Below are 57,671 nucleotides of genomic sequence, written 5' to 3'. Positions count from 1 at the left end.
GGACATCCTCTACAATGACGAACACCGGCTGTCTTGCGGCCAAGCCAGTTAGCTGGGACAAAAACGCCGCTAACGTTAGCTCCTTGCGCTTCTGCGGGCTCAGCTCTGGCATACGGTAGCGGTTACTCGGTGGAAGGGACAGAAGGTTGGCCAGAGGTAGCAACACGCGGTCGGCATCAGCCCGCACGAGCAGAGCCTCGAGCTTAGCGAACTTCTCTGCGGGCGGGTCGCCCCGCTCGAACCGGGCAGCGCGTTCGAGCTGGCGGGTGAAAGGATACAGCGCACTGTTGGTGTGGTGCGCCGAGCAGAACTGGCGCACCGTTATATGCGGTTCGCCTTGGAGCCGCTCCTCAAGCGCCAGCGCAATGTGCGACTTGCCGATACCGGGCTCTCCGGTGAGCATCACCGCGCAACCTTCGCTACGCCTGGCGTGCTGCCAGCGACGCAAGAGCATCTCGATTTCCTCGTCACGCCCGATTGGCGGCGCCAATCGAGATTTGTGCTGTGCCTCGAAGCGGCTTTCCACTTCGGTTGTTCCCAGTACCTGCCAGGCTGGCATTGGCTCGGCCCATCCTTTAAGCGCGACAGGGCCGAGATTGCGGAACTCGAAATGCCCATCAGTGAGCCGGTGCGTACTTTCGGAAATCAGCACGGTACCGGGATTGGCGAAGGTCTGCAGGCGCGCAGCCAAGTTTGGCGTCTCGCCAATGACCGTCTGCTCTTGAGCTGAACCTTCGCCGGTCAAATCGCCCACGACCACCATACCGGTAGCGATGCCAACGCGAACCTGCAGCTCGGTGGCGGGTTCTGTCCGGAGGCTAGCTACGGCATCGACCAGCGCCAGCCCGGCGCGTGTCGCTTGTTCGGCATCATCCTCGTGGGCCTGGGGATAACCGAAATAGGCGAGCACGCCATCTCCCATGTACCGCGCGATAACCCCTTCATTCCTGGCAACAACCTCTGCGATGCAGCGGTGATAGGTGCCCATTACGGCCCGCAGGTCCTCCAGATCAAGGCGGGCCGAAAGTGCCGACGAGCCGACCAAATCGCAAAACATGATTGTAAGCTGACGCCGGCCGGCGTGATCCGTCGAGGCCGGCTTAGCGCCCGCTTGAGGCGTTCGCAGGACCTCTCTCTGAAGTTCTACGATCGCGCGCAGCATCTTGCGGCGATGCCCAAGCAGGACGCCCAAATCCTTTAAATCCTGCTCCGTGAGATCGCGAACGACCGAGAGGTCGATGGCGTTTTCGCGGAATCGCTCGGCGTACTCGCCCAAACCGATCGATGCTAGCCACTCTGCAATACCTGCCATGGTATACCTATGGCTTATACGATGAGAATAGCACATTGGAGAGGCTTGCGAAGGCACATCTGTCGACCGAAGCGCCGGACGTCTTGCCCAATGTAACACAGTGGCCCAGGCGAAAAGTGAACGCCGCTGGGCGCGATGTCTGTTAGGGGTCAAAGTGCGAAGAACTCAACCTAAGCAAATCTGGTCCGCCATGCCTCATTAAGCGGACCTAGTCGAGATGTGCCGGTACTTCGCTAACGGGCCATAAGCGGGCAATCAATGCATGCCTCGTTAAGGGACCAGAAGCCCACATACCGAACAGCTCCCCCTCATCAACGAATCCCTTGGCACCTGGAGCTAAATGCGTAGACTGGGTCCGACCGAGCCAGGAGGGAGATTTGGCGATAGAGCGGCCAAATCGACGGCTGACGACGATCCTGGCGGCCGATGCAGTCGGCTAGCCCCCGCTGCAGCTTGCACGCTATCGGCTTCAGATCGACCTTGCGTTCGTTCAGCGACCTCGCACAGTTGATGTCGACTAGGGTGAAGAAGAAAACCTTCCTATCGGTCGCCCTAGTGGTGTTGTCGTAGCCAAAGTAAGGCTCCAGTTCCTCGCAGAGGAAATGGGCCCAGCATATCCGTGCCGAGCGACAGACCCTGAGCGGCGTAGGCGACGCCAAAAACTGCGAGACAGAGGGTGCGGCCTTGGACGAATGGAGGATGAACCGTGCGCGTCGTTCTGAAAGGAATTCATAAGGTCAAGAGACGGCTCGCAAATGGCGAGACGAAAGTACATTGCTACGCATGGCGTGGGGGCCCCGCCATCCATGCGCAGCCCGGTGCGCCAGACTTCGTTCGAGAGTATCACGATGCGCATGCGAGCCTTCGGCAGCCCCGCGCCGGCACCTTCATGACGATCGTTGCGCAGTACAAGGCCGCACCAGAGTTCACCGGACTAGCGGCATCGACCCGTCGTGCGTACCTCGCCTACATTAAGCTGATCGAAGATGAATTCGGCGACCTGCCGGTGGCAGCTCTGGCCGATCGTCGAGTGCGTGGTGAGTTCAAGGCCTGGCGCGACCTGTTCGCCGAGACACCACGTAAGGCGGACTACGCCTGGACCACGTTGGCGCGGATCATGTCGTTCGCAAAAGACCGCGGCATCATCGCGACCAACCCATGCGAGCGCGGGGGCCGCCTCTACGTAGCAGACCGCAGAGACAAGATTTGGACCGAGCAGGACATCGCAGCGGTTCTTGCGATCGCCTTTAGCGAGATCCAGCCCGCCTTAGTCCTGGCGTTGTGGATTGGCCAGCGCCAAGGCGACTTGCTGCGACTGCCCTGGTCCGCCTACGAGAACCCCTACATTCGCCTGCGCCAGTCTAAAGGCGGGCGGCGCGTCGCGATGCCAGCCGGCGCGCCTTTGCGAACCCTTCTCGATATCACCGAGCGCCGAGGCCCCCTGATCCTGACCAACACGCTCGGTCGGCCATGGACGTCGGACGGCTTTCGCACGTCCTGGGGAAGGGCATGTGAGCGCGCCGGTATCGGTGAACTGACCTTTCACGACCTGCGCGGCACGGCAGTGGTGCGCCTCGCAATCGCAGGCGCCAGCGTGCCACAGATCGCAGCCGTCACAGGTCATTCGTTGAAAGACGTCGAGGCCATTCTCGATGCGCACTACCTCGGTCGCGACATTCAGCTCGCTGAAGCTGCGGTGGTGAAGCTCGAAGCGAGAACAAAACTGTAAACGGTGGTGTAAACGGCGCTGGTTTTGCCGTTTGCTCAGCCCGCTAAGTGTTTGAATTATATGGTGGGCGCACCAGGGCTCGAACCTGGGACCCGCTGATTAAGAGTCAGCTGCTCTACCAACTGAGCTATGCGCCCGAAAGGCGGTTAAAGCCTTGCGAGGCCGGTCGTTTAGCAAAGCGATCCGGGTCTGGCAAGCGATGGCTCGTAAGTTTTCCAAGGGTATGCCAAGGCTTTGCCAAGGGTTTGCCCACATCCCCCAAAAAAGCGAAAAGCCGCTGGATTCCAGCGGCTTCGCCAGGGTTGATCGGGGCAACGCTTGCAGGCTCAGAGCCGGCTCTCGCGGTCCCGGTCCGGGCCATCGTCGCGGTCGAAACGGTCACGGTGGAAGTGGTCCATGCCGCGCTCCATCATGCGGTCCATGCCACGTTCCATGAAGTGGCGGCGCTGGCCGTCTTCGCCGCCACCGAACGGGCCGCGGTGGCGGGTCAGCACGGCGAGGCGCCGCTTCTGGCCCTCGTCGAGGGTCTTGTAGAGCGGATCGGCGGCATCGGCGATCTTCTTCAGGGCCGCCGACGTTGCCCCCATGTCCTCGGCGCGCTGACGCAGGCGGGCGACCGGATCCTCCGGCCTGACGGCGTCCTTGTTAGCGTCCTTGCCGGCATCGCCGGCGCCGGCATTCATCCGCGCATTGGCGCGGTCGATGCGCAGCTTGGCGAAGTCGCGCACGGCGGCCTCGACCGGCGGCCACAGCTTTTCCTGGTCGGCGTTGAGCTTCAGCCCGGCATGGACGGCAGCGATCCGCGCGTCGGCCATGGCGGCGCGGTCTTCCGGGTTCATGCGGATGTGGCGCATGTGCTCGTGCATCCACGGGCGATGATACTGGGCATAGACCGCGCCCGAGCCGGCGATGCTGAGCACGGCGATGGCGGCGATGGTGAATTTCCTCATGCGAACTCTCCTCTGGAAGGATGTCGTGAGGATGAGCGCAGCGCGGGTTGCGCGCAACTTACAACTTGGACAGGGAGCGCGTCCTTTCCAAGATGTAACGCTCCTGAATTTTAGTTCAGTCGCAATCGGAAATCATTCGCAACAAAAAGGGGCTTCCGCGCCCGGCACGGAAGCCCCCATTCATCATCCGTTCAAATCAGTTCGTCGTGCTCTTCGCTTCCTTCTGGAATTCGTCGATCAGCGGCTGGCCGACGCGGCCTGCGGCGTCCTTGTAGACCGGCTCCATGGCCTTGCGCATCGCCTCGTCCTGCTCCGGCGTGAGCTTGATGATCTCGCTCTTGCCGCTCTTCCTGATCTCGGCGAGCGCGTCCTCGTTCTCCTTCTGCGACTGCGTATTGTTGAAGTCGGTCGCTTCCTTCATCGCCTTCGTCAGCTGGTCGCGGATGTCGGCCGGCAAATCGTCCCAGAACTTCTTGTTCACGATCACGACGTAGCCGATGTAGCCGTGGTTGCTCTCGGTGATGTACTTCTGCACCTCGTGCATCTTCTGGGTATAGATGTTCGACCAGGTGTTCTCCTGCCCGTCGACGACGCCGGTCTGCAGCGCCTGGTAGACTTCGCCGAACGCCATCACCTGCGGCAGCGAGCCGAGCGCCTTGAACTGGGCCTGGAGCACGCGCGAGGACTGGATGCGGAACTTGACGCCCTGATAGTCGGCCGGCGTCACCAGCTTCTTGTTGGCGCTCATCTGCTTGAAGCCGTTGTCCCAATAGGCGAGGCCGGTGATGCCCTTCGGTTCGAGCAGCTTGAGCAGCCTGGCACCGAGCGGACCTTCCGTCACCTTCCGCAGCGTCTTCAGATCAGGCAGGATGTAGGGGAGATCGAATACCTCGAACTCGCGGATGCCGAGCGGGCCGAACTTGGAATTGGACGGCGCCAGCATCTGCACGCTGCCGAGCTGGAGCGCCTCGAGTTCTTCCTTGTCCTTGTAAAGCGTCGAGTTCGGGTAGATCTCGACCTTGACCTTGCCGCCGGTGTACTTCTCGGCGAGCTCCTTGAATTTCTCCGACGCCTTGCCCTTCGGCGTGTCGGTGGCCACCACGTGGCTGAACTTGATGATGATGGGCGACTGGGCCGATGCCGGCCCGGTCAAGCCAAGTGCCAGGACCGCGATGGACGCAGCGATCGCGAAGGTGCGCATAATCTCTCCCTGTTGTTATTTGGGCCACCGGGCGCGCGGGTGGCCTATGCCGTCAGCATCAATACAGGTCGACATCACCAGCTGCTATTGGTCGTTAGCAGGGCAGCCATTCATGGTGAACGCCGCAAGCACCGCCTCTCCCGCTTCCGGAAGAGGCGGTAGTAGCAACCTCAGCTCGCCGCCGCGGTCGTTACGGTGTCGCGCTGGCGTTTCATGACGATCTTGTTGAGCGCGCCGAGATAGGCCTTTGCTGAGGCCACCAGCGTATCCGGATCCGCCGCGCGCGCGGTCATCGCGCGTCCCTCGTGCGACAGCCGCACCGAGACTTCGGCCTGCGCGTCGGTGCCTTGGGTCACGGCGTGGACCTGGTACAGCTCGAGCTTGGCTTCGTGCGGCACCAGGCGCTTGATGCAGTTGAACACGGCATCGACCGGCCCGTTGCCTTCGGCCTCCTCGATCTTGATCTGGCCGTCGACATCGAGCTTCATCGTCGCGCGCTGCGGGCCATGGGTACCGGCGATCACGGTCAGCGAGGTCAGCTTGATGCGGTCGTGCGAAGCCGCCATCTCCTCGTCGACCAGCGCCTCGATGTCCTCGTCGTAGATGTCCTTCTTGCGGTCGGCCAGCGCCTTCATCCGCGTGAACGCATCTTCCAGCTGGTTCGGACCGAGCTTGTAGCCCATCTCCTCCAGCTTGTGCACGAAGGCGTGGCGGCCGGAATGCTTGCCCAGCACCAGCGAGGACTGCTTGAGGCCGACCATCTCGGGCCGCATGATCTCGTAAGTGGAAGCGTCCTTCAGCACGCCATCCTGATGGATGCCGCTCTCATGCGCGAACGCGTTGCGGCCGACGATGGCCTTGTTGTACTGCACCGGGAACGAGGTCGCCGCCGACACCACCTTCGAGGCGCGGGTCAGCTGCGTCGTGTCGATCTTATTCCAGAAAGGGAATTTGTCGTTGCGCACGTTGATCGCCATCACGATCTCTTCCAGCGCGGCGTTGCCGGCACGCTCGCCGATGCCGTTGATGGTGCACTCGACCTGGCGCGCGCCGCCAATGACGCCTGCCAGCGAGTTCGCCACCGCCATGCCGAGGTCGTTATGGCAGTGCACGGAGAACACCGCCTTGTCCGAGTTCGGCACGCGCTCGATCAGCGTCTTCATGAAGTGGGTGTATTCGTCGGGCGTGGTGTAACCGACGGTATCAGGAATGTTCACCGTGGTGGCGCCAGCCTTGATGACGGCTTCGACGATGCGGCACAGATAGTCCATCTCGCTGCGGGTGCCGTCTTCGGCCGACCATTCGACGTCGTCGATCTGGTTGCGGGCGCGCGCGACCATGGCCACCGAGGTCTCGAGCACCTGCTCCGGGGTCTTGTTCAGCTTCACCCGCATATGCAGCGGCGACGTCGCGATCACGGTGTGGACGCGGCCACGCTTGGCGAATTTCACCGCTTCTGCGCAGCGGTCGATGTCGGCCGGATGGGCACGCGACAGACCGGCGATGACGGCGTTCTTGGAGCGGCGGGCGATCTCGCTGACCGCCTGGAAGTCGCCTTCCGAGGTAATGGGGAAGCCGGCCTCGATGACGTCGACGCCCATATCGTCCAGCATCTCGGCGACCTCGAGCTTCTCCTCGAAGGTCATGGTGGCGCCGGGGCACTGCTCGCCGTCGCGCAGGGTGGTGTCGAAAATGATGACGCGGTCCTTATCGGACTTGTTCACGGGGGCCATTTGAATTTCCTTTTGAGCTTTTTGCGCCGTCAGTCTTCTCGGCGCTTGAGGTGTCCGGTGATCTCGACCAACCCCTGAGCGCCCAGGCGCATGGCGCCCAGCCGGCCCTCAGGGGCAAGTAAGAAGAAGCCCGCCAATCAGGAGGGTAGGCAGCAGCGCGGCCGGGATCGCGGCGGCGGCAAGAGCCACCTCCCCCGAAATCCCATCGATTTGGCCGCGAATCAGCATTACCGGACCCTTTGAGCCCTCAAATCCTCGGTCAAAACCGTTGACGGTTGGTTGCCGGGAGGCTCGATGCGTCGTTTCTAGACGAGAAATGGCAGCAACCGCAACGCCAAAAGATGGACAGAAGGGCTGACATGATCGCAGCGCCGGATGCGTGACCGGTGCCAATTGTTTGGCCGACCGAACGCCGGCAAGGCGGTCAAGCTATGCCGAGCGGCGAGCGCGAGCCCTGCTCTCCCAGCGGTTCAGCATCTGACCGAGCTCGCTGGTGGCAACCGGCGTAGCCGTGCCAGCGATCGCGATATCGTTGGTGTTGGCTGGTGCGTTGGCACTGAGCCAATCCGGCTCGCTGTACTCACGCCAGCGGCGCGCCTCGGCTCGTCTTTTTCGGGAGACGTAGTCGCGGGTGAAATAGCCGGCCGCAAATGCAATCCCGAGCAGCAAAACCAGTACGACGACAGCGACCACAGTAAACTCCGACTTACGCCCCGAATGACGTTCTGCCAGCATCGCGCAGGAGGTCAAGGCTTGACATTCCCCTGCTTGGCAATGTCCCGAAGACAGCTCCGGTAAACCCCGTCACGCCTGATGAATTTGTCGTTTCCATGTTCGACGTTGCAGCGCTTTGCCGCCCCGATCTCGCTGAGGATGCGTACCTCCCCCTCGCAACCGTCATCGGACCGGACTAACCTTGCCCTGCTCGGCCGGATCAACCGGCTAGCCGAACATGACCGGGAGGACGCGATGACACGCCAAAAGCAGCGTGACCAGGATGCTGCGCTTTCACGACGAACGCTCGTTCAGGGGTTTGCGCTCGGCGCCGCCACTTTTGCCGGCGCCGGCTCCGCGCTGGCCCAGACCGGACCAGCCGCACCGCCGACGACGATTACCACCCCGCCACGCGATTTCGGTCCCAACGGCGCGCCGACCACCTATTTCTGGGACCCCGATGTCGTCACAGTCGATCCGTCCTTCAACGATCTCGCGCAGCCCAACACTGCGATCAAGCGTCTCTATACGGGTTTGCTGTGGGCTGAAGGCCCGGCGTGGAGTGCACAGGGCCGCTATCTGCTATGGAGCGACATTCCCAACAACAGGCAGATGCGCTGGAGCGAAGACGACGGTCGCGTCAGCGTGTTCCGCTCGCCGTCCAACAATTCCAACGGCAACTCGTTCGATTTCCAGGGCCGTCAACTTTCCTGCGAACATTTGACCCGGCGGGTGACGCGTTATGAACATGACGGCACCGCGACCGTGCTTTGCGACAATTACAACGGCAAGAAGCTGAACTCGCCGAACGACGTCGTCGCGCATCCTGACGGCAGCTACTGGTTCACCGATCCGCCCTATGGCGGCCAGCTCTACGAAGGTGAGCCCGATGCCGCGGGCGGTCCGAGCAATTCCGGCGGCAAGCTCAATCCTCGGATTGGACAGCCGGCCGGCTTCGCACCGGGCAAGCGCGAGCTTCCGACCAATTGCTATCGCATCGACCCTAGCGGCCGTGTCGATCTCGTCGTCACCGAGGAGCAGGTGCCCGATCCCAACGGGCTGTGCTTCTCGCCGGACTTCAAGAAGCTCTACGTCGTCTCGACTGGCAAGGGACCCGGCGACACCGGCCCCGGCGGCAAGGGCGAAATATTCGTGTTCGACGTCGGCGCCGACAACAAGCTCACCAACCACAAGCGGTTCAGCGAGTGCGTGATTGACGGTGTGAAGTGCGGACCGGACGGCGTGCGCTGCGACGTCAACGGCAATGTCTGGGCCTCCAGCAATGCCGGCCGCGCCGTCGGCTACAGCGGCGTGACGACGTGGTCGCCGGAGGGCAAGCTGCTCGGCCGCATCCGGTTGCCCGAAGTGTGCGGCAACGTCTGCTTCGGCGGCCCCAAGCGCAATCGCCTGTTCATGGCGGCGAGCCAATCGCTCTATGCGGTGTACACGGCCACGCAAGGCGCCGGACCGGGCTGAGCCCGCGCGCAAGATCGCAAGCACGGGCGTCGGCGTGGATCGCCGGCGCCCGCGGTTCCCTGATCGCAATCAAATTACGCCGCGGGCAAATCTCCGCCATTAATCCAACGAAGATTGAATCGCGCGGCAAGGCCGCAGCGCGGTGCAAAGGCATGATGCTCTTCGTTCTCGCGCCCGACTTGAACCGGGAGTTGCGCGATGCGCCGTATGCCGAACGACACCATCATCGTCAGCGTGGGGAACCAGCAATTCGTGACGGAGTTCGGAGACCCGGGCCTTCCGAACGGAGGCCGCGGCGGCAGCGACAGGATGATCGCGACCGTCGACGGTGGCAACGCGGTCCTGATATTCGTTGGCGACGACCAGACCCTCCAAGGACATTCTCACGGAGGAGGCGACCATCTCGCCGCGACCGTCACAGGCTTCGGGGACTACGTGTTCCTGGACGGCGATGCGCAGGCGATGTCCGGCGACGCCCATGGCGGCAACGATGTACTTCATGTCGATGCATCGACATCGATCTACGCGTCTCTCGGCATTTTTGGCGATGCCGAAAGCGCGATGTCGGCCGACACGAGCGGCGGCAATGACGTCGTCATTGCATCGATGGGAAACAGATCGTCCGGCACGTTCAGCGGAGACTCCGGCAGTTCCATGAGCGATCACGCGCGTGGCGGCAATGATATTCTCAGCGTGACCCAGGTCGGCAGTTACGGCGGCGCTTCGATATCAGGCGATGCCCTCGTCTCCATGAGCGGAGATGCGCACGGCGGCAACGACATCCTCAGCTACACCGTCGGCGCCGGAGCCCAATCCGGCGCCGCGTCTCTGGTCGGAGACGCCGGCTACATGAGCGACGATACCCACGGCGGCAACGATATCCTGATCGCTGCCGTCGACGGCAACCCGGACTCCACGTCCATCGTGCTCGTCGGAGACGCCTCGAACATGTTAGGTAATGCGCATGGCGGAGATGATATCCTCCTCGGCAGCAGCCGCGACGATTTGCTGTATGGTGATGCACAGACCTACGCTCCGTTCACGGCAGGCTCAATCACGGGCGGCAAGGACATGCTGAATGGCGGTGGCGGAAATGACCAGCTCTGGGGCGGACCGAACGACGACAGATTCGTCTTCAACAAAGGTTCAGGCCTGGACGTGATCAACGATTTCGACCAGGGCAACAAGGCTGTCACGGCGCGAGAGCATGATTTGATCAATTTGCACGATTACGGCTTCGCAGACTGGGCGGCGCTGAAAAGCCTGATCAGCGATGACAGCACAGGAAGCGCGGTGATCCACCTGACGGCGACCGATACGATTACGCTGGAGGGGATCCATACCGCGGATCTCCATGCAAAGGATTTCATTGTATGAGAGAGCATTCGTGCGCGTTGTGATCTGCGGCGGCGGCGTCATCGGCGCCTGCACCGCCTGGTTTCTCCGCCGCCGCGGCATCGACGTCATCGTCGTGGAGCGCGCAGACGTCGCGGCCGCAGCATCAGGCAAGGCGGGCGGCTTCCTCGCGCGCGACTGGTGCGAGGGCTCGCCGCTCGATGCGCTGGCGCGACGGAGCTTTGCGATCCATGCGCAGCTGCCGGAACAGATCGCAGGCGATTGGGGCTATCGCCCGATGACCGCTTATAGCGGCTTCGTTGCCGCCGATGGCCACCCGCCCCGGGATGCACCGTCCGCGCTCGGCTGGCTCAGCAACGGCGTCATCATCGCCCAGCGCATCGGCACGATGGAGACCGCCGCGATCGTTCACCCCAAAAAATTCACCGTAGCCGTGATGAACGCGGCGATCGCGCTAGGCGCCGAGCTTCGCACCGGCCAGGTGACCGGCATCATGCGCGATGCGGGCGGCACGACCGCGACAGGCGTCGAGGTCGACGGCCGCATCGTCGAGGCGAACGCCGTCGTGATCGCGATGGGACCATGGTCGCTGCTCGCGGCGCAATGGATGAGCCTGCCCGCTGTCTACGGCCAGCGCAGCCCGAGCATCGTGTACGACACCGACACGGATGTGCCGGCCGATGCGCTGTTCGTGGAGTATGAAGAGAATGGCATTGCCGTGTCGATCGAGATCTTTCCTCGCGCCGACGGCAGCACGCATATCACCGCTCTCTCCGACATCGCGCCGCTTCCGCTGGATCCGGCTGCCGTGACGCCGGACCACGACGCGATCGCGCGCCTGCAAACCATGTCCGAGCGGCTGTCGCCGCTGTTCCGCTCCGAGAGGATCATTGCGCAACAAGCCTGCTTCCGGCCGGTGACACAGGACGGCCTGCCGCTGATCGGCAAGGTGCCGCGAAGTGAAGGTCTGTATGTTGCGACGGGGCACAATGTATGGGGCATCCTGAATGCGCCCGCCACGGGCGAGGTCATGGCGCAACTGATCGCGGAGGGTGCGACGCGCAACGTCGACATCTCGCCATTCGATCCGGCCCGGCTCGCGCCGCTCGATCCATCGCTGCTGCAAGCGCGCTGAGCCGACGCGACGGCATCGCAATTCAGCGTTCCGGTTGCTGTGCGCCCGCGATAGCTGCGCATGCCTACCGACGAAATCTGCATGCCTGCGCGTGAAACGGGTCCGACAGCTTTCCTGCCCGCTATTGCCCAGCGCTAGACTTTAGTTCGTGCCTCACAATCCTGAACGCGGTTTCACTTGCCGAGAATGTCTCCGCCGGTATAGTCGCGGCATAATGGCTCATAAGAGGCCTGTTAAGGGAGAGAACAAGATGAAGAAACCGCTCTCTGTTGCGTTGCGAATAGCACTCGGTACCGCCGCGGCCGCTGTGTTGATGACGTCAGGCGCGGCGCTTGCGGCCGACCCGATCAGGATCGGCGTGATCGCGGAAGCGCAGGCGATTGCCGGCGCCTCCATCCCCCAGGCGGCACAGCTCGCCGCCGACGAGATCAACGCCAATGGCGGCGTCGACGGCCGCAAGATCGAGATCGTCTCTTACGACAATCATTCCTCCTCGGCAGATTCAGTGCGCGCCTTCCAGCGCGCGGTGAACGAGGACAAGGTCAATGCGGTCATCGCCAGCTACATCAGCGAAGTCGTGCTGGCACTGGAGCCCTGGGCCTCGCGGCTGAAGACGCCGTTCGTCACGCCCGGTGCCGCCTCCAACGAGATCAGCAAGAGCGTCCATGCCGACTACGAGAAGAACAAGTACACCTTCCACGGCTATCTGACCTCCGCCGCGCTGGCGCTTTCCGTCTGCGACGGCGCCAAGGACCTGCTCGTCGACAAGATGCACATGAAGACCGCGGTCATCATGAGCGAGGACGCCGCCTGGACCAAGCCGCTCGACATCGGCTACGAGGAATGCCTGCCCAAGATCGGGCTGAAGGTGCTCGACCACATCCGCTTCTCGCCCGATACCACCGACTTCACGCCGATCTTCAACAAGATCGAAGGCTCCAAGCCCGACGTGATCATCACCGGGATCTCCCATGTCGGCGTGCAGCCGACGGTGCAGTGGAAGAACCAGCAGGTGCCGATCCCGATGTTCGGCATCTCCTCGCAGGCCACCAACGAGACCTTCGGCAAGGACACCAATCAGGCGGCCGAGGGCGTACTCTACCAGGGCGTCTCCGGCCCAGGCGTCGCGGTGACGCCGAAATCAGTGCCGTTCGCCGAAGCCTTCAAGAAGAAGTTCGGCAACTATCCCTCCTATGCCGGCTACACCGCCTATGACGAGGTCTACTACATCGCCGATGCGGTGAAGCGCGCGGGCTCGACCGACGCCGACAAGCTGGTCGCCGCTCTGGAGACGACCGACTGGGAAGGCACGATCGGCCGTGTCCAGTTCTACGGCAAGGACGATCCGTTCACGCACTCGATCAAATACGGCAAGGGCCTGATCACCGGGCTGATGCTGCAATGGCAGGACGGCAAGCAGAGCGCGGTCTGGCCCAAGGAAGTCGCCAAGGTCGACGTCAAGTTCCCGAGCTTCATCAAGCTCTCGAACTAGCAGGACACGCTCCCGGGACCAGCTCCCGGGAGCTTCCACATGCGGCCCCCGCAGCACGTTGCTCCAGCAACATCGTCTCTCATAAATCGGATTGCCAACCCTAGATGCGTGCTTTCCAGATTCTGATCGATGGCTTTGCCATCAGCGCTCTCTATGCTCTCGGTGCCACCGGCTTCACGCTGATCTTCGGCGTCTCCGGCGTCCTCAACCTCTCCCACGGGGCCATCATGGTGGCGGCAGCGGTGGCGGCCTGGGCTGCCGCCAGCATCCTGAATGTCGGCACCTATGCCGGCGCACTGATCGGCGTCGGTGTCGCCCTCCTTACATCCTTTGCGACCTATTTCGCGGTGGTGAAGCCGATCCAGGATTCCCGGCGCATCCCGAATGAAGAGAAGGAGATCTTCGTCCTCACCGGCACGCTGCTATGGGGGATCATGATCCAGGAGGTGATCGCTTATTTGTTCACCAACAACGCCAAGACCGTGCTGCCGATCGTCGAGGGCGTGGTCGAGATTCTCGGCGTCCGCACGCCCAGGAACGAGATCTTTACCGCGATCGTGTGCTGCTTCGTCATCGCTCTGTTGTGGCTCCTGGTGAACCGCACCCGCACCGGCAAGGCGGTGCTGGCGGCCTCGATGAACCCACGCGGCGTCACCCTGCTCGGCCTCGAGCTCACCAACATCTACGTCGTGGTGTGGGCGATCTACGGCATCCTCGCCGGCATCGCCGGCGTGCTGCTCGGAATGTTTCTCGGCGTCAGCTCCTACAGCGTCGGACCGCTGACCGCGAGCGCGTTCTCGATCGTCGTGCTCGGCGGCCTCGGCAGCGTCTCCGGCTCGCTGATCGCAGCCTTCGTGGTCGGCTATCTCGAAACGCTCACGGCCTATCTGGTCTCGCCAGCCTACCGCACCATTCCGGCGCTGCTGCTGCTCGTGTTCGTGATGTACATCCGGCCCCAGGGCCTTCTGGGGAGGCGCTGAGATGGCCAGCTTCTTTACGACACGCCTGTTCTTCATCTCATTCGCGCTCGTCGTCATCGCGGCGACGCTGCCGCTCTACGTCTCCGGCTACGTGCTCGGGCTTCTCACCGTCGCCTTCTATTTCGGCGTGTTTGCAATGGCGTGGGACCTGCTGTTCGGCTTCGCCGGCGAGGTCAATTTCGGGCCGACCTTCCTGATCGGCGTCGGCGCCTACACCGCCGGCATCCTGAATGCCCAGTTCGGCTGGTCAGTCTATCTCTGCATCGTGCTCGGCGCGCTCGCCTCCGTCATCGCCGGCCTCGTGCTGGCGCTGCCGGCGCTTCGGGTGCGCGGACCGTATTTCGGCCTGACCACGCTGGTCGCGGTGCTGATGCTGCAGAATTTCATCGTGGTGTTTGCCGACCTCACCGGCGGCGAGATCGGCTTGACCATTCCCGACGTCATCTCCATCAACGCCGGCGTCAATTACTGGATCGCGCTCGGCTTCATGACGATCTCGGCGGCCATTCTCTATGGCCTGTCGCAATCGCCTGTTGGCCTGGTGCTGCAAGCCAGCGGCCAGGACCCGGTCCAGGCCGGCGCGCTCGGCTTCAACATCGTCAAGCACAAGCTCGCCGCCTTCATCGTCAGTGCGTTCTTCTCGGGGTTATCAGGCGCGCTGCTGGTGTTCTACTTCGGCACCGCCTCGGTCGGCACCGTCGTCGACGTCGCGGTCGGCGTCAACGTGATCGTCTCGGCCGTGCTCGGCGGCCGGCGCACCGTGCTTGGCGCGGCACTCGGCGCGATCTTCCTGATCGTCGCCGGCGAATTCCTCAGGCCCACCGGCGAGCTCGCGACCTTCATCGTCTCAGCTGTCGCGCTGCTCGTCGTGCTGTTCTTCCCCGGCGGCTTTCTCGGAGCGGCCCTCTCGCGTGAGGCGCGCTCGTGATGGATATGCGATCTTCAAACCGGGCCGTGCTCGAAGTCCGCGGCCTGACCAAGCGCTTCGGCGGACTGACGGCGGTGAAGAACCTCGGCTTCGAGGTCAATAGCGGCGAGATCTTTGGCCTGATCGGCCCGAACGGCTCGGGCAAATCGACCGCGATGAAGAGCGTCATGGGCATCGAACGCCCGACATCAGGCGAAGTCGTATTCGAGGGCGAGAACGTCGCGGGCTTGCCGGCGCACAAGATCGCGCGCAAGGGCTTTGGCATGGTGTTCCAGCATTCGCGACCGCTGAACCGGCAGACTGTGCTGGAGAACATCATGGTCGCGCTGCTGCCGGACAGCCTGTTCATGCTGTTTCCGGACAAGGCGCTGCTCGAGCGCGCCAAATGGATCGCCGATCGCGTCGGGCTCGGCAACGTGATGAACCGCCGCCCGCCGACGCTGCCCTTCGCCGACTTGCGCCGGCTCGAGCTGGCAAAGGCTATCGCGCGCGATCCCAAGGTCGTGCTGGTGGACGAGCCCTTTGCCGGGCTGACGCGGGCCGAGGTCGAAATGTTTTCCGACCTGATCCGCAGTTTCCGCGACGAGGGCCGCGCGGTGATGCTGGTCGACCACAACGTCAAGAGCGTCGCGGCGTTGGTCGACCGCGTGCTCGCGATGTATCTCGGCGAGGAGATCGTCACCGGCAAGGCCGAGGACGTCATGAAGAACGAGACGGTGCGGCGGGTCTATCTCGGCGGCGCCATCGAGACCCATGCGCGGCCCGAGACCAGCTTCAAGGACAAGGTGCCGCTGCTCCAGGTCGAGAATGTCAGCGTGTTCTACGGCAAGGCGCAGGCGCTGGACAACGTCTCGATCCACGTCCATGAGGGCGAGTTCGTCTCGATCGTCGGTCTCAACGGCGCCGGCAAGACCACATTGTTCAACACCATCTCGGGCTTCCTGCCTTATAGCGGCGAGATCGTGCGCAACGGCGAGAAGCTGCGCGGCACGACGCCGGCGAAGATCGCCCGCAGCGGCCTCGTGCAGTGCCCGGAATCGCGCGAGCTGTTCGGCGAGATGAGCGTGCGCGAAAACCTCGATCTCGGCGGGCAACATCTGGCCGACGACAAGCGCGCGGCACAGCTCGCCTGGCTGTTCGAGCTATTCCCGATCCTGAAAGAGCGTCAGGGCCAGATGGCGCAAACGCTCTCCGGCGGCGAGCAGCAGATGCTTGCGATCGGCCGCGCGCTGATGATGCAGCCGCAGATCCTGATCCTGGATGAACCGACGCTGGGTCTCGCCCCCGTCATCCTCGAACTCCTGTCCAAGGCCCTAACGAGGCTGCGGCAGACGACGTCGATTACGGTGCTGCTCGGCGAGCAGAACGTGACCTTCGCGCTTCCGCATGCCGACCGCGTCTATGTGCTCGAGCATGCGAGGATCGTCTGGGAGGGCGATCCGGGCCGCTTCGCCGCGGAGGCTGGCGCCGATTTTCTCTAGTTCGCCCATACCAACAACAAAACAAGCAAAAGGAAACGACCATGCGACCATCGAAGAGTTTGAGCGGCAGCTTCCTCCTCGCCTCCGCGCTGGCGCTGTGCCTTGCTGCTCCCGCCTATGCGCAGTCGAACGATCCTATCAAGATCGGCGTCATCGCCGAGGTGCAGTCGATCGCTGGTGCCGCGACGCCCGGCGGCGCGCAGATCGCCGCCGACGAGATCAACGCCAAGGGTGGCATTCTCGGCCGCAAGATCGAGATCGTGACCTACGACAACAAGAGCTCCTCGGCGGACTCGGTGCGCGCGTTCCAGCGCGCGGTGAGCGAGGACAAAGTCTCCGCCGTGATCGCGAGCTATATCAGCGAGGTCGTGCTGGCGCTCGAGCCCTGGGCAGCGCGGCTGAAGATGCCGCTGATCACCCCCGGCGCGGCCTCGAACGAGATCACCAAGGCGATCCATAACGACTACGAAAAGAACAAATACACCTTCCACGGCTATCTGACCTCGGCCGCACAAGCGCAGCTCGTCTGCGACGCCGCCAAGGATCTGCTGGTCGAGAAGCTCAAGTTCAAGACGGCCGCGATCATGAGCGAGGACGCCGCCTGGACCAAGCCGCTCGACGTCGGCTACGAAGCCTGTCTTCCGAAAGCAGGCCTCAAGGTCGTCGAGCACGTGCGGTTCTCGCCCGATACCACCGACTTCACGCCGATCTTCAACAATATCGAGGCCAAGAAGCCGGACGTGATCGTCACCGGCATCTCGCATGTCGGCGTGCAGCCGACGGTGCAGTGGAAGAACCAGCAGGTGCCGGTCCCGATGTTCGGCATCAGCGCGCAGGCGCTGAGCCCGACCTTCTGGAAGGACACCAATGGCGCCGCCGACGGCGTGCCGTCGCTGGCGGTCGCAACGCCCGACGTCGCCGTGACCTCCAAGACGAAGCCGTTCGCGGCCGCCTTCAAGGCCAAGTTCGGCTCGCCGCCGGCCTACACCGGCTACACCGCTTATGACGAAGTCTACTTCATCACGGAGGCGATCAAGCGCGCCGGCTCGACCGATCCGGACAAGATGGTCGCTGAGCTCGAAAAGACCGACTACGAGGGCACGATCGGCCGCATCCAGTTCTACGGCAAGGACGACGAGTTCACCCACGGCATCAAGTCCGGTCCCACGACCGTATCCGGTCTGGTCTTCCAGTGGCAGGACTCCAAGCAGGTCGTGGTCTGGCCCGAGAAGATCGCGGAGGGCAAGCTGAAGTTTCCGAGCTTCGTGAAGCTGTCGCAGTAACACGCCACGCTGGGGCACCAGGGCCCCGTCCCGAGCGCCCCATCGCCCTTGCATGGCCCGTCGCTTCAATCGCGGCGGGCCTTCGCTTTGTGCAGAACGCAACCGGTGCGCTGGCATCTGTGGACCCATCCTGCGATCCTGCCGTTATCTCCCATGCGTGGGCCGGAGCAGCGAGATGGACGACCGATCAAGACACCCCGATGGCCTGATGCAAGACGACGGCTTCGTTCGCGTACGAGGTGCGCGTGAGCACAACCTTAGGGACGTCGACGTCAGGATTCCGCGCAACGCCCTCGTCGTGTTCACCGGCGTGTCGGGCTCCGGAAAGTCCTCGCTCGCCTTTGGGACGATCTACGCCGAGGCGCAACGGCGATATCTGGAATCGGTGTCGCCTTACGCGCGCCGTCTCTTCCACCAGATGCAGATCCCTGAGGTCGACGACATCGAAGGCCTGCCGCCCGCCGTAGCGCTCCAGCAGCAGCGCGGCGCGCCGACGACGAGGTCGTCCGTGGGCAGCGTGACGACCATCTCGAACTTGCTCAGGATGCTCTATTCCCGTGCCGGCGATTACCCGCGCGGACAGCCGATGCTCTATGCGGAATCGTTCTCGCCAAACACGCCGGAAGGAGCCTGCCCGACCTGCCACGGTATCGGCAGGATGCTCGACGTCACCGAAAAGTCCATGGTGCCCGACGACACCAGGACCATCCGCGAGCGCGCCATCGCGGCGTGGCCGAGTGCCTGGCAGGGGCAGAACCTCCGGGACATCCTGACCACGCTGGGCTACGACGTGGACAAGCCCTGGCGTGAGCTGCCCAGGAAGGACCGCGACTGGATCCTGTTCACGGAGGAGCAGCCGACCGTTCCGGTCTATGCCGGTTACGACTTGGCCGAAGCCAAACGGGCCCTGCGCCGCAAGGAGGAGCCGAGCTATCAGGGCACGTTCACCGGCGCCAAGCGCTACGTGATGCAGACCTTTGCCAAGTCCGAGAGTGCGATGATGAAGCGCCGCGTCGCGCAATTCATGATCACCCAGGACTGCCCGACTTGCCACGGCACGCGATTGAAGCCCGAGGCGCTCAAGGTCAAATTCGCCGGACTTGATATCGCCGAGATGTCTCATCTGCCGCTCAAGAAGCTGCAGGAGGTAATGAAGCCTTTCGCAAAGGCTTCGACGGATGGGGCATCGGAGAAGACGATCGTCGCCAGGCGGATCTGTGAGGATCTGTCGGCGCGGTTGGCCGTCCTGCTCGACCTCGGCCTCGGCTATCTCGCTTGCGAGCGCAGCACGCCAACGCTGTCGCCGGGCGAGTTGCAGCGGCTGCGGCTTGCGACACAGGTCCGCTCCAACCTGTTCGGCGTCGTCTACGTGCTCGACGAACCGTCGGCGGGTCTGCATCCTGCCGACACCGAGGCGCTGCTGCGGGCGCTGGACCGGCTGAAACACGCGGGCAATTCGATCTTCGTGGTCGAGCACGAGATCGAGGTGATCAAGCATGCCGACTGGCTGGTGGATGTCGGGCCTGATGCCGGCGAAGGCGGCGGGAACATCCTCTATAGCGGACCGCCCTCAGGACTCGGGCAGGTCGCGCAATCGCGAACCGCCCATTATCTCGCGCATCCACGAAAGCCGCTGCCGATGGTCCGCCGCCAGCCGAAGGCGCATCTGAAAGTCCGGGGTGTGACCCGGAATAATCTCCGCGGCCTCGACGTCGATATCCCGCTCGGCGTTCTCGCCAGCGTGACCGGCGTGTCGGGCTCCGGCAAATCGAGCCTGATCAGCCAATTCCTCGTCGATGCCATGGCGGAGCATCTCGGCCATGCACGGGCTGCGGACGCGGACGACGATAGCCTGGCACCCACGGTCGAGACATTGGGCGGCGAGATCGTCGCCGGCCTCGACCAGGTCGATCGTCTCGTCGTGGTGGATCAGAGGCCGATCGGCCGCACGCCGCGATCCAACCTTGCAACCTATACCGGCCTGTTCGACCACGTCCGGAAGCTGTTCGCCGTGACGCCGCAGGCAAAGTCCCGCCGCTACGATGCCGGGCGCTTTTCCTTCAATGTCGCGAAGGGCCGATGCAGCACCTGCGAAGGCGAAGGATTTGTCTGCGTCGAGCTGCTGTTCCTGCCCAGCGTCTACGCACCCTGCCCGACCTGCAAGGGCGCGCGCTACAATGACAAGACGCTGGAGGTGAAGATCCGCGGAAAATCCATCGCGGATGTGCTGGCGATGCGCGTCGACGAAGCCTTCGAATTCTTCCACGAAGATCCAACCCTCAACCGGTCGCTATCGGTCGTCCGCGAGGTCGGGCTCGGCTATATTCGTCTCGGTCAGTCCGCCACCGAATTGTCGGGCGGGGAAGCCCAGCGCATCAAGCTTGCGACCGAGCTCATGCGGCCGCAACGCGGTCACACGCTCTATGTCCTGGACGAGCCGACCACCGGTCTTCATCCCAGGGATGTCGAGCGGCTGATCGCCCAACTCGAGCGCATCGTGGACGCCGGCAACAGCGTGGTCGTGGTCGAGCACGACATGGATGTCGTCTCTCATAGCGACTGGATCATCGACCTCGGTCCCGGCGCCGGCGAGGAAGGCGGCCGTATCGTGTCGTCGGGGACGCCGCGAGAGGTCGCCGCGGCCGGCGGGAAGACCGCTGGCTATCTTGCCCGTCGCTTGAAACAGTAACGGGCGCGCTCATCACCCATTTCGCAATTGCGTTCTGCGTCGCGGAGACCGGACCCCGACTTTCGCCATGTTGACTTTCCGCCGCCCCGCTCCCCATACTTCGAAAAAGAATAACAAGACTAAATCATAAGACGATCTTTGAGGGAGGATAGGATGCCCACTTCACGCAGGCAGCTGCTGAAGAGCTCGGCGGCTGCCGCCGCCGCACTCAGCCTCGATTGGACACGGGCCCAGGCGCAAGCCGAGAATTTGCGCATCGGCTTGATCTACGACCTCACCGGTCCGTTTGCCGCCGGCGGCTCGGTCGCCTCCTCGGTCGGCGCGCAGATCGCCATCGACCTCGTCAACGAAAAGGGCGGCATCGGCGGCAAGACCAAGATCGTGCCGGTCGCGGCGGACTCTCAGAGCAAGGCCGACGTCGCCATCAACGAGGCCGAGCGGCTGATCAGCCAGGAAAAGATCGACATCATCAACGGCGTCTATTCCAGCGCGCATGCGGTGCCGATGGCGGCGAAGGTCGAGCAGCAGAAGAAGATCCTCTGGATCACCACCGCGGTCTCGACCGCCGTGTTCAAGGACAAGAACCTGCAATATGTGTTTCGCGCGCAGATCCATTCCGATCAGTACGGCCAGGCCTTCGCGGGCTTCGTCGCCGAGCACGCGCAAGGCAAGCTCGGCATGGACCCGAAGGACGTCAAGGTCGCGCTGATCCACGAGGACGGCCCTTACGGCGTCGGCGTCGCGGCGGCCGACGAGGCCTATGCCAAGCAGGCGGGCATCCAGGTGGTGATGCGCGAAGGCTATTCGGCTTCCGCGCCCGATCTCTCGGTGCTCGTGACCAAGCTCAAGCGCGCCAAGGTCGATGTGATCTCGCACGCCGGCTACAACCCCGACATCACCCTGTTCCTGCGCCAGGCCCGCGAGAGCGGATTGCGCTTCAAGATGCTGTTCGGCGCGGGCGCCGGCTACAGCCAGCTCGACAAGCTGCGCGCGACCTTCGGCCCCGACATCGACAATTTCTGCAACATCGATCCGGTGCCGGCGCAACTGCTCGATGCCTCCAAGCTCGCGCCTGGAATCGGCGACCTGACCAAGACCATGGTCTCGCGCTACCAGGCCAAGACCAGCGCCACCGACGTGCCGCCGCATTGCTCGATGGGTTTCAACCAGACCTGGATCTTGCTCAACAACGTGCTGCCGGTCGCCAAGGAGAAGTACGGCAGCTTCGAGCCCGAGGCCATTCGCAAGGCCGCGCTCGACGTCGACATTCCAGCCGGCGGCACCATCCAGGGCTATGGCGTGAAATTCTTCCCGCCGGGCACGCCGATGTCCGGCCAGAACGAGCGCTCGACCCCGGTGGTGATGCAGAATGCCGGCGAACACATCTCGGTGGTGTGGCCGACGAACATCCGGACGCGGGACCCGGTGTTTCCGCTGCCGAAGGGCTCGACCTACGGGACGTGAGGCTACGCGCCGCGCCGACGGTGCACCCTTCCCCCTTGTTTGCGGGAGAGGGGGCTCGCCGCGAAACGGCGAGACGGGTGAGGGGTTGCCTCCGCGAGCAAACCTCTCTCATTTTAAACCGCGGAGAGAACCCTCATCCGGCGCTATAGCCGAAGCTACGCTTCGGCGTTCTTGAGAACGGCGGCCGAAGGCCGCCTATGCCACCTTCTGCCGCAAGGGGAGAAGGATTGGCACCGTGCCTGCGGCTAGCTCAGTGAGTTCATCACGCCCTACATCACCACCTTTCGTCCCTCCTCCGCCGCCCAGTATCCCGCGTAGTTCACCTTGATTGTCTCGTACGCCAGCGCGAGGTCCGACAGCGGCTGCCGTCCCGTCGCGGCGCATTCCATGAAGTCCTGGATCTCCTGGAGATAGCCGCGCGTCCACTCCTCTTCGAGGCAGACATATTGCCAGCCGGTTTTGCGGTCGACCTTCTCAGTGATGTAGACGGAGGCGAGTTTCTCCTCGGAGGTCTGGTAGCTCATCAGATGATTATTCGGCGTGATGTTGGCGAACAGCGAGCCGCCTGACGTGTAGGTCTCGATCAGATTGCGCACGCCGCCCATGATCATGTCGCCGGAGAACACGGTGGCCTTGGTGCCGTCCGAAAACGTCGCGGTCAGCGTGCCCCAATCCTCGACGTCGACAGGATTGGCCTTGATGTAGGTGCGCTCCTCCGGCTTGAGGATGGCCGTGACATTGCCGACATCGCCGCTGACGCTGGCGACGCGGATGGTTTCACCGCGCGCCTTGGCCTCGACCTGCTTGAGATACAGCACCGCCGAGAGCGGATGGCAGCCCATCCGGATCAGCGAGCCGCCCCCGGTCATCGCCCATTGCGCGGCATGGGCCGCATGCGATCCGGAATGGCTCTCCTCGCCCTTCATGAACAGGATTTTGTCCTTGGTCGCTCTCAGAATCTCCGCGGTCTTGGTCACGGCCGGCGCGTAGATCCAGTCCTCGGCATACATGAAGAGCTTTCCGGTGCGCTCGATCGCGGCACGCGTGGCGTCCATCTCTTCCAGCACGCGCTCATACATCAGCGCCTTCGGCACATGCCTGCCGATCGGCTGCCGGTCGCCGTCGCGGCCGAAATAGCCGGCGAACGGCTTTTCGCAGATCACATGCTTGCCGGCCTGCATGGCGGCGACGATCATCCCCGCATGAAGATTGGGCGGCGTGCAGATGTCGATGACATCGAGCTCGCGGTCTGCGATCAGCTCGGCGAAGCTGCGATAGACCCGTTGGATCTGGTGGCGGCCGGCGAATTCGACGACATGGTCGCCGCGCGCAGCGACCGCCGCGACCTCGACATCCACCCCGTAGACGCGCCGGAACGCATACATATGCAGCTCCGACACGAAGCCGCAGCCGACGAGTCCCACCCTGATCCTGGCCATAGCGCCCCCCGCTTTGGGCGGCACTATAGCGTGCTGGCAGGTCTATTCCACCGAGACCCGCACCACGCCGGCGCTCATCATGCCCAGCGCCTTGGCAGCCGGCACCGAGAGATCGACGATGCGGCCGCGGATGAAGGGGCCGCGATCGTTGACGCGGCACTGAATCGAGCGGCTGCCGTAGGACACCCTCAGCACGCTTCCGAACGGACGCGTCCGGTGCGCGCAGGTCAGCTCACCTTTCCCGGCTTTTCCGTAGCTGTAATAGGAGGCAAGCCCGCTTTCGGCCTGGGCAAAGGAAACTGCAGAAAGCGAAAACGTAGCAAGGCAAGAAAATAACGTGGTCTGCGCTCGCACGGCACCCCTCCGGGTTGGCCTGCCCCGGGCGCAAACGTTTGTCGGTTCCCGTGGGTTCCTGAGCCACTGCCGGGCCGCGCCCGGCAGTGCCATCACAGTTCTGTTACTGTTTGTGGAATACGAGCGTCCGAACCTCGATGCTCTCGCGCGGCGCGGCATCGGCCGGCGTGGTCGGATCGACGAACGCGGCGTGCGGCCCGAAGCGGGTGCGGCCATCGGTTGCGGAATCGTAGCACTTGAGCAGCAGTGCTTCGTCCGCCGTCATCTCGGGGAAATAGAACCAGCGATGGTTCGGATTGTATTTCACCGAATAGATTTCGCCGCGACGGTTGGGATAGATCAGATCCGAGGCGACGAGATCGTCGGGCGCAACCGTCGTGCCGTCGGCCATCGCCAGCGGCGAATCTCGCAAAGGACCGCGGATCGGCCGCCACAGATTGATCACCTGGACGCGGCCCTTCAGCAACTCTTCGGCCTCGTCGGGCAGATGCTCGCGCACGCGGTTGGCGCCTGAGACGGCGGTCTGATCCACGTGGACGCGCGTTGCCGGCTGACGCGGGCCACCGTCGCGGATGTCCGCGGCACCCTCAACGCGCCTGCGCACGGTATGGTCGAAGATGACGACGCGGTCGGCTTTCAGCGTTGCGCGCAGGAAGGCCTCGACGGCGGGATAGTAGACCGCCTTGATTTCCTCCTCATTAGAGAAGTCCTTCACCTGATGTGGATGCCGCACCAGCGCAAAGCCTTCGCGGTCGAGCGAGATGTTTTGTGCGATCAGCCGGGCATCGAAGATCGGTACCTGATGCGGCTCCGGCAATGACGTGCTGTTGGGCTCGCCAGGCGGTGGATCGAAGGCGTAAGTGCGCGGCTTGCCCGAAACCGGCGCGAGGTAATTGAGTTCAGCGGTGACGAAGGGAAGCGATTCGATTTTTGTTTCTTGCAGGCCCATGGCCGGTCTCCCGATGTGGTCGTCTGGATGATTTTTGAAGACACCGGGCGTACTGCAAGGGAGTTGGTGCAAATAGCAATGCGAGTGCTGTCGCTGGCATGAAACGCAGAACAAACGCATCGCGAAATCCGGCCGGGTTGGAATGCGCTCTGCCCGCTTCACGGATGCTTGAGAGCCTTTTGAGATCTCGTGCCCCGGACGCAGCGCATCACGCAGTGGTACGCTGCTGAGCCGGGGCCTATCTCACCGGGAGCATCTGTGCGGCATGGGTCCCGGCTCTGCGCAGTAGCGATCTCGGCCGCCTCGAGCTTCTGCTTGATCAGACCCCAGTGAAGGTAGAGGTCGATTTCGCTCTGCTCGTCCGCGACCAGCCGAACATTATCGCGTCGGCCAGCATGAGACGGATCATTCCGCCGCCTCGCCGCGAACAGGCTGGCGCTTGGCGATCAGCTCGCGCGTCAGCGGGATCAGCTCACGGCCATACTCGATGGCATCGGGAAGCGGATCGAAGCCGCGGATCAGGAAATGGCTGACGCCGAGGTCGCAATAGTCGCCGAAGACCTCGGCGACCTGCTCGGGCGTGCCGACCAGCGCGGTGGTGTTGCTGTTGGCGCCGGTGAGCTTTGCGATCTCGGTCCACAGCCGCTTGTCGATGCGGCTGCCCTGGTCGGCGAGCGAGAGCAGACGCCGCGCGCCAGCGGTGGCATGGCCGTCGGCGGGCTTGCGATAGCCGGTCTTGTCCTGGAGCGCGGTGGCGCGCGCAAGAATCTCGTCCGCCTTTTCCCAGGCCTGCTTCTCGGTCGGAGCGATGATCGGCCGCACCGAGAGGCTGAAGCGCGGCGTCCGACGGCCCTGCCTGACGGCCGCATTGTGAACCCGCGAGGTGACGTCGCGCACCTGCGCATAGGATTCACCCCACAGCGCAAAGGTGTCGGCATGCTTGCCCGCGACGTCGATCGCAGCGTCAGAGCCACCACCGACGAAGGTGTAGATGCCGGCCTTCTGCAGCGGCTTCACCTGCGAAAAACCGTTCTCGACGTTGTAGTACTTTCCGCTGTAGTTGAACGGCTTCTCGCTGGTCCATTCCAGCTTCACCACGTCGAGAAACTCGCTGGTGCGGGCGTAACGCTCGTCCTTGTCGTCGAGCGTATTGCCGTCCTGCCTAAGCTCGGCTGCATTGCCGCCGGTGATGACGTGGAGCGAGACGCGGCCTCCATAGAGTTGGTCAAGCGTCGCAAGCTGCCGCGCGAGCAGCGTCGGCGCGGTAAAGCCCGGTCGCTGCGCGATCATCACTTTCAACGATTTGGTGATGGTCAGCACATGCTGTGCGACCTGGAGCGCATCGGGCGTGGTTGAATGGAACGCCAGCAGCGCACGATCGAAACCCGCGAGCTCATGCGCCTTCGCCACCGTCTCGATATAGGCGGCATCGAGCACCGGGCCCTGGCGTACGATGGTCTCGGAAGCATTGCTGTTGGCGATAAAGCCGATGAACTCGACCGACATGATGTTCTCCCTGAATGTTTGGCGGCAGGCTAGAGGCCCAATGCGGCACGGCCGAGGCCGGTGCGCGTGGAATCGTCCTGCGGCGTGTGCACGCGACCGCACAGGACGTCGCGATAGTGCCGCTCCAGCGGATTGGCGCGGGACAGGCCGTGATTGCCGGTCAGCGACAAGGCATTCTCGACCGCGGCGACGGCGTTATTGGTGACGGCCAGCTTGATGACGTTGGACTCGGCCGCGGAAAGCGCGACACCGTCATCGAAATCACCGGCAAAGGATGCGATCAGCCGTGCATTGACGATGAGCCACGCCTCGATCGCGCCAAGGATCTCCTGCGCCCGCGGCAAGGTCGCAAGCGGCGCGCCCAGGCTGGCAGGGACCCGCTGCTTCAGGAACCCGACCAGCCAGTCGCGTGCAGCCCGCGCAACGCCGTCATAGATCGCGGCGACAAAGATCGTGTGGACCGTCGCCTGCGCCACATCAGGTGCGCGCCAGTCCGCCGGCTCGCGCACATCGATCTCGGCATCGAGGGGTATCACGACGTCCTCGAAGATGACGTCGTGGCTGCCGCTGGCCCGCAGGCCGTGATGATCCCATGTCTCGACGATGCGCGTGCCTGGCAGGCCCGCCGGCACCAGGAACTGTCCAACGCGCGGCTCGGCTTCGTCCGTCCGCGCCCAGACCAGATACCATTTCAGGATCGGCGATCCCGTCGAATAGATCTTGTGCCCCGAGAGCCGCCAGCCGGTCTCGGTCCGACGTGCAATGGTCGCGGGCAGGCCGCCGCGCGCAGGCGAGCCCAGTTCGGGCTCGACGCGGAGCGCATTGACGAGCGCAAGGCCTTCGACGCTCTCGCGCGCGAGCTTGCGCGACAGCCGCGCCGGCCAGGTCGGGCTCCGTGCCATCACCAGATGGTTGATATAGTGCATCGACAGCACCAGCGCGGTCGACGGATCGGCCTTGCCGATGATGCCGAGGACGCGTGCGGCGTAGCGTGCGCCCGCCCCGCTCCCGCCATGGACGGCGGGCACCGTCAGAGACAGCAGGCCCGCCTCGGACAGCTCGCGAAAGTTTTCGAAGGGGAAGCTGCCGGTGCGATCGTGCTCGGCCGCGCGGGCGGCGAAAGCCTCGGCCAGCGCCTCGGCACGTGCGATGTAGTCGGGCTCGTGATGCGCCGCGCGTCCCTTGGCGATCGAAGTCACCATGTCGCGTCCAATCCGAGCAGGCCAAGGATCTGGCGGCGCAAATCCACCAGATACGGATCGCCGCGATGGCGCGGATAGGACCGGTCGACACGGATGTCTGCCTTCACACGCGCCGGGCGGTCGCTGAACACGATGACGCGGTTGGCGAGCACCAGCGCCTCCTCGGCGTCATGCGTCACCAGCAGCGTGGTAAAACCCTTGCGCTGCCACAGTGAGACCAGCTCGGCCTGCATGGTGATGCGGGTCAGCGAGTCGAGCTTACCGAGCGGCTCGTCGAGGATGAGGATTTTGGGATCATTGACCAGCGCACGGGCCAGCGCGACGCGCTGCGCCATGCCGCCCGAGAGCTGGTGCGGATAGGCATTGCGGAAGGACGATAGCCCCACGAGATCGAGCGCGGCATCGACGCGGTGACGCTGGCTCTTCAAGATGCCCTGCGCCTCCAACCCGAGCGCGACGTTGTCCCAGACCGTGCGCCAGGGAAACAAGGTGGGATCCTGGAACACGACGACGCGCGACGGGTGCGGTCGCGTGATGCGCGCCTCGTCCTCGCGCAGCGTTCCGGACCGGGGCTTGTCGAGGCCTGCGACGAGGCGCAGCAGCGTGGACTTGCCGCAGCCGGAGGGGCCGAGCAGCGCAACGAACTCGCCCGGCTCGACGGAGATGCTGACGTCGCTGAGCACCGGCAGCTCGGCGCCGTCGATGTCGAAGGCGTGGCTGACCTGCTCGATGTCGAGCGCGGCACCGGCCGCCGGGTGAGCGTCGAAGTCAGCCAGTGCGGTTGCGGCTACCATTTCACGGTCCCCTTTTGCCAAACCAGCAGGCGATCGCGGATCGCAAACAGCAGCGTGATCGCGCCGGAGCAGAGCAACGACATCACGATCAGCGCCGCATACATGTTGGCATAGGCGGCCCAGCCCTGCGCCCATTGCAGGTACCAGCCGAGCCCTGCCTTGACGCCGATCATCTCGGCGACGACGAGCACGGCAAAGGACGAGCCGAGCCCCATGAACAGGCCGACGAAAACGTGCGGCAATGCCGCGGGGATCGCCACCTTCAGCACCAGGAAGGACGGCTTTGCCCCGAGCGTCCGCGCGACGTCGTAATAGGCATTGCTCACACTCGCGACACCCGACCAGGTCAGCACGGTGACCGGGAAGCCCGTTGCCAGCGCGATCAGAAAGGTCGAGGCGCTCCAGCTCGACGGAAAGGTGAAGAAGGCGATCGGCAGCCAGGCGGTCGCCGGCAACGGGCCGATGAAGCGCAGCACCGGATGCACCCAATAGCCGACCGCGCGCGACCAGCCGATCGAGACGCCGGTCAGGAAGCCGACCGTCGCGCCGATCAGATAGCCGCCGAGCTGGAGCTTGACCGAGGCGAACACGCTGTCGAGCAGTTTTGGCAGATCGTCGGTGTAGACCTCGATGATCGATTGCGGCGGCGGAAAGAACGGCAACGGTAGCCAGGCGAATTTTGCCGTCGCGACTTCCCACAGGGTCAGGACAACGCCGAGCACGACGAGCCACGGCGCGCGCTGGCGCAAGGCCCGGCCCGTCGAACCGAGGTAATCGGCACCGACCGTCCCGAACAACGCGATCGCTGCGATGACAAACGCGGCAATGCCGAGCGAATGGGTCCGCGACCACTCGCCGACGTCCTCCCACCACAGGCAGGACAGGCCGAAGGCAATCCACGCCGCGCTGGCGAGAATGCCGACACCGGAGTCCCGGACCCAGCTCGTCAGCCAGGGTGCGCGCGAGAGACTCGGCGCGCCGGAGGCAAGGCCGTCAGACAGCGAATACGTCGACATAGATGGGCTCCGCGAATCTGGCCGTGTCGGTGCTCTGCTTGAACACCTGCACGCTCTTGAGATCGTCGGCATAGGCCTTGAGCTCGCGCTTCAGCACTTCGCCGACGGGATGATGATGATGGGTGTGGTAGCGCACCATGCCCTCGATATCCGTGAGCGACGCCGTCTTCGGCGCGTAAGGCTGGAACGATTTCGCCGTCACAGACGGATTTTGCGCGGTGAACATCGCGGCATCAAGCAGCGCCTGCGTCAGGGCGCGCGCGACCAGCGGCTCCTCGCGCACCAGGCTGCCGCGCAGGCCGAGGATGCAGCAGCTCTTGTCGCGATACTCGCCATCGAGATTGGAGGCGACCTCCTTGTACTGGCTGTCCTTGAGCCAGAGATAACCCAGCGGGTCGGACGACAGGAATGCCTGCACCTCGCCCTTCTCGACGGCGACGTTGAGAAGGTTGCCGGGATAGGCGCGCCAGTCGACATCCTTGTTCGGATCGATACCGAGCTTGGCGAGCTGAATGGAGAAGAAATTCTTGTCTGGGCCGCCGAGATCACCGACCGCGACGATCTTGCCCTTGAGATCGGCAAGCTTGCTCACGCTGGAATCGGCGCGGGTCAGGACCCGCATGCAGCCACCGTGGGTGCCGGCGGCAATCTTCACATCAAAGCCCTGCTCCAGCGGCTTTAGCCAGCGCAGCGCCATGCCGAGACCGGCATCGCTCTTGCCGGTTGCGATGGCCTCGAGCAGCTGGTCGGTCGAACCGGAATAATTGATGAGCTCGATGTCGAGATTATGCTTCTGGAAGAAGCCGTGCTCGATGGCGACCGGCACCGGGGCGAGACAGACCGCGCCCGCGTTCCAGGATAGCTTGAGCTTGCGCGGCGCGCCGGTGAGCGCGGGCACATCCGACGCAGTCCGGCACAGCGGAAACTCCGAGAGATCGACGCCGGGCGCGATTGTCCGCGGCGCAAAGGCCTGTGCCGCACCGAAGGCACCGAGCGGCGCAGCGAATGCCGCAGCTAATCCCGCCTGGAGCAAATGGCGCCGGTCGAGCCTCGATCCGTCGCGCTTGTCGTCGTCGTTCATCCGTCAACACTCCTGCGCTGGCACGGCTCCGCCATCGGCACAACAGCTTGCGTTGCGCCTGTTCCGTGCGGACCTGCGTCGAGAGAAAATCTTTTCGCCGGCGCCTGCTCGGTGCCTTGATGCGATGCGCAAATCATGCGGCGCGTTCGCCGTATCGTCAATGAAATGGAATTTCGAATGTGGCACGAAGCGAAGTCATTCTCTCCACCGGTGCGTGCGAGGACGACGAAAGGATTTCCGCCGATGGATCGATTGACGGAGCACGGGGCTACTCCCTCTCCTGCTTCATTTTTGCGCAGCATCAGTGGCGCATACCGCACGTTCTCGAAATCGGCGCCTCGCCGAAACGTCCTTGCCGATCGCGCGCGCAATACGGTTAGCCATTTCATTGACCGCGCATCATGCGGCCATAGACTTGATCGTCTCGCTGCATCGTTCGCTCACGCGTCGTGGGCAAAGCAACAAGACAGGCCACATGAGCATCAACTCCCTCGATCATTCCATCACGCGCCGGCTCGCTGCATCGCTGCTTGCCGCCTCCATCACCCTGTCGACGGCCGCGGCGTCGTTCGCAGCCGATGCCGTCGTGCTGCGGGTCGGCGACCAGAAGGGCGGCAATCGTTCGCTGCTCGAGATCTCGGGCTACGCGAAGGATCTGCCTTACAAGATCGAGTGGTCGGAATTCCCCGCGGCAGCTCCAATCCTGGAGGCGCTCAACGCCGGCGCGCTCGACGTCGGCTACACCGGCGACCTTTCATTCCTTTCCGTCTACGCGGCCGGCGCGCCGATCAAGGCGATCGGCGGCACAAGGTCGGATGCCAAGACACAAGCCATCCTCGTGCGCCAGGATTCGCCGATCAAATCGGCGGCCGATCTCAAGGGAAAACGCCTCGCCGGCACGCGCGGCGGCTGGGGCCAGTTCCTGATCGACGCGACGCTGGAGAAGGCGCAGATCAGGCTGGAGGACGCGACGTTCGCGCCGCTCGGCCCGGTCGACGCCAAGATCGCGCTGGTCGCGGGCTCGATCGATGCCTGGGCGGTGTGGGAGCCCTACGTCTCGTTCGCGACGCTCAAGGACAAGGCCCGGGTAATCGCCAACGGCGAAGGCCTGACGCCGACCATCACCTTTATCGTCGCCTCGGACAGCGCCATCGCTGGCAAGCGTGCGGCGGTGCAGGACCTCGTCCAGCGGCTGAACAAGGCGCGGCTGTGGTCGCTGGATCATCTCGGCGAGTATGCCAAGAGCACGGCCGAGTTGACCAAGCTACCGGAGGACGTGCTGCTCTCGGCCTATACCGCGCAGCGCACCAGCCCGATTCCGATCGATGAGAACGTCGTGAAGGAGGTGCAGGAAGCCTCCGACCGCTCGACGCGCTACGGCATCCTGCCGAAGAAGCTCGACGTCAGCAAAGCCGTCGACCGCAGCTTCACCGCTGCGGCCGCGGGATCGAACTAGGCGGAGGCGGCGGGATGCGCGGGCTCCGTCTCAACGCTGGCCCGCTGCATCTCGCCGCGATCTTACTCGCGCATTTGGCCTGCATGAGCCTGATCGTGTGGCTGTCGCTTTAGACGCCAGCCAGGACCCCCGCTCGCCGGCCCGGCCTTAAGGAAAAAATCAGGACAACATAAGGAGCCCATAAGGACTTACGAGACGCCGCTGGCCTAGCATCGACCGTGTGATCGCGTCGGTAACAGGATGCCTCATCCCGCGGCTTGTCCAGGCAATCACAACTCGCTCTCGGGTTGCCGATCCCGACTGGACGGGCTTACAGTGATCCGCCCTGCGGCCGTCGACGCTTGCAATGGGAAGGCGACCTTCGGGCTGGAGATCAGCGCCATGTCAGCCGATCAGTATCTTCGTTACGATCCGTCCGTCGAACACATCCTGCCGGAGGAAGCGGCGGCGGTCGAGGAGATCGTTGCTTCGATTTCGCGAACGAGTGATCGCACTTTTCGCAAAGACAAGCATGGGACCCGGCAGCAGCACGCCAAGGGCGCCGGCTATCTCCGGGGCGAACTGATCGTCTACGACAATTTGCCGGAACATCTGCGCCAAGGCCTGTTCAAGCAGGCTGGCCACTTCCCGATCATCGTCCGCCTCTCCACCGCATTCAACAGGAGCGATCGTGTCCGTTCGCCGCGAGGGTTTGCCGTCAAGGTTTTGGGCGTGACGGGGGCTAAGGCGCTCGGCGACGACGATTCGACGAACCAGGATCTCCTGCTCGTCAATCACCCCAGCTATTTCGCGGATGCGATGGCCTATATGCGCGCACAGCACAAGGTCGAGCACACCCTGTTCCTGCCTGATCTGGCGTACGGACCCATAGGCTTTTTGGCGCGCGTCCTGGTCGCCGCATCGGACAGAACAGGCATTCCGATCCCGATCGTCTTGAAAGCGCTCGGTGATGCCGGCAGCAACATCCTCGGAGAAACCTTTCACACGGAGGGAGCATTGCGGTTTGGCGATTATATCGCAAGGCTTCGCCTGGTGCCGATGTCGGCGTCGGTTCGCCAACTCACCGGCCGACCCTGCCACGATGCCGATGATGCCGTGCTGAACAGCGTCGTTGCCTTCTTCAAGGAGAATGCGGCCGAGTACGAATTATTCGCCCAGCTCTGCACCGACCTGGAGCGAACACCGATCGAAGATGCCTCGATCGACTGGCCTGAAGACGTCGCGCCGCCGCAAGCACTCGGCAAGATCACGCTTCCGCGCCAGACCGCCGACAGCCCCGCGCGTCGCGTCTATTCCGACGAGGTGCTTTCGTTCGATCCATGGCGATGTCTCGCCGCGCATCAGCCGCTCGGCTCGATCATGCGATTGCGCAGGGATGCCTACCGTGCCTCCCGCACGCTGCGGCAGCAGCAAAATCAATTCAAGGTCAAGCAACGGCCCGGCGAACCGCGAGAGATCGCGGACCTGCCGGATTGAGCCGATCACCGTCCCGCAATATCGGGCCCGGTGTCCCGGCCTGCGTCGAAAAAGGATGCCGAGCGCAGCGGATCATTGGGATCAAGCGTCTCTGCCAGCGATGCGATCACCTGGCTGGAGCGGCCCCGCCACTTGGCAGCCCTTTGCGCTTGTCCGAGGCTGCCATAGAGCACCGCGGTCGTGCGGTAAACGCGCCAGGTGGCATGCGGCAACCTGGCATGGCGGAGGATCGACATGGCCGCCGACAAATGCCCGCCGGCGAGTTGCGCATCGTGCTTCAGCATCGCAATTCTCGCCATGGCCTCGTAGCACAGCGCGAGAAACGGCCGGTCAGGTGCCGCGCTCGTCACCTCGTGAAACTGGCTGGCCGAGCCCTGGGCACGGTCCAGATCGCCGATCGCGATCCAATAGTCGCAGCAAGTCAGCAGATAATGGGGGATGACCAGCGACTCCATCGGCACCCGGTCGACCTCCATTCGCCGCTCCATCGCATCGAGATGCTGCCGCGCCCGAGCGAGGTCGCCCATCCTGACATAAGCTCGCGCCAGCAGGTTTCTGCCAACGAAGAACGTGAACGGATTGGCCTCGATCATCGGGCCGAGCGCATCCTCCGCACGCCGTGACGCGCTGCCATATTCCTCCGCCTCGGAGTACAGCCATCCGATCGCGAGATGACACAGCGCGACGGCCTGCGGATTTGCATTCCGTTCCGAGATAGCCAACGCGGAGACGAGGTTTCGTTGCGCCTGGCCCCATTCGCCGAGATAAATCTGGGCAAACGCCTCGACTGATTCATAAAGCACGAACAGATAGACGTCACCGACCAGGCGGGCGAGCTCCTTTCCCCTGGTCGTCGCATCGCAGCAGGCCGGATAATTCGCGCGCAGAAACTCCAGCACCATCTCCATCGAGCAGCGTCGCAGCCGCATGCTCAGATCCTGCTCTCCGGTGATCAGTGCTGACGCACGCTCGGCAAGGTCCGCATTCTCGCGATCCCAGCCGCGGAGCATCAGCTTCAGATTGGCAACGTTGCCCTGGACCAGAGCGCTGAATGCGGCGTCGTCGATCGCCCTGCTTTTGATAAGGGCCTGTTCCGCAACAGGCAGGCTCTGGCGCCGATCGACGTAAAGACAGAATCTGCTGAGATCGACCAGCGCGTTCACCTCTTCGCGCACGTGCCCGTTCTCCGCCGCGTGCGCCACGATAGCGCTGAGATCCTGCAGGGAATTCAGGAAATCTCCACTGGCCCGCCAGGCCCAGGCGCGCTGAAGCAGCAACTTCAGACGTGTCGTCACCCGAAATTCCGGCGGCAGATGCGGCACCAGCTCCAAGGCGCGGGACAGGTAATTGGCGGCCTCGCGCGTGCTGAACCTTCGCGCCGAGCCCTCGGCCGCCGCGCCCAGATAATGCATCGCTTTCGGGAAATCACGGCCCAGTTCGAAATGGCGCGCGACAACGGCGGCGATCTCCGCAGCCTGCGGCCCATAGCCCTGCTCGAGCCCCGCCCCAAGCAGCGCATGGGTTTTCGCGCAGCGCGCTGGTGCGAGCCGCTGGTAGAGGATCTCCTGGTAAAGCGCGTGCTGGAACGCATACCGACCGGAGACGCTTCCGTTCGGCCACTCGGTCATGCCGGCCCCGACGATGATGCGATCGGTCCGTGCCAGGTCCTCGCACATCTGCTCGACATCCAGCACGGGACGGTCCAGCGCACCGGCGATATGGAGCGCGGAAAACTCCGCTCCCGCCGCACTGGCGACCTCGAGCAGGCAGCGCTCGTCCACGGTGAGGTGATCGATCTGCTGCTTGATCATTCCTTCCAGATCGCGCGGCATGCTGTCATGCGAGGCCGCGTCTTCGCTGACCAGCCGCCAGCCCAATTCGTGCTCGACGAGCGCGCCTTGCGCCACGAGATGATCGAGCAGAGACGACACGAACAGAGGATGCCCGCCGGTTCGCGCGAAGATGCGCTCGACCAGCTCTCTGGCGAAATCGGCCGAGCTGAAGCGCAGGGACAGATAGCGTTCGACGTCGGTGCCGGTGAGTCGATCGAGCGCGAGCTCGGTGGCGTGTCCGTGAATCCGCAAGTCCTGGTGAACAGCACGGATAGGATGTCCGCCGACGGCGACTTCCATCGGCCGGTAGGTGGCGAGCACGAGGATAGAAGCCTTCCGATCCCGCCGCGCCAGCCGGGAGAGCACATCCACGGTGGCAAAGTCGCTCCAATGCAGATCTTCCAGGATGATCACCCATGGTCGCGTGACAGCGAGATGTTCCATGAGATCGGAAATTTCGCGCAGCATGCGCTCCCGCGTTGCGCCAAAGACCTCATGCTGGAATGTGGCCCGCTCTGCTTCGCCGAGGAAACCGGGCATCTGCGCGAGCCAGGTCGGCGCGTGCTCGCGGATGGACGTCAGCAGCGATGCTCCATCGGTGCGACGGCAGCACTCGTTCAGCGCTCCGATCAGCGGAAGAAAGGCCTCATGGGTGCCGAACAACTCGTTGCAGCTACAGTGCAGCACGCCCAGTCCCTGCTGGTTCATCCTGTCGAGCGTCATTTGCAAGAGGGTGGTCTTGCCGATCCCGGCCTCCCCGGTGATGAAGACGACCTGACGCTGTCCGGTGCGAGCGAGTTGCAATGCCTTCTCCAGCGTGTCGAGTGCCCCGGTGCGCCCGACTCTCCAGTGCCGGCGTCGATCGACGACCTGCTCCGTGACGGAAGCGGTCTCTTCTTCGGGCGCCCGCTCGATCGCAGGCAAGTCGGCGGTCGCGACCGGCGCAATGAAACGATAGCCGCGACGCGTGACCGTCTCGATGTAATTGGGGGACTGCCTGTCGTCGCCGAGCACCGAGCGTAGCGCGTTCACGGCAACGGCGAGGCTCGACTCGCTGACGTGCAGATCGGACCAGACCGCGTCGAGCAACTCTTCCTTGGTGACGAGCTCACCGGGCCGACCGACGAGATAGCAAAGAACCTCGAACGGCTTCGGCGCCAGCGCGATCCGCTCCCCGCCTCGCCACAACAGCGCGTTGGCACGGTCGAGGCGGAATTCACCAAAGGCAAGCGCGTCTCTACGCACGGCTCAGACCCCCGGATGCTCGCCCATCTTAAGGGAAAGCTCAGCCAAATGTAAGGACGCGATAAAGACCTGCGCCCTGCGCCGGCACTAGCATTGGCCTGTCCATTTCAGAGACGCCGGCAAGGCGTCGGACGGCCTTTTCATCACGCTGTCATTTCAGTCGGCAGGCAGTCGATGCTTGAATTTTGGCAAGGAGTTGGCCATGAGCATTCTAAAACATCTGGCGATCTCGCCTCTCGCTTTTGCCATTCGCCATTACGACATCAGGGTCATATTGGGCCTCACCGTCCTCAGCCGCATCTTCCTCGTCGCCATCTACCTTGCGTGCGGCGGCCCGGGCCTGTCCGAGTTCGATCTCGCCAACGCCATCGCGCTGCCATGAGCTCGGGACCGCTCGAATGGTGCATCGAGATCGCGATCATCGTCGCGATCTGCATCGGGATTGTCGTGGGCGGGCATGGCCGGCTCGTCGTGCCGCATCACCGGGTTCAGCGCGCGCAAGCCGATCGGGCCGCTTGCATTCAGCGGCCCTCAAACCTCTTCAGCGTCGTCGCCCTGCGGCGAGCGGGTCCGCCCGTTTGATCGATCACCAATACGCGCGGTGATAGTGCCGGTAATACGGCCGGTAGTAGCCGTAACGAGGGCCGAAATACGGGCGGTAAGGCCGATAGTAGCGCGGATAAGCATAGGCCGGACCATAGCCGTAATAGGCCGGCGCATAACCATAGCCGTAGCCCGGGTATCCGTAGCCGCCATAATAGGGCCCGCCGCCATAGTAGCCATAGCCATAGGGCGCGCTGCTGGCGATGGCACCTGCGATGATCGCGCCAGCGGCAAGGCCGCCGAGACCCCATCCAAAACCTCGGCCGCGCCAGTGCACCTGCGTGACATCGTCGCCGACGGCGGCCTTCATGGTTGCGACATTGGTGGGCAGCGGAGCCGCCGCCGCCTGCTGAATCCCCCCCGCCATGACCGCGGCGGCGAGCGAACCGGCGACTGCCGTTTTCCAGACCCTCATCGTCTTACTCCTTTCTGACGTTTGGCTTGGACATGGATCGCAGCGCCATCATCGGGCATCCTGGCGCGAGGTCAAAGCCTCGAGTTTTGCGTGCACCGCACAAGACGCATGCCTCCATTCTGATCAACCGGTACCTGACGGGCTCCACAACCTCGCCGCGAGTGACACCGGCAGGACGGTGCCTGGGGCCCGATCACGCGGCAAAGCATTAAGCTTCCGGCGCATTCGCAACCAACAACCACCTTCCCGATTTACTATTCGTGCCGTTACTATCGGTTCCAATGTGCGCGGCCGGGAGGCTTCTCGCGAGCGCAAGAGTTGTGGGAGAATGACATGAGTGCCGCGAGACCCGAGCCGCTTGCCCGTCAGGCGCTGGCGTTTGTCCTGGCCGGCGGACGCGGCAGCCGGCTGCTGGAGCTGACCGACCGTCGCGCCAAGCCTGCGGTCTATTTCGGCGGAAAATCCCGCATCATCGATTTCGCGCTGTCGAACGCGGTGAACTCGGGCATCCGCCGCATCGCCGTCGCCACCCAGTACAAGGCGCACAGCCTGATCCGGCACCTTCAGATGGGCTGGAACTTCTTCCGCCCCGAGCGCAACGAGAGCTTCGACATTCTCCCGGCGAGCCAGCGCGTCTCCGAAAACATGTGGTATGTCGGCACGGCCGATGCAGTCTACCAGAACATCGACATCATCGAATCCCACGCCTGCCGCTTCATCGTCGTTCTCGCCGGCGACCATATCTATAAAATGGATTACGAGGTGATGCTGCGCCAGCACGTCGACAGCGGCGCCGACGTCACCGTCGGCTGCCTGGAGATGCCGCGCCAGGAATCTTCCGGCTTCGGCATCATGCATATCGACGAGAACGGCTGGATCAAAGAGTTCCTGGAAAAGCCGAAAGATCCGCCGCCGATGCCGGGCAAGCCGGACGTTTCGCTCGCCAGCATGGGCATCTACGTGTTCGACGCAAAATTCCTGTTCGAGGAGCTCAAGCGCGACGCCGAGGATCCGAATTCCAACCACGATTTCGGCAAGGACATCATCCCCTACCTCGTCAAGAACGGCCGCGCCATGGCGCACCAGTATTCGACCTCCTGCGTCCGCTCCGGCAGCGACCCCCGCGCCTATTGGCGCGACGTCGGCACGGTCGACGCCTATTGGGCCGCTAATATCGACCTCACCGACGTAGTGCCCGAGCTCGATTTGTTCGACAGCGCCTGGCCGATCTGGTCCTATTCCGAGATCACACCACCGGCAAAATTCGTCCACGACGAGGAGAGCCGGCGCGGCCAGGCCGTGAGCTCGCTGGTCTCGGGCGGCTGCATCATTTCCGGCGCCTCGCTGCGGCGCTCACTGCTGTTCACCGGCGTGCGCGTCAACTCCTACGCCAATGTCGAGAACGCCGTGATCATGCCCTATGTCAATGTCGGCCGCGGCGCGCGCCTGAAGAACGTCGTGATCGATCGCGGCGTCGAGATCCCGGAAGGGCTCGTCGTCGGCGAAGATCCCGAGCTGGACGCAAGACGCTTCCGCACCACCGAGCAGGGCATTTCGCTCATCACCCAGCCGATGCTCGACAGGCTCAATACATGACGCCTGTTCGCGTCCTCGCGGTCGCCTCTGAAGTCTATCCCATCGTCAAGACTGGCGGTCTCGCCGATGTCGCGGGCGCGCTGCCGATTGCGCTCAAGGCGCATGGCGTCGAGATGCGCACCTTGATGCCAGGCTATCCTGACGTGATGCGGGTGCTGGGGGGAGCCGACGAAATCCGGCGCTGGCCGGATTATTTCGGCGGACCCGGACGTCTGCTCGCCGGCTCGCATGACGGCCTCGATCTGTTCGTGCTCGACGTGCCGCATCTCTACGCACGGCCTGGCAACCCCTACGTGACGCCCGAAGGCGTCGACTGGCCGGACAATGGCGTGCGGTTCGCCGCGCTCTCGCGCATCGCGGCCGATATCGGCCACGGCCTCGTTCCCGCCTTCGTGCCCGACGTGGTGCATGCCCATGACTGGCAGGCCGGGCTCGCGCCGGCCTATCTGCACTATGACAATCGGCCGCGGCCGGCCACCGTGATGACCATCCACAACATGGCCTATCAGGGCAAGTTCGTGCCCGAGCTGATTGGTTCGATTGGCCTGCCCTGGCGCGCCTACGGCGTCAACGACCTCGAATATTTCGGCGGCATCAGTTTCTTGAAAGCCGGCCTGCAATTCGCCGATCGCATCACCACGGTCTCGCCGACCTATGCGCAGGAGATCCAGACCGACGAGGGCGGCATGGGGTTCGGCGGCCTGCTTCGCGCCCGCGCGAACGTGCTGAGCGGAATCCTCAACGGCATCGATGTATCCGTTTGGAATCCGCAAGAAGATCCGCACATCGCCTACCGCTTCGGCGCGGAGGACCTCACGTTCCGGGCCGCGAACAAGGCGGTGCTTCAGCAACAGTTCAATCTGGATTCCTCGGACGAAGCGCCATTGCTCGGCGTCATCAGCCGCCTGTCGTGGCAGAAGGGGCTCGATCTCCTGCTCGAAGCCATTCCGACCATTTTGCGCGAAGGCATGCAGCTCGCTTTGCTCGGCAGCGGCGATCGCGATCTCCAGGATCGCTATCAGGCCGTAGCGCGCGCGAACCCTGGCCGGATCGGGGTCGTGATCGGCTACGACGAGATCATGGCGCATCTGATCCAGGCCGGCTCGGACGCGCTCATCGTGCCCTCGCGGTTCGAGCCATGCGGCCTGACTCAGCTCTGCGCGTTGCGCTACGGCGCCGTGCCCATCGTCTCGCGGGTCGGCGGCCTCGAGGATACCATCGTCGATATCGGCGATGCCGATAAATCAGGCCGCGATGCCACCGGCTTCAAGTTCGCACCCGTCACCGCGGATGCCCTCGCCGGCACGCTGCGCAAGGCCAACATCGCCTTTCACGACAAGCTGACCTGGCGCCGGCTGCAACTGAGCGGCCTTGCGACCGACGTGTCCTGGCGCAACCGCGCCGGTGACTATGCCGCGCTCTATCGCGGCCTCATGACCGCGCGCGCCTGAGGCGCGACCATCCTCGAATCAATGCTATAGAGCCGCCATGGACCCGTTCTTGATCAAGCTGATCGGCTTTGCCGCCGCGACCTGCACCACCGTGGCCTACGCGCCGCAAGCCATCAAAGTGTGGAAGACCCGCTCCACCGGCGATATTTCGCTCGGCATGTTCCTGGTCATGGTGCTTGGGCTGGCGCTCTGGCTCGTCTATGGCCTGCTGTCGGGCGATGCGCCCCTCGTCGCCGCGAACGCCATCACCATGGTGCTCGCCGGCGGCATCCTGTTCATGAAGCTGAAATACGGGTGAGCCACTCTTCTTCACCTCTCCTCGCTTGCGGGAAGAGGAGAAGATCACCCGCCAAACACATACGACGCCATCGCGACATTCGCGACCTCGTCGACGAAGACGCGCTTGCCCGTGTCGCTGCCGGCGGCGCCGGCGGCCACCATCAGCGGCAGCAGATGATCTTCGCGCGGATGGGCCAGGCGCGCACTCGGCGCGTTCTCCCAGTCAACCAGCATCGCGTTGCGCCGCGCCGCGTCCTTGTGGCTGATCGCCTCGTTCAGATAAGCCTCGAAATCATACGAGACCGGCTTCGATTCGGCACGGCCGAACCCGCGCATGTTGTGATAGGTGAGTCCGCTGCCGACGATCAGAATGCCTTCGTCGCGTAGCGAGGCAATCGCCTGCCCCACCCTGATGTGCTCGGCCGGATCGTAACTCGATCTCAGCGACAGCAGCACGATCGGCATGTCGGCGTTCGGATACATCAGCCCGAGCGGCACGAAGGTGCCGTGATCGAACCCTTGGTTGGGATCCTCCCGGCAATCAACACCCGCGCGCGTGAGCAGCGCCTTTACCTCCGCGGCGAGCTCGGGCCGCCCCGGCGCCGGGTATTTGAGGTGATAGGTGTGCTCGGGGAAACCGTGATAATCGTACACCATCGGCGGATGCGCGGAAGTCGACACGGTGAAGGCGTCAGCCTCCCAATGTCCTGATATGACGAGCACGGCCTTGGGCCTCTCCAGCAAGAGCTGTGGCAGCCGGCCGAACGCCTCGGCGGTTTTCGCGTATTGCACCCGCCTGTCTTCCATGAACGGCCACGGACCGCCGCCATGCGACAGGAAGAAGGTCGGAAATCGCACCATGGGCGAAGGCTCGTTTCGTTGGCAACATGCGCGTGCGAGCTGCCCGCGCGATCGGCCGCGAGCATAGGCAAACCCGTATGGTTAGCAAGACGTTAACGATTTGCTGCCCAGAATCCCGGGCGTAGCCGAAGGAGTCGGCCAGCAGCCAGGGACGTGAAATGAAGAAGTTTGCGTTGGGGGACGTCGTCAACAGTGACAAGGGCCGCCGCGGCGTCGTTCGCGCCGCCTACAAGTCGAAGGAAGGCCAGCAGTTCTACGCCGTCGAGAAAGACGGCGCGATGGATTATCTGGAGGAAGACCGGCTAAGCCCGGCGCCGCGCGTCGAGCTCGCGGCTTAAGTCCAACTCATCCCCTCTAATGCGCGAACCGGTCCAGACGCTCCGACCAGGGGTCGTCTCCGCTCGCGATGCCATCGTTCGCGATCAGCAGCAGGCGTTCGCTGCCTGCGGCCGAATCCCAATGCGGCAGGTCCGCACCGTTGGGATCGCCGCTCCTGGCGAAATTGATCCAGTAGGCGCGCATGCGATTTGCGACCTCGCGATCGGCTCCTGACAAGATGCCTGCACCGGGCATGCCTTCGACGCCGAAGATGAACTGCAATTCCCGCCCGTGACCGCCCTCGGGGTTTGCGCGCCGTGCCTCCGGCACATAGGCGAAGCGATAGCGAAAGGTCGGCGCACCGCTGGCGGCATGCAGGCGCGCCAGCAGTCTCACTGGCTCGGAGAAGACCCTGTCGGTGTAGAACCTTGCCGCGCGGTCCGAAGGTCTGGCGAGATCGGGATAGAGCCTGCGCAGCTCATCGCTGGTGGTGCCTGACGATGCCAGCTCTTCCCGGATATCCAGCTCGCCGTCGAAACCGGTCTCATCGTCGTTCGAGCCGATGATCAAGGGGATGCGGCTCTCATGTCCGGCTGCGAAACCCGCGGCGACCTCCTCGCCCACCAGACTCCCATCGACCGTCGGCGCGAAGCTGCGCGGCGATTTTTCCAGTAAATGTTTTTCGACGGCAAGCAGGCGTTGCGGTTCGGCTGTACGTAAATCGGCCTGTCGCCCCAGCACCGCCACGAATTGCCGCCCCACAATTTCGGCCTCTTGTGCCGAACGCAGGCGCGCACGGCCGGGGATCGATTGCAGAATGGCTTTCTGGAAGAGATCGCGCGATTGCTCCGACAGCATCAGCAGCGCGATCGACGTTGCGCCTGCGCCACTGCCGAACAAGGTGACGTTGGTGGGATCACCGCCGAAGGCCGCGATGTTGTCGTGCACCCAATGCAGCGCCGCGATCTGGTCCATCAGGCCGAAATTGCCGGAGCCGCCTTCCGACAGCGCGGGATCGCTGAGCCAGCCGAACGCGCCGAGGCGAAAATTCACGGTCACCACGATGAGGCCGGCTTGCGCGAGCCTGGCACCGTCGAACAGCGGATCATTCGCGGTGCCGCTGACGAAAGCGCCGTCGTGGATGAACATCATCACCGGTAGCGGGCCGTCGACCCCGAACGGACGAAACACGTTCAGCGTGAGGCAATCCTCGCTCGATCCCGGCAGCGAGGGCTGAAGACACGGCGCGCCATAGGCATAGGCGGTGCGCATCTCCGAACTCTCGGGTGCAGCCTGCGGCGGACGCCAGCGCAGCGGTCCGAGCGGCGCGGCCACATAGGCCAGCCCCTTGAACGAGGCCACCTCGCCTTCGACGGCGCCAAGCATCTGTCCTTCGCGCGTCAGCGCAAATGGAAACTGGCCGACTGGCTGGGCCACGACCGAGCCGGCGCAACAGAGGACGAGAGACGTCGCAAAAAGCGCGAACACGGACCGCATCTTCGGAGCATCTCGACGCGCGGAAGGATTTTGGGCAGGTTATGTCCGTGGCCCGCCGCGAAGCAAGCGCCGCGGCTGCGCCTAGCTCCGCTTGGCGGCAAGCTCCGCCAGTGCGTGCCGTGCGATGATGCCGAGCTCGCCGAGCGTGGAGTGACCGGACCGCGCCGCCTCGATCAGCCGCTCGGCGATGAACCTGCGGCTGTCGTGATCGCCGCCGTGAGGCAGTTGGCGGCACGTCTCCTCCAGGACGACGTCCATGTTCGCTTTGGTCCGCTCACTCAACTCTGTCATGACGCCCGTTTGCACGCGTGGCAAAAACAAGAGCATACACAGGTGGATCGACCCTGATTAGCCCGGGAAATCACGGCCCTTGTGCATCGCGATGCGTGTGCCACCGCAACATTCACGCGGCCATGATGACGCCGCAAATGGCTACCGAAGATTGCACATGCCGTGATGACAAGCCGAACCTGCAGCGATAGCCTGCGGGCAAAACAAAACACACGGGAGGAAATGCCATGCCTGATGCAATGGTTGCTGCACGTGCCTCGGACACGGGGCGCGGAACCAGCCAGCAGGTCGATGTTGCCGTGGTCGGTGCCGGATTTGCCGGCCTCTATCTTCTGCATCGGCTACGCAAGGCCGGCCTGACGGCGGTCGGCCTCGAAGAAGCCGGCGACGTCGGCGGCACCTGGTACTGGAACCGATATCCCGGGGCGCGCTGCGACATCCAGACCATTGATTACAGCTACACCTTCGATCCCGACCTCGAGACCGCATGGACCTGGTCGGAGAAATACGCGACCCAGCCCGAGATCCTGCGCTATCTCGGCTTCGTCGCCGACCGCTACGATCTCAGGCGTGACATCCGCTTCAAGACCAAGGTCACGGAAGCGAAATGGGACGAGGCGATCGAGCGCTGGCAGCTCACCACCGATAATGGCCCGCCGGTCTCCTGCCGCCATTACATCATGGCCACCGGCTGCCTCTCGGCGCCCAAGCCGCCGGAGATCGACGGCGTGAAGGACTTCAAGGGCGAGGTCTATTTCACCGGACGCTGGCCGCATGACGGCGTCCATCTCGCCGGCAAGCGCGTCGCGGTGATCGGCACGGGATCGTCGGCCATTCAGTCGATCCCGCTGATCGCCGAGCAGGCTGCGCACCTGACCGTGTTCCAGCGCACCCCGAATTTCGCGCTTCCGGCGCACAACGGTCCCGCGCCGTCCGATCGCATGAGCCTGCTGCAAGGCGATCGCGCGGCCTATCGCGAGCAGGCGCGCCAGTCGATGGCCGGCGTGCCCTATCCGCAGCAGACGGTCGTTAGCTGGCAATTAAGCGATGCCGAGCGTCGTGAGCGGTTCGAACGCGCTTGGGCGGCCGGCGACCTCGTCCACATCCTGACCCAGCTCTGGGCCGACCAGGCGGTCGACATCGACGGCAACAAGATCGTCCAGGACCTGATCCGCGAGAAGATCCGCGCCGCCGTCAAAGACCCCGAGACCGCCGCGGCGCTGATGCCGGACGATCATCCGTTCGGCGCCAAACGCCCCTGCCTCGATACCAACTATTACGCGACCTACAACCGGCCGAACGTCACGCTGGTCAATCTGCGTCAGGAGCCGATCAAGGCGATCACCGCAAGTGGGATCACGACGGCCAAGCGCAGCGTCGACGTGGACGTGATCGTGTTCGCGACCGGCTTCGACGCCATGACCGGCGCGATCCGCGCCGTGCATCCGATCACCGGACGTGGCGGCAAGTCGCTCACCGACGTCTGGGCGCAGGGGCCGCAGACCTATCTCGGCCTCACCGTCGCAGGCTTCCCGAACTTCTTCATGATCACCGGTCCCGGCAGCCCGTCGGTGCTGTCGAACATGGCGGTGTCAATCGAGCAGCATGTCGACTGGGTCGTCGACCGGCTCAAAGCATTGCGCGACGGCGGCTTCACCACGATCGAGCCGACCGAGACGGCGCAAGCCGGCTGGAACAGGCACATGGCCGATTGCTCGATGGTGACGCTGCACCGGCTCGCCAACACCTGGTACACGGGCGCCAACGTGCCCGGCAAGGTGCAGGGCCTGATGCCCTATACCGGCGGCGTCGGTCCCTATCGCAGCATCTGCGACGAGGTGGTCAGCCGCGGCATGCTCGGCTTCAAGCTGACCGGCCCCGACGTCGCCGCGCAATGCAATGACGGCGAGGTGGTGCGGCTGCAGCCGGACGTGCGGCTGGTGCTGAACCTGCTGGCGTCACTCAACCTGCCGCCGATCGAGTCGATGGGCGCCCTCGGCGCCCGCGCCTTCGTCGACGAGTTCAACAAGGGCCGCCCGGCGGGACGGCCGATCGGCGAGATCGTCGACGGCACCCTGACAGGCGCCGACGGTCCGCTGCCTTACCGGGTATACCGGCCGGCAACGCCGGGGCCGCATCCGGTGGTGGTCTATTTCCACGGCGGCGGCTGGGTGCTCGGCGACGAGCAGTCGGACGAGCCGTTCTGCCGCGACATGGTGCGGCGGACCGGCATGATGCTGGTCAGCGTCGGCTATCGTCATGCGCCCGAGCATCGTTTCCCGGCCGCGGCCGAAGACGGCTATGCGGCGACGCGCTGGATCGCCGAGCACGCCGCCGAGCTCGGCGGCAGGCCGGGCCCGGTGCTGGTCGCGGGCTGGAGCGCCGGCGGCAACATCGCCGCCGTCACCTGCCAGCTTGCGCGCGATCGCGGCGGCCCTGAGATCGCGGGCCAACTCCTGATCTGCCCGGTCACCGACTGCACCTTCGACCGCCCCTCCTACAACGACAATGCGACCGGCTATTTCCTGACGCGCTCGCTGATGTACTGGTTCTGGGACCTCTACTGCTCGCCGACCGACCGCACCGATCCACGCGCCTCGCCGCTCCGCGGCAAGGTCGAAAGGCTACCGCCGGCCTTCGTCGTCACCTGCGAATTCGATCCCCTGCGCGACGAAGGCATCGCCTATGCCGAGGCGATGGCAGCCGCCGGCGTCCCGGTCGAGCAACTCAAGGCGCGTGGCCATTTCCATTCGTCCTTCACGATGGTGGACGTGATCATCACCGGCGCGCCGGGCCGGGTGCAGATGGCCGAGGCCTTGCGGCGCTTTGCCGGGCTTCCGCCGGAGGTCAGCCGCGGCGATGAGACCAGCCTCGGCCGCACTGGTACGGAGCACAGAATCGCGGCCGCCGCGAGCTGACAGCGAAAATTGGCGGAACCATTTCCCAGCCGCCGCGTTAAGGGGCGTGAGGCACTGAGATGCAGTAATGGGTGTAGGCCCCGGCACGCAGGCTTGTGTGCCGGGGTCTTTTTGCGTGAGGCGGGACGATGGGGGACGTGGTCGGGGATTCAAAGGTCGACTTTGGTGTCCTTGCGGTGCTGCATAAATGGCCGTCGCTTGCGAACCAGCGACGGTCGGACCGAGCGTCCTACCAGGTGATCGAGGGTACGCTCGACGAATGCATCTCGGCGTTCATGGCGAAGCCGGCGGCGACCAGGCATCTCTATGAGATCCGCACCATCGCGCAACCGCCGCTGGTCACGGACATTCTCTCGCCCGAGCACATCACGGAGCTGGCGCGGCTGCGCGAATTTCTCTGATCCTAGCAGAAGCACCGGCTGAGCGCGGGAACCTTCTGCCGGTTTTTCCCGTTGATGGTGATCGGAAGCGAAGGCGTGAGTGCCTCACATGCTTGAAGCCGGCGTGCCAGCCCCTGTCGTGCCCTATGGCGCAGACCAGACCCTGTTCGTGGTGATCGACCGCCTCGACAAGGCGACCGAAATTCGTGTCGAGCGAAGCGATCTCGACGCCACGATCGGCGAGCTCGTCGCTGGCTGCTTCAACGACCCCATCAAGGTCATCTCGTTCAACACGCTGGAGCACTGGATGAAGGACATCTCGACCGATGTCGCCGGCGAGATCCGGGCGCGCTGTGACATTGATGGCATGACGCTGCCGGACTATCTCAGCGACTTCGTCGAAAGCCACAGCTGAGCGCGCATGGGGATGAGAATCAGGCGCGCCGGTACTTGCCGGCGATGACCTCGATCTCGCGGCGGCGTTCGTGCGCGAAGGTCAGGAGCTTTTCGATCGTCAATGTATCCGTGATCCGTTTGGCCAGCCGCTCGGCGCGTGCGGCCTGATCTTCGAGATACTGGATCGTGGTCAAACGCCGCCTCCCAAGAGCTTCGATCTGAAGTCCCGAATTGTTTGGGTATCCATCGTGCGATGGAGCGGCTAACAGCCGGTTAAGCACAGCGCTTCGGATCGATGCAGCCGCAAATTATTGCACCACGTCGAGCCGGACATTGGTGACACCCTTGTCGACCATGCCGAGCGCCTCCGCCGCGGAGGGAGAGACGTCGACCACGCGTCCGCGAACATACGGCCCGCGATCGTTGATCCTGACGGTGACGAAGCGGCCGGATGAGACATCGGTGACGCGCAGCTTGGTGCCGAACGGCAGGCTGGGATGGGCCGCGGTCAATTCGTTCTTGTCGAACCTCTCGCCGCTCGCCGTCTCCGTGTCCGAATAGAAACTGGCGACGCCGTGGGAGACGCTCTGCTTTGCATCACCGTCGGGGATGCGCGCCCGGCTGATCGGACGCGGATGCAGCGCCGCCACCCTGTGCGGTCGTTCGACAGCGGCCTGGCGGTGGGTGCCGAGATCGGCCTTCTGGCGGCCGACCGGCGATTGCGCACACGCCGCAAGCGACGCCGCGCCGATGGTGGCGAGCAGGATCCGGCACAGGCTTGCCGGCGAAATCCGGGCATTTTCGGCACGTGCAAAGCAAGACATGATGCGCCCTCCGAATGGCCCCGAGTTTCGGTGGGCAATGAGGGCAGAACCTTGTCGGAACGAAAGCGCGCCTGAGGCCGCAGCCGTTTCGGGTTAGCTGTGGCGATTCCACCACACCGGCTTGTCCTGAATCGAGACAGGCTCGTGGGATAAGCCCGATACGACGCGCCAGATCGGGCGCGTCTCCGGCGGAACCTCGTCAGGATCGGCGCCGCTCCTCGAGAGCCGCGCGAGCTCGCGCCGATAGAGCCGCTGCCAGCCAGTCTTCAAGCTGGCGAGAAAGTCGAGCTCCCGTTGTGTCAGCGTGCACATCATGAACCCGATCCGGTTGCGAGAGCCGCGTCGTCAGCCGACGAGGCCTCCCATCGGTTTGACGTCGGCGCTGCCCGGGAAGACGGCTTCTGCGAGCACCTTCTCCTCGACGCGCAGATGATCCCTCAGCAGGCCTTTCAGCACCGCGCGCAAATCCGTGGTCGGCTTGAGATCGCGATCCTCGAAGAGTTGCGCCGGCTTCAGACCGGGCCAGTCCGCGATCACGCGACCACCGTTGAGCCCGCCGCCGATCAGGAAAGCGACCGTGCCCGTGCCGTGGTCGGTACCCTGCGTACCGTTGATGCGCGCGGTTCGCCCGAACTCGGTGACGACGGCCACGACTGTTTCGCGCCACGCTTCGCCCATATTGCTCTCGATCGCGGCAAAGGCGCCGTCGAGAGCACCGAGCAGATTGTAGAGCTGGCCCGAGGCCACGCCCTCGGCGATGTGCGTATCCCAGCCGACGAAGCCCATGGCGCCGACACGCGGGCCGTCAGGCTTGGCGAGATAGCGCGCGGCCGTGCCGGCGGCTTCGGCGAAATAGGCGCGCACGCGCGCGATGCCGGGCGGCGGCAAGGTCGGATCGTCGGACATCGGATCGCCCGCGCCTGGTGCGCCGCCGAGCGAAGCGAGCCTCATGCGGGCCTGGAGCACGGTCGCAAGCTTCGGATCGGTGTGCTGGTAGAGATCGAGCAGGCGGTTCTGCGTGTCCTCGCTCGCCGGCAACAATCTCTGCGGCACCCATGTCATGACGGGCGCCGAACCGCGCACCACCAGCGGCGTCACGGAGCCGATGCCGAGCGCGCGGCTGCCGCGCGGGTCGACACGCCCGCTGGATTCCAGCGCGAGCAGCGCGCGGTTGAGCCATCCCGAGCTGGTCATGCCCGGCTTGACGAGCCCGCTTTCCAGCACGTCCTGGCCGTCGAAATGCGAACGCTCGCGATACGGCGTCGCGGCGGCATGGACGATTGCGGCCTTGCCGCTCTTGTAGAGCCGATGCAGATTCGGCATCGCCGGATTGAGCGCGAAGAAGGCATCGAGCGGCAGCGCGGGCGGCTTGCCGTCCAGCACCAGCGCACGATCGCCGCGCAAGGAGATCCAGTCGGGATCGCCGACCGGCGCAACCGCGCCAAGGCCGTCGAGCGCGCCGCGCAGCACAATGACCAGCAGGCGCGGATCGCGCCCTTCGGCACGCGCGATCCGCGGCATCTGGCTCCACGTGAACAGCGCGCCGGAGCCGACCAGAAGCTCTCGCCGCGTGGGCAGATGATGGTCAAAGCCCATGGTCACCTCCTCTGGAAATCCGCCGACATGAACAACAGCGCGAGCGCCTGCTGCCGGCTCTCGGCGCGGCCGACGGCCTGCTTCACCTCGGGTGATATCTCCGATGCGAAGACGTCCTCGATGATCGCCTGCGGATCAGCCGTACCGGCGAGGCGCTCGGCAAAATTGTTGGCGATGTCGAGCCGCCGGCCGACGCCGTCGATCCAGCTCGCCTCGTCGTCCGGATAGCCCTTGGGCGCGGATGGACGCCACAGCGCCTCGCCGAGCAGCTCCAGCCCGCCGGTGAAGCGGACTGGATCGACCGTCGTGGCGCCGGTCGCGCGCACCATGCCAACGCCCCACTCGCTGGGACGCTTGAGCTTCGACGGCGGCCCGCGCCAGGCCTCGTCCGAGGACACCATCGCGATCGCGACCTGCTTAAGATCGCCCTCGGTGTCGCGAAAAGTCTTCGCCATCTGCTCGATCAGCACAGGCGGCGGCTCGTCGGCGACGAAATGGCACGCGAGCTTGGTCGCGATATGGGTTGCGGTCGCCGGATGCGCGGCGAGATCGCGCAGCACCGCGCGGCCCTGCTCGGCATCCTCCTGCTCGTAGCGCTTGCCGAGCACGGTTTGCCCGCCGGGCTCGTGCAGCCGCGGATTGAAGGTGAACTCGCCACCGTGCTCGGGATTGTCGCCGGGCGGCACCAGCGTCCATCCCGTCAACACATTGGCGAAGCTGATGACGTCGTCCTGGGTGTAGCCGGCGCGCACGCCGAGCGTATGCAGCTCCATGATCTCGCGCGCGATGTTCTCGTTGAGGCCGCGGCTGCGGTTGATGCCGGCGATCGAGTTCGCACCCATCGAGCCGAGATTGTCGAGATAGAACAGCATCGCCGGATGGCCCTCGACGGCCAACAGGAGATCGACGAAGCGGCCGAGCATATTGGCGCGAACGGCTTCGCGCTCATAGGCGCCGGACATGCTCTGGATCTTGTTGGCCGAGATGCAGAAATGGTTGGACCAGAACCACACCAGCCGCTCGGCGAAGCCGATGTCGGCGGCAAGCGCGGCTTCCGTGCGCAGCTTGGCTTCCTGCAAATAGATCGGACGCCCGGGATCGGGCACGGCCTCGGCCGCCTGCTTGGCCGCCATCTCGGCGGCGTCCTTGTCCGCACCCTGCCCTTGCGTCTGGTCTTCCGACATTGCCGGCGCGGACGCCGTCTGCTGCTTCTTGGCTTGCTGCTGCGCCTGCTTGGCCCTAGCCGCGCGCCGCGCATTGGCGTCGGCAACGGTGCGATAGGCCTTTGCGCTGGTGGGAAGGACGGCGGCGGCGGTCAGCGTGAGCGGCCGGTCGAGATCGGCGATCAGTGCGCCGCGCGGGTCGGTGCCGACGGCGGCGATCGATCCCGGTCGCGGCCCCATCCCGAAGCGATGAAGCGCCAGCACAGCTTCGGCCTTTGCGGAATTGGTCATCGCGAACGCCTGATTTTCTCGAGCCTGCCAGCGGCACGCCGCGCAAGGCTACGAACCGTAATGCTACAGATCGTAGCATTAGCGCTGCCGGCCCGCAAGCAGAGATTGCGAGGTCCCGTCCCTCTCGCGAGCCGCCCATCCGGTGTGACGGATGGACGGCCGCAACGCTCCTAGAAATTCGGCCCGAGCGCGATCTTGGTGATCGTGCCGTTCCTGACGCCGATCCGCCATTCCGCCGAGCCGTTAGCGAACTGGGCGATGTAGATGTCGCTGTCGAGCGCGGTGACGCCGCGGAACGAGACCGCACGCAGCGCGCCGAGCTTCGCCAGGATCGCCTGGTCGAACGGAAGCTGCTGCCGCGTGATGTCGGCGACTTCCGACGTCATGTGCTCGTAGTCCGGCTGGCCCTTGCCGACATCAGCGATATAGCGGCGCAGCATATCCTCGCCATTGGCGATCGGAACGGCGCGGCGGGCGGCGCGCCCCGGCTTCGCGCCCATGTTGGAAGCCTCGACATTGTGGAAGCGCGTCTGCCGACCCGGCATCAGCACCTCGAGGCACCGTCCGGACTTGTCGGCGATCACCCAGGGATTGTTCACCGTGGTCGTGGCCGCCCAGCTCATGTTGGGCCGGACCACGCTCTGGGCCTTGCGATTGCCGTCGGCATCGAGATTGAAGACGCGGATGTCCTCGCCCATCTCGTTGTAGACCATGATCCGGATCGGCGAAGTGCCGGCGCGGCCGCGCACATTCGCCTCCTCGGCGCACGTGACGATGCCGCCGAGCTCGTCATTGCCGTCGGCCCGGAAGATGACGTCGCCGGCCTTGCCGTCTGGCTCGAGCAGCAGGCGGAATTCCGCCGTGCCGTTCTCGAATTTCGCACCATAGATGTCGTAGCCGCCCGGTCCGACGCCGCGGAAGAACAGCGACTCCACCGGACCGAGGGCGACGAAGGTCGCGTGCAACTCGTCGACCTGGCGGTGGACCTTGGCGGCGAGCGGTGCGCTCATCCGGTCGTAGTTCGGCGTGCCGCTGCGCAGATCCTCGATCCCGCGCAGGATCATCTCCTTGCCGCCGGCGACCGGGACCTGCTCGCGGAAACGATCGGGGACTTCCGCAACGCGACGCGCGAAGTCGGCCTCGATCGCCTGCGCCGCGGCCGCATCGATCCGCGGTGCGAGGCGGGCGCCGAACACCGCGTTCTGGACCAGCACGCGCGAGACCCTGGCCTGCTCGTCGCGCAGGAAAACCAGCAGATTGTCGCCACGGATCGAGAAGGCGTCGGCCCCCTCAGCGAGGAGCGCAGCCCGGCCCTGTACGGTTTCCTGCACCTGGAGCCGATCCCCGTCGCGGTCCACCGTGAGCACGCGGTTCGGTGCGATCCTGTACCAGCCCACATATTGATCGAGTGATCCGGAATCGGTGGCCGCCGTCGGCATCTCGGCAACGCGAAGTGCGCGGATGTCGCGTCCATTCATGCGCAGCATCAGCTCGGCGGAGCGGCGCTCCGCATCGAGCGGGAACGTGATCTCACCGGACGAGGCGGGGTAGGATGCGATGCCGTCAGTGCCGACCGTCAGGCGCAATTTGCGCTGCCCGGTGAGCTGGCCGTAGACCTCGTCGCCGTCGCGAAAGATCGCGAACACCGAGGTCGGACCCATGGCGTAGAAATTGACGAAGGGGCGGTAATGCTGGGCCGGCACCTCTCCACTATCCGCGGCGAGCGGCGCAGGCTCCGGCGTGCGATAGGCGATCATGCCGGCGGACACGATCACGGCCGGGACGATCGCAGCCGCGATCCACGCCCGCTTGCGCCAGCCGACCGCGACGGGCATCGCGGCGGCCGCGATGATGCGCTCGACGCGGGCGCGCACGGTCGAGGCCCGCGCCATCGCGAGCTCGACCGGCCGCGGGTTTACCGTGCTTGCAAAATCAAGCAGGATTTCCGCATAGGACAGCCGGTCGTCGATCACCTCGATGGCCTCGGCGTCGCTGATGATCTCGGCAAGTTCGGCCAGACGCGCGAGCTGCCACCACGAGAACGGGCTGAACCAGAACACCGCGCGATTGAGGGAGGCGAGCAGGAGTATATAGAAATCGCGGTTGGCGACATGCGCGCCCTCATGCGCGAGCACCGCGAGGCGCTTCTTGGCGTCCCAGCCGGAAAATTGCGGCGGCACCAGAATGGTCGAGCCAAACGTGACGGGACCGCCGACGTCGCGGCTGACGCGCACATCGGCGTCGACCATGCGCGGACCGTTGATCGGCCTTGCCGCGCGCGCGAGGCGCCAGGTCAGACAGAGGCCGATGGCCAGCCGCAGCAGCAACAGGCTGGCGACGCCGGCATGGATGACCGTAGCGATCAGCCACCAATTGATTGAGACGCCGTTCTTCGACGGCGGAATCGCCGCGCCGGGCGTCATCGGCTGCATGGGCTGCGGCATCTCGAACGTCGAGATATCAGCCGGCATGACATCAGCCGGCACCGATACCGGCGATGGCAGCCGGGTGATCGTGACCGTCGGCCAATGCATCACGAACGGCATCGCCAGCGACGCCAGCAGCACGACGACCCACGCCGTCATGTGGACGTGCGGATTGCGCACGCGAAACAGGTTGAGGCCGAACCAGACGACGCCTCCCAGCACAAGGGAGCGCAGCGCCGCCTCCGCCAGAGTTGCGATCATTCTTTCTTCACTCCCCTCGCCTTCTTCGCCTTGGCCACCTGGTCGGCCAGTGTGCGCAACTGCTGCTGATCGAGCATCGCATTGTCGACCATGCCGACGAGGACCTCCTCCATCGAGCCGTTGCAAAACCAGTCGACGATGCGCTGCACCGCCTTGGCCGCAACCCGCGCGCGCTCTTCGGCTGCGTGGTAGACATAGGTGCGTCCGTCCACCGTGTGCCGAGCATAGCCCTTTTCTTCCAGCCGGCGCAGCACCGTGCGGACTGTCGATTCCTTCAGCCGACGCGACAGCTTCTCGCGCACAATTTCGGCCGTCACAGGACCATGGGCCCAAACCAGTTGCATGACCTCGTGCTCGAGGTCGCCCAGTTCGGGCAAACGATCGTCCATGGCGGCTTACCTTGATTTCGAATTTCTTGTAACGCTACAGAGCGTCGCATATACGGCCGCGCCGCGCAAGCGGGTTTCTACCTGAAATGGTATCGCTGTGCTGACCTAACGTGGCTTGCTTCAAGCGGTCGTCGGGCCCGGGCTTGTCCGGGGCATCCACGTTCTTCGTACCATCCGGCGAGGCGGGGATGGCCGGGACATAGGCGAGCGGAAGCGACGCCGTCCTTCGGACGGCTATGCCCGGCCATGACGAGGCGGAGGCCTCAGTACTGCGGCTCGTACATCTGGGACTGAACCAGTCCCTTCACGTCGTTCGGCGCGGGTCCGTCCGCGAGCCCGCGCTGAAAGGCGACATCGGCGACGGCGGCGGCGATACGCACCGAGACTTCGCGGATGCGTGGCAGCGCCGGGTAGAGGCTGCCTTGCGCGAGATCGTCCTTGCCGACGCAATCGGCGAGCGTATGGGCGGCCGCCATGAACATCTCGTCCGTGACCAGCCGCGAGCGGCTGGCGATGACGCCGAGGCCGACGCCCGGGAAGATGTAGGAGTTGTTGCCCTGGCGCGGCACGAAGGTTCGGCCGTTGAGCTTGACGGGGTCATACGGACTGCCGCAGGCAAACAGCGCGCGGCCTCCGGTGTAGCGGTAGGCGTCCTCCGCCGAACATTCGGCCTTCGAAGTCGGATTGGAGAGCGCGAACACGATCGGCTGCTCGTTGAGCTCGGCCATCGCCTTGAGCACGTCGGGCGTGAAGGCGCCGCCGACCGCGGCAACACCGATGATGGCGGTCGGCTTCAGCGTCCTGATCGCGGTGAGGAAATCGGCGATCGGCGCCTGACCGGCATGGGCATAACGGAGCTTGTGACCGGACAGGCCTTGGCGGGCGCCAACGACGAGGCCGCGGGAATCCACCAGCCAGTTGCGCCGAAGCGCCTCGGCTTCAGAGGCACCTTCCGCCATCATCGCGGACGTCACGAGATCGGCGATGCCGGTCGCGGCCTCGCCGGCGCCGAGGAACAGGATGCGCTGGTCCTTCAGCTTGCCGCCGTTGACGCGCAGCGCCGAAAACAGGCCGGCGAGCGCCACCGCAGCCGTGCCCTGGATGTCGTCGTTGAAGACGCAGGCCTCATCGCGGTATTTGTGCAGCAGCTTGAACGCCGAGTGGTTGGCGAAATCCTCGAACTGGATCAGCACACCCGGAAAGGTCTTTCGCGCGGCGACCATGAACTCGTCGACGAAGCTGTCATAGGCCTCGCCCGTGAGCCGCCGCTCGCGCAGGCCGAGATAATACGGGTCCTTCAGGAGCTCTTCGTTGTTGGTGCCGACGTCGAGCACGATCGGCAGGCACGTTTCGGGATGCACGCCGGCGCACGCGGAATAGAGCGAGAGCTTTCCGACCGGAATGCCCATTCCGTTGGCGCCGAGATCGCCGAGGCCGAGGATGCGCTCGCCATCGGTGACGACGATCAGCTTGGCCGGATAGGGCCAGTTCTTCAGGATCTCGGCGATCTGGCCGCGATCGCGCGAGGAGATGAACATGCCGCGTGGCCGCTGGAAAATCAGGCCGTATTTCTGGCAGGCGAGCCCGACCGTCGGCGTGTAGATGATTGGTTGAATCTCGTCGATATTGTCGACGACGACGCGGAAGAACAGCGCCTCGTTGCGGTCGTGCAAGGCATTCAGCGCGACATATTTCTCGAGATCGGTCGGCAGCGTGCGCAGATTGACCAGCACGCGCTCGACCTGGGTCTCCATCGTCAGCACGCAAGGCGGCAGCAGGCCGCGCAGGCCGAGATCGTCGCGCTCCTGCGCGGAGAAGGCGGTGCCCTTGTTGAGCAGGGGATCGCGCAGCAGCGCCATGCCGTGCACGGAATCGGACGATGTCGAATGGGCGCTGACCCGAGCAGGTCTATTCACGAATTCCCCCAGGGAGTTTCTTATTGAAGGGCGAGCATTGTCGGCCAGCACTCACCTGAGATCAAGGACGCAGAAAACTGCGGCAAGCATTGTGATCCCGCACCGCAGCGAGGTTTTGGTGACAGACCGGTCGTCGTGCGCACGAAAAGGTTAACGCCGCGAGGCTGTCGTTCTCCTCATGGTGAGGAGCGCGGAACGCGCGTCTCCGGACGATGCTTTGCATCGCCGGGCGAACCACGCAGGCCCTGCTCTCGCTTGCGGCGCATCCTTCGAGACACCCGCTCCGCGGGCTCCTCAGGATGAGGCAGTGGTATTATTCCGCCTTGATGTCGGCGGCCTTCACGATCGGCCACCATTTCTCGGTCTCGGCCTTCTGGAAGGCTCCGAGCGCTGCGGGCGTCTGCTGATCGGGCGGAGGAATCTCCTGCCCCAATTCGCCAAACCGCTGCTTGACGGTAGGATCGGCAAGCACGGTGACGATCGCCGCGTTGAGCTTCGTGACGATCTCCTTCGGCGTGTTCTTCGGTGCCCAGATGCCGTGCCAGTAGGAGATGTAGAGACCGGGCAGCCCCGCCTCGTCGACGGTCGGGATGTCGGGCGCGGAGGCGAGCCGCGTCGGCGACGTCACCGCGAACGCCTTGATCGCACCGTTCTTGTAGTGCGGCAGCGAGTTCGAGGCCTGATCGAACATGATGTCGATCTGCCCGGCCACGAGGTCGATCATGGCGGGCCCCGCGCCGCGATACGGCACGAACTGGAAGTCGGTGCCGGTCCTCTCCTTGAAGAAGACACCGGCGACGTGGGCCCCCGTGCCGGCGCCGGCCGTGCCGGCAGTCACCTTGCCGGGGTTGGCCTTCAGCCACGCGATCATCTCTTTCAGAGTGTTGGCTTCGAGCGTCTTCCGGCCGACGATGAGCTGCGTGCCCATCGCGATCGTCGCGACCGGCTCGAAATCGGCGATCACGTCGTATGGCAGCTTGAAGATCGCGCCGTTGAGCACATGCGTGCCCCAATGGCCGATCGTGATCGTGGTGCCATCAGGCGTTGCGCGCGCGACGCGGGCGCCGGCGATGCTGCCGGAGGCGCCGGCGATGTTCTCCACCACGATCGACGTGTGCAATTCAGCGGCGATGCGTTCGGACAGGATGCGCGCCAGCGTATCGGTCGGACCGCCTGCCGCGAACGGCACCACGAGGGTGATCGGCCGCGACGGAAACGGCTGGGCGCTTAGCGGCGCGATCAACCCATAGGCGATCAGCCCAGCAATGACGATCGCATGATTATGCAATCCGGCCCACAGCCCCCGCATCAGTCTCCCCCCACGCTTTTTGTCGCCCGCATGTTGTCAGCAGGCTGGAGCCGGAGTGAACGCTGCGGCGCGGGCCGAGGCAAGCTGAAAATGATGTCGGACAGCTTAGGACATGTACTCATAAACTCGCGCTGCACTTCGTCTGAGGTCCACTCTGCCTCCGATACCGGCCGCGTTGGCGCACCTCACCCTAGGTCCGAGTTGGGCCATGTGTGGAA

The 57,671-nt window shown here is 64.3% G+C and carries 48 protein-coding genes and 1 tRNA gene (1 of these 49 cut by a window edge); 21 read left to right on the top strand and 28 right to left on the bottom strand.

Going from position 1 to position 57,671, the window contains the following annotated elements; genetic code table 11:
• A protein-coding gene (locus BcanWU425_RS11765; protein WP_085350202.1) for an adenylate/guanylate cyclase domain-containing protein crosses the window boundary here: on the bottom strand, positions 1-1,312 show its 5' portion. 2,039 nt of this gene lie to the left of the window's left edge; only the first 1,312 of its 3,351 coding nucleotides appear in the window; it begins with the start codon at positions 1,310-1,312; its stop codon lies beyond the left edge, outside the window.
• Positions 1,313-2,018: 706 nt separating this feature from the next.
• Here BcanWU425_RS11765 and BcanWU425_RS11760 point away from each other — a divergent pair.
• A complete protein-coding gene (locus tag BcanWU425_RS11760; protein WP_204512005.1) occupies positions 2,019-3,041 on the top strand; it encodes a tyrosine-type recombinase/integrase in 1,023 nt (340 codons plus the stop codon).
• Between the two features lie 61 nt (positions 3,042-3,102).
• Here BcanWU425_RS11760 and BcanWU425_RS11755 read toward each other — a convergent pair.
• From BcanWU425_RS11755 to BcanWU425_RS11735, 5 genes are all read right to left on the bottom strand, one after another.
• Positions 3,103-3,178: transfer RNA gene (locus BcanWU425_RS11755), tRNA-Lys, on the bottom strand.
• A 189-nt stretch (positions 3,179-3,367) separates the two neighbouring features.
• Entirely contained in the window at positions 3,368-3,991 is a 624-nt protein-coding gene (locus BcanWU425_RS11750; RefSeq protein ID WP_204512006.1) for a Spy/CpxP family protein refolding chaperone, read from the bottom strand.
• Between the two features lie 196 nt (positions 3,992-4,187).
• Positions 4,188-5,192, bottom strand: coding sequence for a TRAP transporter substrate-binding protein (locus tag BcanWU425_RS11745; RefSeq protein WP_085350209.1), 1,005 nt, complete (start codon positions 5,190-5,192; stop codon positions 4,188-4,190).
• A 170-nt stretch (positions 5,193-5,362) separates the two neighbouring features.
• Positions 5,363-6,925 carry a 2-isopropylmalate synthase gene (locus BcanWU425_RS11740; protein ID WP_018457500.1) on the bottom strand — a complete coding sequence of 521 codons (1,563 nt, stop codon included), beginning with the start codon at positions 6,923-6,925 and terminating at the stop codon, positions 5,363-5,365.
• Positions 6,926-7,354: 429 nt separating this feature from the next.
• Positions 7,355-7,618, bottom strand: coding sequence for a hypothetical protein (locus BcanWU425_RS11735; RefSeq protein ID WP_018457498.1), 264 nt, complete (start codon positions 7,616-7,618; stop codon positions 7,355-7,357).
• A 276-nt stretch (positions 7,619-7,894) separates the two neighbouring features.
• Between BcanWU425_RS11735 and BcanWU425_RS11730 the strand changes: the two genes are divergently transcribed.
• The 10 genes from BcanWU425_RS11730 to BcanWU425_RS11685 all read left to right on the top strand — a co-directional run bounded on the left by BcanWU425_RS11730 (position 7,895) and on the right by BcanWU425_RS11685 (position 21,923).
• A complete protein-coding gene (locus BcanWU425_RS11730) occupies positions 7,895-9,115 on the top strand; it encodes an SMP-30/gluconolactonase/LRE family protein (RefSeq protein ID WP_085350211.1) in 1,221 nt (406 codons plus the stop codon).
• Positions 9,116-9,313: 198 nt separating this feature from the next.
• The gene (locus BcanWU425_RS11725; RefSeq protein ID WP_204512007.1) at positions 9,314-10,492 is read left to right on the top strand and encodes a calcium-binding protein; all 1,179 of its coding nucleotides are present in this window, start codon (positions 9,314-9,316) and stop codon (positions 10,490-10,492) included.
• A 10-nt stretch (positions 10,493-10,502) separates the two neighbouring features.
• Positions 10,503-11,606 carry an NAD(P)/FAD-dependent oxidoreductase gene (locus BcanWU425_RS11720; RefSeq protein WP_204512008.1) on the top strand — a complete coding sequence of 368 codons (1,104 nt, stop codon included), beginning with the start codon at positions 10,503-10,505 and terminating at the stop codon, positions 11,604-11,606.
• A 250-nt stretch (positions 11,607-11,856) separates the two neighbouring features.
• Positions 11,857-13,098, top strand: a complete 1,242-nt coding sequence (locus tag BcanWU425_RS11715; protein ID WP_026233384.1) for an ABC transporter substrate-binding protein — start codon at positions 11,857-11,859, stop codon at positions 13,096-13,098.
• 104 nt (positions 13,099-13,202) lie between these two features.
• The gene (locus tag BcanWU425_RS11710; protein ID WP_018457493.1) at positions 13,203-14,078 is read left to right on the top strand and encodes a branched-chain amino acid ABC transporter permease; all 876 of its coding nucleotides are present in this window, start codon (positions 13,203-13,205) and stop codon (positions 14,076-14,078) included.
• Position 14,079: 1 nt separating this feature from the next.
• A complete protein-coding gene (locus tag BcanWU425_RS11705) occupies positions 14,080-15,006 on the top strand; it encodes a branched-chain amino acid ABC transporter permease (RefSeq protein WP_085350215.1) in 927 nt (308 codons plus the stop codon).
• Positions 15,006-16,487: an ATP-binding cassette domain-containing protein gene (locus BcanWU425_RS11700; protein WP_204512009.1), complete on the top strand. Its 1,482-nt coding sequence runs from the start codon at positions 15,006-15,008 to the stop codon at positions 16,485-16,487. Before BcanWU425_RS11705 ends, BcanWU425_RS11700 begins: the two co-directional genes overlap by 1 nt.
• Positions 16,488-16,528: 41 nt before the next feature.
• The gene (locus BcanWU425_RS11695) at positions 16,529-17,770 is read left to right on the top strand and encodes an ABC transporter substrate-binding protein (RefSeq protein WP_026233382.1); all 1,242 of its coding nucleotides are present in this window, start codon (positions 16,529-16,531) and stop codon (positions 17,768-17,770) included.
• Between the two features lie 175 nt (positions 17,771-17,945).
• The gene (uvrA, locus tag BcanWU425_RS11690; RefSeq protein WP_204512010.1) at positions 17,946-20,459 is read left to right on the top strand and encodes an excinuclease ABC subunit UvrA; all 2,514 of its coding nucleotides are present in this window, start codon (positions 17,946-17,948) and stop codon (positions 20,457-20,459) included.
• A 153-nt stretch (positions 20,460-20,612) separates the two neighbouring features.
• On the top strand, positions 20,613-21,923 hold the full coding sequence (locus BcanWU425_RS11685; RefSeq protein WP_018457488.1) for an ABC transporter substrate-binding protein: 1,311 nt from the start codon (positions 20,613-20,615) through the stop codon (positions 21,921-21,923).
• Between the two features lie 269 nt (positions 21,924-22,192).
• Here the strand turns inward: BcanWU425_RS11685 and BcanWU425_RS11680 are convergent, their stop codons facing one another.
• The 8 genes from BcanWU425_RS11680 to BcanWU425_RS11645 all read right to left on the bottom strand — a co-directional run bounded on the left by BcanWU425_RS11680 (position 22,193) and on the right by BcanWU425_RS11645 (position 30,264).
• On the bottom strand, positions 22,193-23,362 hold the full coding sequence (locus tag BcanWU425_RS11680) for a Gfo/Idh/MocA family protein (protein WP_204512011.1): 1,170 nt from the start codon (positions 23,360-23,362) through the stop codon (positions 22,193-22,195).
• Positions 23,363-23,404: 42 nt separating this feature from the next.
• Entirely contained in the window at positions 23,405-23,716 is a 312-nt protein-coding gene (locus tag BcanWU425_RS11675; RefSeq protein WP_026233379.1) for a septal ring lytic transglycosylase RlpA family protein, read from the bottom strand.
• A 103-nt stretch (positions 23,717-23,819) separates the two neighbouring features.
• On the bottom strand, positions 23,820-24,665 hold the full coding sequence (locus BcanWU425_RS11670; RefSeq protein WP_204512012.1) for a CmcJ/NvfI family oxidoreductase: 846 nt from the start codon (positions 24,663-24,665) through the stop codon (positions 23,820-23,822).
• Positions 24,666-25,070: 405 nt separating this feature from the next.
• Entirely contained in the window at positions 25,071-26,171 is a 1,101-nt protein-coding gene (locus BcanWU425_RS11665) for an LLM class flavin-dependent oxidoreductase (RefSeq protein ID WP_018457484.1), read from the bottom strand.
• 29 nt (positions 26,172-26,200) lie between these two features.
• Positions 26,201-27,373, bottom strand: a complete 1,173-nt coding sequence (locus tag BcanWU425_RS11660; protein WP_204512013.1) for an acyl-CoA dehydrogenase family protein — start codon at positions 27,371-27,373, stop codon at positions 26,201-26,203.
• The gene (locus BcanWU425_RS11655; protein ID WP_018457482.1) at positions 27,367-28,167 is read right to left on the bottom strand and encodes an ABC transporter ATP-binding protein; all 801 of its coding nucleotides are present in this window, start codon (positions 28,165-28,167) and stop codon (positions 27,367-27,369) included. The genes BcanWU425_RS11660 and BcanWU425_RS11655 overlap by 7 nt, the downstream gene beginning before the upstream one ends.
• On the bottom strand, positions 28,161-29,183 hold the full coding sequence (locus BcanWU425_RS11650) for an ABC transporter permease (protein WP_085385146.1): 1,023 nt from the start codon (positions 29,181-29,183) through the stop codon (positions 28,161-28,163). Before BcanWU425_RS11650 ends, BcanWU425_RS11655 begins: the two co-directional genes overlap by 7 nt.
• The gene (locus BcanWU425_RS11645) at positions 29,161-30,264 is read right to left on the bottom strand and encodes an ABC transporter substrate-binding protein (protein ID WP_231190463.1); all 1,104 of its coding nucleotides are present in this window, start codon (positions 30,262-30,264) and stop codon (positions 29,161-29,163) included. Before BcanWU425_RS11645 ends, BcanWU425_RS11650 begins: the two co-directional genes overlap by 23 nt.
• 475 nt (positions 30,265-30,739) lie before the next feature.
• Between BcanWU425_RS11645 and BcanWU425_RS11640 the strand changes: the two genes are divergently transcribed.
• On the top strand, positions 30,740-31,720 hold the full coding sequence (locus BcanWU425_RS11640; protein ID WP_204512014.1) for an ABC transporter substrate-binding protein: 981 nt from the start codon (positions 30,740-30,742) through the stop codon (positions 31,718-31,720).
• Positions 31,721-32,101: 381 nt separating this feature from the next.
• Entirely contained in the window at positions 32,102-33,196 is a 1,095-nt protein-coding gene (locus tag BcanWU425_RS11635) for a catalase family protein (RefSeq protein WP_204512015.1), read from the top strand.
• A 5-nt stretch (positions 33,197-33,201) separates the two neighbouring features.
• Here the strand turns inward: BcanWU425_RS11635 and BcanWU425_RS11630 are convergent, their stop codons facing one another.
• Positions 33,202-36,273, bottom strand: coding sequence for an ATP-binding protein (locus BcanWU425_RS11630; RefSeq protein WP_231190461.1), 3,072 nt, complete (start codon positions 36,271-36,273; stop codon positions 33,202-33,204).
• A gap of 202 nt (positions 36,274-36,475) precedes the next feature.
• Between BcanWU425_RS11630 and BcanWU425_RS11625 the strand changes: the two genes are divergently transcribed.
• The gene (locus tag BcanWU425_RS11625; protein WP_018457475.1) at positions 36,476-36,655 is read left to right on the top strand and encodes a hypothetical protein; all 180 of its coding nucleotides are present in this window, start codon (positions 36,476-36,478) and stop codon (positions 36,653-36,655) included.
• A gap of 204 nt (positions 36,656-36,859) precedes the next feature.
• Here BcanWU425_RS11625 and BcanWU425_RS11620 read toward each other — a convergent pair whose 3' ends face one another.
• Positions 36,860-37,291 (bottom strand): hypothetical protein, encoded by a 432-nt coding sequence (locus BcanWU425_RS11620; protein WP_018457473.1) that lies wholly within the window; start codon positions 37,289-37,291, stop codon positions 36,860-36,862.
• 333 nt (positions 37,292-37,624) lie between these two features.
• Here BcanWU425_RS11620 and glgC point away from each other — a divergent pair, with 333 nt between their 5' ends.
• From glgC to BcanWU425_RS11605, 3 genes are read left to right on the top strand one after another with little or no spacing between them, the layout of a single operon-like run.
• The gene (gene glgC / locus BcanWU425_RS11615; protein WP_007613273.1) at positions 37,625-38,887 is read left to right on the top strand and encodes a glucose-1-phosphate adenylyltransferase; all 1,263 of its coding nucleotides are present in this window, start codon (positions 37,625-37,627) and stop codon (positions 38,885-38,887) included.
• Positions 38,884-40,338, top strand: a complete 1,455-nt coding sequence (gene glgA, locus BcanWU425_RS11610; protein ID WP_204512017.1) for a glycogen synthase GlgA — start codon at positions 38,884-38,886, stop codon at positions 40,336-40,338. The genes glgC and glgA overlap by 4 nt, the downstream gene beginning before the upstream one ends.
• Positions 40,339-40,375: 37 nt before the next feature.
• Positions 40,376-40,636 (top strand): SemiSWEET transporter, encoded by a 261-nt coding sequence (locus BcanWU425_RS11605; protein ID WP_018457471.1) that lies wholly within the window; start codon positions 40,376-40,378, stop codon positions 40,634-40,636.
• 44 nt (positions 40,637-40,680) lie between these two features.
• On the opposite strand, the gene BcanWU425_RS11600 is transcribed toward BcanWU425_RS11605, so the two are convergent.
• The gene (locus BcanWU425_RS11600; RefSeq protein WP_204512018.1) at positions 40,681-41,478 is read right to left on the bottom strand and encodes a DODA-type extradiol aromatic ring-opening family dioxygenase; all 798 of its coding nucleotides are present in this window, start codon (positions 41,476-41,478) and stop codon (positions 40,681-40,683) included.
• Between the two features lie 158 nt (positions 41,479-41,636).
• On the opposite strand from BcanWU425_RS11600, the gene BcanWU425_RS11595 reads away from it, so the two are divergent.
• Complete coding sequence (locus BcanWU425_RS11595) at positions 41,637-41,816, top strand: hypothetical protein (protein ID WP_007601069.1); 180 nt, start codon at positions 41,637-41,639, stop codon at positions 41,814-41,816.
• Between the two features lie 16 nt (positions 41,817-41,832).
• On the opposite strand, the gene BcanWU425_RS11590 is transcribed toward BcanWU425_RS11595, so the two are convergent.
• A complete protein-coding gene (locus BcanWU425_RS11590; protein WP_204512019.1) occupies positions 41,833-43,293 on the bottom strand; it encodes a carboxylesterase/lipase family protein in 1,461 nt (486 codons plus the stop codon).
• A gap of 81 nt (positions 43,294-43,374) precedes the next feature.
• On the bottom strand, positions 43,375-43,620 hold the full coding sequence (locus BcanWU425_RS11585; protein WP_018457468.1) for a hypothetical protein: 246 nt from the start codon (positions 43,618-43,620) through the stop codon (positions 43,375-43,377).
• A 191-nt stretch (positions 43,621-43,811) separates the two neighbouring features.
• Here BcanWU425_RS11585 and BcanWU425_RS11580 point away from each other — a divergent pair, with 191 nt between their 5' ends.
• The 3 genes from BcanWU425_RS11580 to BcanWU425_RS11570 all read left to right on the top strand — a co-directional run bounded on the left by BcanWU425_RS11580 (position 43,812) and on the right by BcanWU425_RS11570 (position 47,297).
• Entirely contained in the window at positions 43,812-46,502 is a 2,691-nt protein-coding gene (locus tag BcanWU425_RS11580; protein WP_204512020.1) for a flavin-containing monooxygenase, read from the top strand.
• A 128-nt stretch (positions 46,503-46,630) separates the two neighbouring features.
• A complete protein-coding gene (locus tag BcanWU425_RS11575) occupies positions 46,631-46,903 on the top strand; it encodes a hypothetical protein (RefSeq protein WP_018457466.1) in 273 nt (90 codons plus the stop codon).
• A gap of 88 nt (positions 46,904-46,991) precedes the next feature.
• Positions 46,992-47,297 (top strand): hypothetical protein, encoded by a 306-nt coding sequence (locus tag BcanWU425_RS11570; protein ID WP_018457465.1) that lies wholly within the window; start codon positions 46,992-46,994, stop codon positions 47,295-47,297.
• A 19-nt stretch (positions 47,298-47,316) separates the two neighbouring features.
• On the opposite strand, the gene BcanWU425_RS11565 is transcribed toward BcanWU425_RS11570, so the two are convergent.
• The 9 genes from BcanWU425_RS11565 to BcanWU425_RS11525 form a co-directional block, all read right to left on the bottom strand.
• Positions 47,317-47,472 carry a hypothetical protein gene (locus tag BcanWU425_RS11565; RefSeq protein ID WP_018457464.1) on the bottom strand — a complete coding sequence of 52 codons (156 nt, stop codon included), beginning with the start codon at positions 47,470-47,472 and terminating at the stop codon, positions 47,317-47,319.
• Between the two features lie 114 nt (positions 47,473-47,586).
• Positions 47,587-48,102, bottom strand: a complete 516-nt coding sequence (locus BcanWU425_RS11560) for a septal ring lytic transglycosylase RlpA family protein (protein ID WP_085385139.1) — start codon at positions 48,100-48,102, stop codon at positions 47,587-47,589.
• A gap of 93 nt (positions 48,103-48,195) precedes the next feature.
• Positions 48,196-48,417 (bottom strand): hypothetical protein, encoded by a 222-nt coding sequence (locus BcanWU425_RS11555; protein ID WP_204512021.1) that lies wholly within the window; start codon positions 48,415-48,417, stop codon positions 48,196-48,198.
• Positions 48,418-48,447: 30 nt separating this feature from the next.
• On the bottom strand, positions 48,448-49,698 hold the full coding sequence (locus tag BcanWU425_RS11550) for a DUF1501 domain-containing protein (protein WP_018457461.1): 1,251 nt from the start codon (positions 49,696-49,698) through the stop codon (positions 48,448-48,450).
• Between the two features lie 2 nt (positions 49,699-49,700).
• The gene (locus tag BcanWU425_RS11545) at positions 49,701-51,152 is read right to left on the bottom strand and encodes a DUF1800 domain-containing protein (RefSeq protein ID WP_231190459.1); all 1,452 of its coding nucleotides are present in this window, start codon (positions 51,150-51,152) and stop codon (positions 49,701-49,703) included.
• A gap of 170 nt (positions 51,153-51,322) precedes the next feature.
• A complete protein-coding gene (locus tag BcanWU425_RS11540; protein ID WP_204512023.1) occupies positions 51,323-53,839 on the bottom strand; it encodes a M56 family metallopeptidase in 2,517 nt (838 codons plus the stop codon).
• Complete coding sequence (locus BcanWU425_RS11535) at positions 53,836-54,228, bottom strand: BlaI/MecI/CopY family transcriptional regulator (RefSeq protein WP_018457458.1); 393 nt, start codon at positions 54,226-54,228, stop codon at positions 53,836-53,838. The genes BcanWU425_RS11540 and BcanWU425_RS11535 overlap by 4 nt, the downstream gene beginning before the upstream one ends.
• A gap of 263 nt (positions 54,229-54,491) precedes the next feature.
• Positions 54,492-56,087, bottom strand: coding sequence for an NAD-dependent malic enzyme (locus tag BcanWU425_RS11530; RefSeq protein WP_018457457.1), 1,596 nt, complete (start codon positions 56,085-56,087; stop codon positions 54,492-54,494).
• Between the two features lie 370 nt (positions 56,088-56,457).
• Positions 56,458-57,453, bottom strand: a complete 996-nt coding sequence (locus BcanWU425_RS11525) for a tripartite tricarboxylate transporter substrate-binding protein (protein ID WP_085350245.1) — start codon at positions 57,451-57,453, stop codon at positions 56,458-56,460.
• Positions 57,454-57,671 lie beyond the last annotated feature (218 nt).

The sequence above is a fragment of the Bradyrhizobium sp. WU425 genome, assembly GCF_021052305.1.
In the GTDB taxonomy this organism is placed as follows: domain Bacteria; phylum Pseudomonadota; class Alphaproteobacteria; order Rhizobiales; family Xanthobacteraceae; genus Bradyrhizobium; species Bradyrhizobium canariense_D.
This window is presented reverse-complemented; position numbering and strand designations above follow the sequence as displayed.

What these genes read in the sequence shown, in the direction of transcription:
- BcanWU425_RS11540 (WP_204512023.1), bottom strand. Translation starts at nt 53,839, where the DNA reads ATGATCGCAACTCTGGCGGAGGCGGCGCTGCGCTCCCTTGTGCTGGGA.
- BcanWU425_RS11745 (WP_085350209.1), bottom strand. Translation starts at nt 5,192, where the DNA reads ATGCGCACCTTCGCGATCGCTGCGTCCATCGCGGTCCTGGCACTTGGC.
- BcanWU425_RS11535 (WP_018457458.1), bottom strand. Translation starts at nt 54,228, where the DNA reads ATGGACGATCGTTTGCCCGAACTGGGCGACCTCGAGCACGAGGTCATG.
- BcanWU425_RS11585 (WP_018457468.1), bottom strand. Translation starts at nt 43,620, where the DNA reads ATGCTCTTGTTTTTGCCACGCGTGCAAACGGGCGTCATGACAGAGTTG.
- BcanWU425_RS11635 (WP_204512015.1), top strand. Translation starts at nt 32,102, where the DNA reads ATGTCAGCCGATCAGTATCTTCGTTACGATCCGTCCGTCGAACACATC.
- BcanWU425_RS11685 (WP_018457488.1), top strand. Translation starts at nt 20,613, where the DNA reads ATGCCCACTTCACGCAGGCAGCTGCTGAAGAGCTCGGCGGCTGCCGCC.
- BcanWU425_RS11640 (WP_204512014.1), top strand. Translation starts at nt 30,740, where the DNA reads ATGAGCATCAACTCCCTCGATCATTCCATCACGCGCCGGCTCGCTGCA.
- uvrA (WP_204512010.1), top strand. Translation starts at nt 17,946, where the DNA reads ATGGACGACCGATCAAGACACCCCGATGGCCTGATGCAAGACGACGGC.
- glgA (WP_204512017.1), top strand. Translation starts at nt 38,884, where the DNA reads ATGACGCCTGTTCGCGTCCTCGCGGTCGCCTCTGAAGTCTATCCCATC.
- BcanWU425_RS11625 (WP_018457475.1), top strand. Translation starts at nt 36,476, where the DNA reads ATGAGCATTCTAAAACATCTGGCGATCTCGCCTCTCGCTTTTGCCATT.
- BcanWU425_RS11670 (WP_204512012.1), bottom strand. Translation starts at nt 24,665, where the DNA reads ATGGGCCTGCAAGAAACAAAAATCGAATCGCTTCCCTTCGTCACCGCT.
- BcanWU425_RS11695 (WP_026233382.1), top strand. Translation starts at nt 16,529, where the DNA reads ATGCGACCATCGAAGAGTTTGAGCGGCAGCTTCCTCCTCGCCTCCGCG.
- BcanWU425_RS11530 (WP_018457457.1), bottom strand. Translation starts at nt 56,087, where the DNA reads ATGGCGCTGCTGCGCGATCCCCTGCTCAACAAGGGCACCGCCTTCTCC.
- BcanWU425_RS11620 (WP_018457473.1), bottom strand. Translation starts at nt 37,291, where the DNA reads ATGAGGGTCTGGAAAACGGCAGTCGCCGGTTCGCTCGCCGCCGCGGTC.
- BcanWU425_RS11650 (WP_085385146.1), bottom strand. Translation starts at nt 29,183, where the DNA reads ATGTCGACGTATTCGCTGTCTGACGGCCTTGCCTCCGGCGCGCCGAGT.
- BcanWU425_RS11700 (WP_204512009.1), top strand. Translation starts at nt 15,006, where the DNA reads ATGGATATGCGATCTTCAAACCGGGCCGTGCTCGAAGTCCGCGGCCTG.
- BcanWU425_RS11715 (WP_026233384.1), top strand. Translation starts at nt 11,857, where the DNA reads ATGAAGAAACCGCTCTCTGTTGCGTTGCGAATAGCACTCGGTACCGCC.
- BcanWU425_RS11725 (WP_204512007.1), top strand. Translation starts at nt 9,314, where the DNA reads ATGCGCCGTATGCCGAACGACACCATCATCGTCAGCGTGGGGAACCAG.
- BcanWU425_RS11550 (WP_018457461.1), bottom strand. Translation starts at nt 49,698, where the DNA reads ATGGGCTTTGACCATCATCTGCCCACGCGGCGAGAGCTTCTGGTCGGC.
- BcanWU425_RS11660 (WP_204512013.1), bottom strand. Translation starts at nt 27,373, where the DNA reads ATGGTGACTTCGATCGCCAAGGGACGCGCGGCGCATCACGAGCCCGAC.
- BcanWU425_RS11750 (WP_204512006.1), bottom strand. Translation starts at nt 3,991, where the DNA reads ATGAGGAAATTCACCATCGCCGCCATCGCCGTGCTCAGCATCGCCGGC.
- BcanWU425_RS11605 (WP_018457471.1), top strand. Translation starts at nt 40,376, where the DNA reads ATGGACCCGTTCTTGATCAAGCTGATCGGCTTTGCCGCCGCGACCTGC.
- BcanWU425_RS11710 (WP_018457493.1), top strand. Translation starts at nt 13,203, where the DNA reads ATGCGTGCTTTCCAGATTCTGATCGATGGCTTTGCCATCAGCGCTCTC.
- BcanWU425_RS11680 (WP_204512011.1), bottom strand. Translation starts at nt 23,362, where the DNA reads ATGGCCAGGATCAGGGTGGGACTCGTCGGCTGCGGCTTCGTGTCGGAG.
- BcanWU425_RS11545 (WP_231190459.1), bottom strand. Translation starts at nt 51,152, where the DNA reads ATGACCAATTCCGCAAAGGCCGAAGCTGTGCTGGCGCTTCATCGCTTC.
- BcanWU425_RS11590 (WP_204512019.1), bottom strand. Translation starts at nt 43,293, where the DNA reads ATGCGGTCCGTGTTCGCGCTTTTTGCGACGTCTCTCGTCCTCTGTTGC.
- BcanWU425_RS11655 (WP_018457482.1), bottom strand. Translation starts at nt 28,167, where the DNA reads ATGGTAGCCGCAACCGCACTGGCTGACTTCGACGCTCACCCGGCGGCC.
- BcanWU425_RS11570 (WP_018457465.1), top strand. Translation starts at nt 46,992, where the DNA reads ATGCTTGAAGCCGGCGTGCCAGCCCCTGTCGTGCCCTATGGCGCAGAC.
- BcanWU425_RS11580 (WP_204512020.1), top strand. Translation starts at nt 43,812, where the DNA reads ATGCCTGATGCAATGGTTGCTGCACGTGCCTCGGACACGGGGCGCGGA.
- glgC (WP_007613273.1), top strand. Translation starts at nt 37,625, where the DNA reads ATGAGTGCCGCGAGACCCGAGCCGCTTGCCCGTCAGGCGCTGGCGTTT.
- BcanWU425_RS11595 (WP_007601069.1), top strand. Translation starts at nt 41,637, where the DNA reads ATGAAGAAGTTTGCGTTGGGGGACGTCGTCAACAGTGACAAGGGCCGC.
- BcanWU425_RS11740 (WP_018457500.1), bottom strand. Translation starts at nt 6,925, where the DNA reads ATGGCCCCCGTGAACAAGTCCGATAAGGACCGCGTCATCATTTTCGAC.
- BcanWU425_RS11665 (WP_018457484.1), bottom strand. Translation starts at nt 26,171, where the DNA reads ATGTCGGTCGAGTTCATCGGCTTTATCGCCAACAGCAATGCTTCCGAG.
- BcanWU425_RS11705 (WP_085350215.1), top strand. Translation starts at nt 14,080, where the DNA reads ATGGCCAGCTTCTTTACGACACGCCTGTTCTTCATCTCATTCGCGCTC.
- BcanWU425_RS11645 (WP_231190463.1), bottom strand. Translation starts at nt 30,264, where the DNA reads ATGAACGACGACGACAAGCGCGACGGATCGAGGCTCGACCGGCGCCAT.
- BcanWU425_RS11575 (WP_018457466.1), top strand. Translation starts at nt 46,631, where the DNA reads ATGGGGGACGTGGTCGGGGATTCAAAGGTCGACTTTGGTGTCCTTGCG.
- BcanWU425_RS11600 (WP_204512018.1), bottom strand. Translation starts at nt 41,478, where the DNA reads ATGGTGCGATTTCCGACCTTCTTCCTGTCGCATGGCGGCGGTCCGTGG.
- BcanWU425_RS11555 (WP_204512021.1), bottom strand. Translation starts at nt 48,417, where the DNA reads ATGATGTGCACGCTGACACAACGGGAGCTCGACTTTCTCGCCAGCTTG.
- BcanWU425_RS11560 (WP_085385139.1), bottom strand. Translation starts at nt 48,102, where the DNA reads ATGTCTTGCTTTGCACGTGCCGAAAATGCCCGGATTTCGCCGGCAAGC.
- BcanWU425_RS11730 (WP_085350211.1), top strand. Translation starts at nt 7,895, where the DNA reads ATGACACGCCAAAAGCAGCGTGACCAGGATGCTGCGCTTTCACGACGA.
- BcanWU425_RS11525 (WP_085350245.1), bottom strand. Translation starts at nt 57,453, where the DNA reads ATGCGGGGGCTGTGGGCCGGATTGCATAATCATGCGATCGTCATTGCT.